At 72.3% G+C, this 55427-nt stretch carries 54 protein-coding genes and 3 pseudogenes (1 of these 57 running past the window's edge); 25 read left to right on the forward strand and 32 right to left on the reverse strand.

All coding sequences use genetic code 11. From position 1 onward, the window contains the following. Positions 1-218: 218 nt before the first annotated feature. Positions 219-1565, forward strand: a complete 1347-nt coding sequence (locus tag AB0O67_RS00560; protein WP_365444075.1) for a nucleobase:cation symporter-2 family protein — start codon at positions 219-221, stop codon at positions 1563-1565. Positions 1566-1622: 57 nt separating this feature from the next. Here AB0O67_RS00560 and AB0O67_RS00565 read toward each other — a convergent pair whose 3' ends face one another. The 4 genes from AB0O67_RS00565 to AB0O67_RS00580 are packed head-to-tail and all read right to left on the reverse strand — an operon-like array spanning position 1623 to position 4595. Beyond that, complete coding sequence (locus AB0O67_RS00565) at positions 1623-2045, reverse strand: acyl-CoA thioesterase (RefSeq protein ID WP_365443747.1); 423 nt, start codon at positions 2043-2045, stop codon at positions 1623-1625. Positions 2046-2097: 52 nt separating this feature from the next. Next, on the reverse strand, positions 2098-2715 hold the full coding sequence (locus AB0O67_RS00570; RefSeq protein ID WP_365443750.1) for a hypothetical protein: 618 nt from the start codon (positions 2713-2715) through the stop codon (positions 2098-2100). A gap of 47 nt (positions 2716-2762) precedes the next feature. After that, complete coding sequence (locus AB0O67_RS00575) at positions 2763-3365, reverse strand: histidine phosphatase family protein (protein WP_365443753.1); 603 nt, start codon at positions 3363-3365, stop codon at positions 2763-2765. A 21-nt stretch (positions 3366-3386) separates the two neighbouring features. Next, the gene (locus AB0O67_RS00580) at positions 3387-4595 is read right to left on the reverse strand and encodes a pyridoxal phosphate-dependent aminotransferase (RefSeq protein ID WP_365443756.1); all 1209 of its coding nucleotides are present in this window, start codon (positions 4593-4595) and stop codon (positions 3387-3389) included. Between the two features lie 85 nt (positions 4596-4680). Between AB0O67_RS00580 and AB0O67_RS00585 the strand changes: the two genes are divergently transcribed. Then, positions 4681-5307, forward strand: a complete 627-nt coding sequence (locus AB0O67_RS00585) for a winged helix-turn-helix transcriptional regulator (protein ID WP_365443759.1) — start codon at positions 4681-4683, stop codon at positions 5305-5307. A 67-nt stretch (positions 5308-5374) separates the two neighbouring features. On the opposite strand, the gene AB0O67_RS00590 is transcribed toward AB0O67_RS00585, so the two are convergent. The 3 genes from AB0O67_RS00590 to AB0O67_RS00600 form a co-directional block, all read right to left on the reverse strand. Next, positions 5375-6154 (reverse strand): hypothetical protein, encoded by a 780-nt coding sequence (locus AB0O67_RS00590; protein WP_365443762.1) that lies wholly within the window; start codon positions 6152-6154, stop codon positions 5375-5377. Next, positions 6154-7416, reverse strand: coding sequence for a VWA domain-containing protein (locus AB0O67_RS00595; RefSeq protein ID WP_365443765.1), 1263 nt, complete (start codon positions 7414-7416; stop codon positions 6154-6156). The genes AB0O67_RS00590 and AB0O67_RS00595 overlap by 1 nt, the downstream gene beginning before the upstream one ends. Positions 7417-7505: 89 nt before the next feature. Further along, complete coding sequence (locus AB0O67_RS00600) at positions 7506-8999, reverse strand: IucA/IucC family protein (RefSeq protein WP_365443768.1); 1494 nt, start codon at positions 8997-8999, stop codon at positions 7506-7508. Between the two features lie 113 nt (positions 9000-9112). On the opposite strand from AB0O67_RS00600, the gene AB0O67_RS00605 reads away from it, so the two are divergent. Further along, complete coding sequence (locus AB0O67_RS00605) at positions 9113-10627, forward strand: IucA/IucC family protein (protein WP_365443771.1); 1515 nt, start codon at positions 9113-9115, stop codon at positions 10625-10627. An 82-nt stretch (positions 10628-10709) separates the two neighbouring features. Beyond that, the gene (locus AB0O67_RS00610) at positions 10710-11711 is read left to right on the forward strand and encodes a helix-turn-helix domain-containing protein (protein ID WP_365443774.1); all 1002 of its coding nucleotides are present in this window, start codon (positions 10710-10712) and stop codon (positions 11709-11711) included. A gap of 55 nt (positions 11712-11766) precedes the next feature. Here AB0O67_RS00610 and AB0O67_RS00615 read toward each other — a convergent pair whose 3' ends face one another. Genes AB0O67_RS00615 through AB0O67_RS00650 form a run of 8 tightly spaced genes read right to left on the reverse strand, consistent with a single transcriptional unit; the run spans position 11767 to position 19471 of the window. Then, complete coding sequence (locus AB0O67_RS00615) at positions 11767-12525, reverse strand: SDR family NAD(P)-dependent oxidoreductase (protein ID WP_365443777.1); 759 nt, start codon at positions 12523-12525, stop codon at positions 11767-11769. Positions 12526-12562: 37 nt separating this feature from the next. Then, positions 12563-13189, reverse strand: coding sequence for an SDR family oxidoreductase (locus AB0O67_RS00620; RefSeq protein ID WP_365443780.1), 627 nt, complete (start codon positions 13187-13189; stop codon positions 12563-12565). Between the two features lie 23 nt (positions 13190-13212). Further along, on the reverse strand, positions 13213-14355 hold the full coding sequence (locus AB0O67_RS00625; protein ID WP_365443783.1) for a thiolase family protein: 1143 nt from the start codon (positions 14353-14355) through the stop codon (positions 13213-13215). After that, positions 14352-14792, reverse strand: a complete 441-nt coding sequence (locus AB0O67_RS00630) for an OB-fold domain-containing protein (protein ID WP_365443786.1) — start codon at positions 14790-14792, stop codon at positions 14352-14354. Before AB0O67_RS00630 ends, AB0O67_RS00625 begins: the two co-directional genes overlap by 4 nt. A 30-nt stretch (positions 14793-14822) precedes the next feature. Beyond that, positions 14823-15626 (reverse strand): enoyl-CoA hydratase-related protein, encoded by an 804-nt coding sequence (locus tag AB0O67_RS00635; protein ID WP_365443789.1) that lies wholly within the window; start codon positions 15624-15626, stop codon positions 14823-14825. A 2-nt stretch (positions 15627-15628) separates the two neighbouring features. Beyond that, the gene (locus AB0O67_RS00640; protein ID WP_365443792.1) at positions 15629-16846 is read right to left on the reverse strand and encodes a CoA transferase; all 1218 of its coding nucleotides are present in this window, start codon (positions 16844-16846) and stop codon (positions 15629-15631) included. Between the two features lie 7 nt (positions 16847-16853). Beyond that, a complete protein-coding gene (locus tag AB0O67_RS00645; protein ID WP_365443795.1) occupies positions 16854-18113 on the reverse strand; it encodes a CoA transferase in 1260 nt (419 codons plus the stop codon). A gap of 2 nt (positions 18114-18115) precedes the next feature. Beyond that, entirely contained in the window at positions 18116-19471 is a 1356-nt protein-coding gene (locus AB0O67_RS00650; protein WP_365443798.1) for an SLC13 family permease, read from the reverse strand. A 258-nt stretch (positions 19472-19729) separates the two neighbouring features. Between AB0O67_RS00650 and AB0O67_RS00655 the strand changes: the two genes are divergently transcribed. Beyond that, a complete protein-coding gene (locus AB0O67_RS00655) occupies positions 19730-20548 on the forward strand; it encodes an IclR family transcriptional regulator (RefSeq protein ID WP_365443801.1) in 819 nt (272 codons plus the stop codon). A 155-nt stretch (positions 20549-20703) separates the two neighbouring features. Here AB0O67_RS00655 and AB0O67_RS00660 read toward each other — a convergent pair whose 3' ends face one another. Continuing rightward, entirely contained in the window at positions 20704-20877 is a 174-nt protein-coding gene (locus tag AB0O67_RS00660) for a hypothetical protein (RefSeq protein WP_365443804.1), read from the reverse strand. A gap of 400 nt (positions 20878-21277) precedes the next feature. Between AB0O67_RS00660 and AB0O67_RS00665 the strand changes: the two genes are divergently transcribed. After that, positions 21278-21919, forward strand: a complete 642-nt coding sequence (locus tag AB0O67_RS00665) for a TetR/AcrR family transcriptional regulator (protein ID WP_365443807.1) — start codon at positions 21278-21280, stop codon at positions 21917-21919. 244 nt (positions 21920-22163) lie between these two features. Here AB0O67_RS00665 and AB0O67_RS00670 read toward each other — a convergent pair whose 3' ends face one another. Next, a complete protein-coding gene (locus tag AB0O67_RS00670) occupies positions 22164-22517 on the reverse strand; it encodes a DoxX family protein (protein WP_365443810.1) in 354 nt (117 codons plus the stop codon). 126 nt (positions 22518-22643) lie between these two features. On the opposite strand from AB0O67_RS00670, the gene AB0O67_RS00675 reads away from it, so the two are divergent. Continuing rightward, positions 22644-23120, forward strand: a complete 477-nt coding sequence (locus tag AB0O67_RS00675; RefSeq protein ID WP_365443813.1) for a MarR family winged helix-turn-helix transcriptional regulator — start codon at positions 22644-22646, stop codon at positions 23118-23120. 80 nt (positions 23121-23200) lie between these two features. On the opposite strand, the gene AB0O67_RS00680 is transcribed toward AB0O67_RS00675, so the two are convergent. Further along, positions 23201-23674: a MarR family winged helix-turn-helix transcriptional regulator gene (locus AB0O67_RS00680; protein WP_365443816.1), complete on the reverse strand. Its 474-nt coding sequence runs from the start codon at positions 23672-23674 to the stop codon at positions 23201-23203. A gap of 184 nt (positions 23675-23858) precedes the next feature. Between AB0O67_RS00680 and AB0O67_RS00685 the strand changes: the two genes are divergently transcribed. The 3 genes from AB0O67_RS00685 (at position 23859) to AB0O67_RS00695 (ending at position 28576) form a co-directional block, all read left to right on the forward strand. Beyond that, entirely contained in the window at positions 23859-24539 is a 681-nt protein-coding gene (locus tag AB0O67_RS00685; RefSeq protein WP_365443819.1) for an alpha/beta hydrolase, read from the forward strand. Next, a complete protein-coding gene (locus tag AB0O67_RS00690) occupies positions 24532-25887 on the forward strand; it encodes an acyl-CoA dehydrogenase family protein (RefSeq protein WP_365443822.1) in 1356 nt (451 codons plus the stop codon). Before AB0O67_RS00685 ends, AB0O67_RS00690 begins: the two co-directional genes overlap by 8 nt. 229 nt (positions 25888-26116) lie before the next feature. Beyond that, a complete protein-coding gene (locus AB0O67_RS00695) occupies positions 26117-28576 on the forward strand; it encodes a SpoIIE family protein phosphatase (protein WP_365443825.1) in 2460 nt (819 codons plus the stop codon). 4 nt (positions 28577-28580) lie between these two features. Here the strand turns inward: AB0O67_RS00695 and AB0O67_RS00700 are convergent, their stop codons facing one another. After that, positions 28581-28922, reverse strand: a complete 342-nt coding sequence (locus AB0O67_RS00700; RefSeq protein ID WP_365443828.1) for a helix-turn-helix domain-containing protein — start codon at positions 28920-28922, stop codon at positions 28581-28583. Between the two features lie 127 nt (positions 28923-29049). Here AB0O67_RS00700 and AB0O67_RS00705 point away from each other — a divergent pair, with 127 nt between their 5' ends. Continuing rightward, positions 29050-29700: an NAD(P)H-dependent oxidoreductase gene (locus AB0O67_RS00705; RefSeq protein WP_365443831.1), complete on the forward strand. Its 651-nt coding sequence runs from the start codon at positions 29050-29052 to the stop codon at positions 29698-29700. 249 nt (positions 29701-29949) lie between these two features. Then, positions 29950-31023, forward strand: coding sequence for an NAD(+)/NADH kinase (locus AB0O67_RS00710; protein WP_365443834.1), 1074 nt, complete (start codon positions 29950-29952; stop codon positions 31021-31023). A 118-nt stretch (positions 31024-31141) separates the two neighbouring features. Here the strand turns inward: AB0O67_RS00710 and AB0O67_RS00715 are convergent, their stop codons facing one another. From AB0O67_RS00715 to AB0O67_RS00740, 6 genes and pseudogenes are all read right to left on the reverse strand, one after another. After that, positions 31142-32605, reverse strand: coding sequence for a catalase (locus AB0O67_RS00715; protein ID WP_365443837.1), 1464 nt, complete (start codon positions 32603-32605; stop codon positions 31142-31144). 385 nt (positions 32606-32990) lie between these two features. Next, positions 32991-33407 (reverse strand): annotated as a pseudogene (locus tag AB0O67_RS00720) (catalase); the annotation flags it as partial. A 217-nt stretch (positions 33408-33624) separates the two neighbouring features. Beyond that, on the reverse strand, positions 33625-34506 hold the full coding sequence (locus AB0O67_RS00725; protein ID WP_365443840.1) for an SDR family oxidoreductase: 882 nt from the start codon (positions 34504-34506) through the stop codon (positions 33625-33627). Positions 34507-34597: 91 nt separating this feature from the next. Then, entirely contained in the window at positions 34598-35050 is a 453-nt protein-coding gene (locus AB0O67_RS00730) for a hypothetical protein (protein WP_365443844.1), read from the reverse strand. A 66-nt stretch (positions 35051-35116) separates the two neighbouring features. Then, entirely contained in the window at positions 35117-36736 is a 1620-nt protein-coding gene (locus AB0O67_RS00735; RefSeq protein WP_365443847.1) for an NAD(P)/FAD-dependent oxidoreductase, read from the reverse strand. Beyond that, entirely contained in the window at positions 36729-37241 is a 513-nt protein-coding gene (locus AB0O67_RS00740) for an SRPBCC family protein (protein WP_365443850.1), read from the reverse strand. The genes AB0O67_RS00735 and AB0O67_RS00740 overlap by 8 nt, the downstream gene beginning before the upstream one ends. A 209-nt stretch (positions 37242-37450) precedes the next feature. On the opposite strand from AB0O67_RS00740, the gene AB0O67_RS00745 reads away from it, so the two are divergent. Continuing rightward, positions 37451-38080, forward strand: coding sequence for an RNA polymerase sigma factor (locus AB0O67_RS00745; protein ID WP_365443853.1), 630 nt, complete (start codon positions 37451-37453; stop codon positions 38078-38080). A 595-nt stretch (positions 38081-38675) separates the two neighbouring features. Here AB0O67_RS00745 and AB0O67_RS00750 read toward each other — a convergent pair. Further along, on the reverse strand, positions 38676-38813 hold the full coding sequence (locus AB0O67_RS00750; protein WP_365443856.1) for a hypothetical protein: 138 nt from the start codon (positions 38811-38813) through the stop codon (positions 38676-38678). A gap of 115 nt (positions 38814-38928) precedes the next feature. Further along, positions 38929-39570 (reverse strand): hypothetical protein, encoded by a 642-nt coding sequence (locus tag AB0O67_RS00755; protein ID WP_365443859.1) that lies wholly within the window; start codon positions 39568-39570, stop codon positions 38929-38931. Positions 39571-39845: 275 nt separating this feature from the next. On the opposite strand from AB0O67_RS00755, the gene AB0O67_RS00760 reads away from it, so the two are divergent. From AB0O67_RS00760 to AB0O67_RS00770, 3 genes are all read left to right on the forward strand, one after another. Beyond that, positions 39846-42113: an N-acetylmuramoyl-L-alanine amidase gene (locus AB0O67_RS00760; RefSeq protein WP_365443861.1), complete on the forward strand. Its 2268-nt coding sequence runs from the start codon at positions 39846-39848 to the stop codon at positions 42111-42113. A 267-nt stretch (positions 42114-42380) separates the two neighbouring features. After that, on the forward strand, positions 42381-43295 hold the full coding sequence (locus AB0O67_RS00765; RefSeq protein WP_365443864.1) for a HipA family kinase: 915 nt from the start codon (positions 42381-42383) through the stop codon (positions 43293-43295). Further along, positions 43292-43570: a SelT/SelW/SelH family protein gene (locus AB0O67_RS00770; RefSeq protein WP_365443867.1), complete on the forward strand. Its 279-nt coding sequence runs from the start codon at positions 43292-43294 to the stop codon at positions 43568-43570. Before AB0O67_RS00765 ends, AB0O67_RS00770 begins: the two co-directional genes overlap by 4 nt. 16 nt (positions 43571-43586) lie before the next feature. Here AB0O67_RS00770 and aceB read toward each other — a convergent pair whose 3' ends face one another. Beyond that, on the reverse strand, positions 43587-45212 hold the full coding sequence (gene aceB, locus AB0O67_RS00775) for a malate synthase A (RefSeq protein ID WP_365443870.1): 1626 nt from the start codon (positions 45210-45212) through the stop codon (positions 43587-43589). Between the two features lie 184 nt (positions 45213-45396). After that, on the reverse strand, positions 45397-45999 hold the full coding sequence (locus AB0O67_RS00780) for a nucleotidyltransferase family protein (RefSeq protein ID WP_365443873.1): 603 nt from the start codon (positions 45997-45999) through the stop codon (positions 45397-45399). Between the two features lie 187 nt (positions 46000-46186). Between AB0O67_RS00780 and AB0O67_RS00785 the strand changes: the two genes are divergently transcribed. Next, positions 46187-46504, forward strand: a complete 318-nt coding sequence (locus AB0O67_RS00785) for a DUF5955 family protein (RefSeq protein ID WP_365443876.1) — start codon at positions 46187-46189, stop codon at positions 46502-46504. 73 nt (positions 46505-46577) lie between these two features. Here the strand turns inward: AB0O67_RS00785 and AB0O67_RS00790 are convergent, their stop codons facing one another. After that, positions 46578-47387, reverse strand: coding sequence for an IclR family transcriptional regulator (locus tag AB0O67_RS00790; RefSeq protein WP_365443879.1), 810 nt, complete (start codon positions 47385-47387; stop codon positions 46578-46580). A gap of 284 nt (positions 47388-47671) precedes the next feature. Here AB0O67_RS00790 and allB point away from each other — a divergent pair, with 284 nt between their 5' ends. Both allB and alc read left to right on the forward strand, forming a co-directional pair. Continuing rightward, positions 47672-49006 (forward strand): allantoinase AllB, encoded by a 1335-nt coding sequence (allB, locus tag AB0O67_RS00795; protein ID WP_365443882.1) that lies wholly within the window; start codon positions 47672-47674, stop codon positions 49004-49006. Between the two features lie 32 nt (positions 49007-49038). Beyond that, a complete protein-coding gene (alc, locus tag AB0O67_RS00800; protein WP_365443885.1) occupies positions 49039-50169 on the forward strand; it encodes an allantoicase in 1131 nt (376 codons plus the stop codon). Positions 50170-50256: 87 nt separating this feature from the next. Here the strand turns inward: alc and AB0O67_RS00805 are convergent. Further along, positions 50257-50865, reverse strand: a pseudogene (locus tag AB0O67_RS00805) (SDR family NAD(P)-dependent oxidoreductase); the annotation flags it as partial. A 112-nt stretch (positions 50866-50977) separates the two neighbouring features. Between AB0O67_RS00805 and AB0O67_RS00810 the strand changes: the two are divergent. Together AB0O67_RS00810 and AB0O67_RS00815 are read left to right on the forward strand one after the other, a co-directional pair. Then, positions 50978-51328: pseudogene (locus AB0O67_RS00810) on the forward strand (AIM24 family protein); the annotation flags it as partial. Positions 51329-51472: 144 nt separating this feature from the next. Continuing rightward, complete coding sequence (locus AB0O67_RS00815) at positions 51473-51871, forward strand: ribonuclease domain-containing protein (protein WP_365443888.1); 399 nt, start codon at positions 51473-51475, stop codon at positions 51869-51871. 61 nt (positions 51872-51932) lie between these two features. Here the strand turns inward: AB0O67_RS00815 and AB0O67_RS00820 are convergent, their stop codons facing one another. Next, a complete protein-coding gene (locus AB0O67_RS00820) occupies positions 51933-52133 on the reverse strand; it encodes a hypothetical protein (protein ID WP_365443891.1) in 201 nt (66 codons plus the stop codon). A 179-nt stretch (positions 52134-52312) separates the two neighbouring features. On the opposite strand from AB0O67_RS00820, the gene AB0O67_RS00825 reads away from it, so the two are divergent. From AB0O67_RS00825 to AB0O67_RS00840, 4 genes are all read left to right on the forward strand, one after another. Beyond that, positions 52313-53572, forward strand: coding sequence for a histidine kinase (locus tag AB0O67_RS00825; protein WP_365443894.1), 1260 nt, complete (start codon positions 52313-52315; stop codon positions 53570-53572). A gap of 117 nt (positions 53573-53689) precedes the next feature. Beyond that, complete coding sequence (locus AB0O67_RS00830; protein ID WP_365443897.1) at positions 53690-54358, forward strand: response regulator transcription factor; 669 nt, start codon at positions 53690-53692, stop codon at positions 54356-54358. A 64-nt stretch (positions 54359-54422) separates the two neighbouring features. Continuing rightward, the gene (locus AB0O67_RS00835) at positions 54423-55040 is read left to right on the forward strand and encodes a hypothetical protein (protein ID WP_365443900.1); all 618 of its coding nucleotides are present in this window, start codon (positions 54423-54425) and stop codon (positions 55038-55040) included. Positions 55041-55118: 78 nt separating this feature from the next. Further along, positions 55119-55427: the 5' portion of a cytochrome P450 gene (locus AB0O67_RS00840; RefSeq protein WP_365443903.1), read on the forward strand. Its footprint extends 876 nt past the window's final position; 309 of the gene's 1185 nt are visible here — the first part of the coding sequence; it begins with the start codon at positions 55119-55121; the stop codon falls past the right edge of the window.

A 55427-nucleotide genomic window follows, 5' to 3' on the forward strand; every position in this document is an offset into this window, starting at 1 on the left:
CGCACGCGTCCGCGTGCGCCCCGGACCGGTCCCCCCTGCCCCTCTCGCACCCCGTCACGGTCCCGCACGACCAGCACCACCTCCCTGAAACCCACGTCGGAGCCGACGTGTACCCGACCGGAGGAGCCGCCGTGGCCGCTCAGCCCGATGCCGTACCGCCCACCGTCCCCGAGCAGCGAGCCGTCCACCCCGTCGACGAGAAACTCCCCGTCCTCCGAATGGCGACCACGGGCCTGCAGCACGTGGCCGCGATGTACGCGGGAGTCGTCGCCCCACCCCTGATCGTCGGCGCGGCCATCGGCCTGTCCGGCACCGAACTCACCTTCCTCACCGGCGCCTGCCTGTTCACCGCCGGCCTCGCGACCTTCCTCCAGACGCTCGGCATCTGGAAGATCGGCGCCCGCCTGCCGTTCGTCAACGGCGTCACCTTCGCCGGTGTCGCCCCCATGACCGCCGTCGTCGCCTCCACCGAGGACAAGTCCGACGCGCTGCCGATCATCTTCGGCGCGGTCATGGTCGCCGGTCTGCTCGGCTTCCTCGCGTCGTCCGTCTTCTGCAAGGCCGTCCGCTTCTTCCCGCCGGTCGTCACCGGCACCGTGATCACCCTCATCGGTGTCTCGCTGCTGCCGGTCGCCTTCGGCTGGGCGCAGGGCGCCAGCCCCACGGCGGACGACTTCGGTTCCCGGACCAACCTGGGCCTGGCGGCGGCGACCCTGGTCGTCGTGCTGCTGCTGCGCCGCTTCACCCGCGGCTTCGTCAAGCAGATCGCCGTCCTGCTGGGCCTGGTCGTCGGCACGCTGCTGGCGATCCCGTTCGGCGTGACGGACTTCTCGCCGGTCGCGGACGCGGACATCGTCGGCTTCCCCACGCCGTTCCACTTCGGCGCCCCGCAGTTCCAGCTGGCCGCGATCGTCTCGATGTGCGTGGTCATGGTGGTGTCGATGACCGAGTCGACCGCGGACATGCTGGCGCTCGGTGAGATCGTCGACCGCAAGGCGGACGAGAAGACCATCGCGGCGGGTCTGCGCGCCGACACCCTCGGCTCGGCGGTCAGCCCCGTCTTCAACGGCTTCATGTGCAGCGCCTTCGCGCAGAACATCGGCCTGGTGGCGATGACCCGGATCCGCAGCCGCTTCGTGGTCGCCACCGGCGGCGCGTTCCTGGTCCTGATGGGCCTGTGCCCGGTCGCGGCCTCGCTCATCGCCGTCGTACCGCGTCCGGTGCTGGGCGGCGCGGGCGTGGTCCTGTTCGGCTCGGTCGCCGCGAGCGGCATCCAGACCCTGGTCAGGGCCGGCCTCGACAAGGACAACAACGTCCTGATCGTCGCCGTCTCCCTCGCCGTCGGCATCATCCCGATCACCGCGCCGGAGTTCTACCACGCCTTCCCGGAGACCGCGAAGATCGTCCTCGACTCGGGCATATCGACGGGGTGTGTGGCGGCGGTCCTGCTGAACATGGTCTTCAACCACCTCGGCAGGGGCCGGGACGCGCAGGACGTCACGCATCCGATGGAGGCGGGGGAGGAGATCACCGGAGCGGCGACCCGGGCCCCCGCCACGCCATGAGACCGGAGCGTCGCGGGGCGGCGCCGGACCACGGGCGCGGTTCGGCGCCGACGGGTCCTACAGCCCGAACAGGCTCGGGTCGGTCGCCAGCTTCTTGAAGTACGCCTGCGGCTCGGCCAGCAGCCTGCGCTCCTTCAGATCCAGCAGCCCACCGACGCCGACCAGTTCGGCGGCGACCGTGCCCTCGGCCTTGCGGATCGTCTGCCGCATCCGGAACGTCTTGCCCTCGCCCCACTCGAAGACGCAGGTGACGTCGACCTCGTCGCCCGCCAGCAGCTCCCGCAGGTAGCGGATGTTGGTCTCCAGGGCGACCGGGCCCACGCCCGTCGCCACCAGGCCGGCCTGGGTGATCCCCGCCGCCCGGAGCAGCGACCAGCGGGCGTGCTCGGCGTAGTTCAGATAGACGGCCTGGTTGAGGTGGCCCTGCACATCGGTCTCGTATCCGCGGACCGTCACCCGGACGGAGAACGGTTCGGTCATGGCTTCCCCCTGTCGTGGCCGGCGCCGTGCGCCCTCGATCTCGGAATGCCCATCATGCCCTCCGCGGAGACGCCAGCAGATACCGCGCCCGCGTCCGTGGCTCGGTGTACTCGCCGACCTGCCAGCCCGCCCGCTCCAGCGTGGCCGCACAGGCCCGCAGTGCCCCGGCGTCCGGTTCGTACACGGCGACGGCCTCCGGCTGCGGGGTGGCCCGCACCCGGTAGCCGGCGGAGTCCTGACCGGCCGGGCGATGGTCCGCGGCCTCCAGCGCCAGCGCGGCGGCCTGCACCAGATGCGTCCGCTCCCAGCCGCACGGCCGGTCCGTGGCACCGTCGGGGTTCGTCATCCGGCGCAGCTCCAGCAGGCCCTGCCACGCGCTGTGCACCTCGCGGACACGGGACGGTCCGGCGTCCGGCGGAGCCTCCTCGCCCCCGATGCGTGCCGCGAACACACCGGTGGACGCGGGGGTCTCGGGCCTCGCCGGCTCGGCCTCCCGTATCCGGTGCCCCGCCGGCGTCAGGAAGTGATCGTGCGGCGGCCGGGGATGGCGGAACGCCAGCCCTCGCTTCACCAGCGCCGCGAGCTGCGCCTCCGTGCCCCTGAGCCGCCCGGTCACCGGATCGGCGGCGTCGATGACACGCCGCTGGGCGGCGGTCGGCGGTCGTGTCACGGCGTGCTCCCTCCGGGCGCTGGGCAGTCGTCCCACCGCTTCGAAGGCTACGACCCGGCTCTGACATTCCACCCGGCGACGACGGGCCGCCCGTGCTCGCTGCCCAGCCGGCCCAGCGCGCCCGTCGCCAGCTGGAAGAGCGCGCCGTCCTGCGGCGGCAGCCCCAGCCGCCGGGCGGTCAGCACCCGCAGGAAGTGCCCGTGCGACACCAGCACCACCACGCCCTCGGTGTTCGCGAGGGCGGCGTCGACCTTGCCCAGCATCCGGTCGGCCCGCGCGCCGACCTGCCGCACGCTCTCCCCCGGATGCTCCGGCGGCCCGGGCGTCACCCCGTCGGTGAACAGGAACCAGCCGGGGCGCTCCCGCTGGATCTCGACGGTGGTGATTCCCTCGTAGCCCCCGTAGTCCCACTCCAGCAGATCGGCGTCCACCCGCACCGCGCCGTGCAGCCCGATCAGCTCGGCCGTCTCCCGCGCGCGTTGCAGCGGGCTGACGAAGCAGGCGCCGATCCGGTGCGACCGGATCAGCGGCACCAGCGCGCGTGCCTCCTCCCGGCCGTGCTCGGTCAGCGGGACGTCCGTCAGGCCCGTGTGCCGCCCGGAGCGCGACCACTCGGTCTCCCCGTGCCGCACCAGCAGTAGATCACCCATGCGGCACACGCTAAGTGGCCGCTACTGCCGGTACCCGCCGAGGAATCGCCCGATCCGCCCGATCGCCGCCTCCAGATCATCCGCGTGCGGCAACGTCAGGATCCGGAAGTGATCCGGTGTCGGCCAGTTGAAGCCCGTCCCCTGGACCACCTGGATCTTCTCGCGCAGCAGCAGGTCCAGGACGAACCTCTCGTCGTCGTGGATCCTGTGCACCTTGGGGTCGATGCGCGGGAACGCGTACAGCGCGCCCTTCGGCTTCACGCACGACACACCGGGGATCTCGTTGAGCTTCTCCCAGGCCACGTTGCGCTGTTCGTGCAGCCGGCCGCCCGGCGCGGTCAGCTCGTGGATGGACTGCCGGCCGCCGAGCGCGGCCTGAATGGCGTACTGCGCGGGCGCGTTGGAGCACAGCCGCATGGAGGCCAGCATGGTCAGGCCCTCCAGATAGTCCCTGGCGTGCTGCCTGGGCCCGGTCACCACCAGCCAGCCGGAGCGGAAGCCCGCCACCCGGTACGTCTTCGACAGGCCGCAGAAGGTCAGGACCACCAGGTCGGGGGCGAGCGCGGCGGCCGAGTGGTGCACGGCGTCGTCGTACAGGATCTGGTCGTAGATCTCGTCGGCGAAGACCATCAGGCCGTGTCGGCGGGCCAGGTCGAGGATGCCCTCGACGATCTCCTTCGGGTAGACCGCGCCGGTGGGGTTGTTCGGGTTGATGAGGACCACGGCCTTGGTCCGGTCCGTGATCTTCGACGCCATGTCGTCCAGGTCGGGGTACCAGTCGGCCTGCTCGTCGCACAGGTAGTGGACCGCCTTGCCGCCGGCGAGGGTGGTCACCGCGGTCCAGAGCGGGAAGTCGGGGGCGGGGATCAGGATCTCGTCGCCGTCCTCGACCAGCGCCTGGACGGCCATCGACACCAGCTCGGAGACGCCGTTGCCGAGGAAGACGTCGTCGACGCCGACGTCCAGGCCCAGGGTCTGGTAGCGCTGGGCCACCGCGCGGCGGGCGGAGAGGATGCCGCGCGAGTCGGTGTAGCCGTGCGCCTGGGGCAGCATCCGGATCATGTCCTGGAGGATCTCCTCCGGCGCCTCGAAGCCGAAGAGCGCGGGGTTGCCGGTGTTGAGGCGCAGCACGCTGTGGCCCGCCTCCTCCAGCGCGTTGGCGTGCTCGATCACCGGGCCGCGGATCTCGTAACAGACCTCGCTCAACTTGTTCGACTGCCGGAACTCCATGCGGTGCGCCCCTCCGGTTGTGGTGTTGCTTGGTTTTACCAAGTGTGAGCTTGGAAAGTCCAACGACATGTCTAGACTGCGTCGCATGCCACCTCGTCGAAGTTACGACCAGTACTGCTCCGCCGCCCGTGCGCTCGATGTCGTGGGCGACCGCTGGACGCTGCTGATCGTCCGTGAACTTCTCGCCGGTCCCCGCCGTTACACGGACCTGCACGCGGACCTGCCGGGCGTCAGTACCGACGTACTCGCCTCGCGGCTGAAGGACATGGAGCGCGACGGGCTGACGACCAGGCGCCGGCTGCCGCCGCCCGGTGCGGCGTACGTGTACGAACTCACCGCACGTGGGCGCGAGTTGCTGCCCGTGCTCCAGGCGCTCGGCGGCTGGGGACAGGCCGAGCTCGGCGAGCGGCGGCCCACGGACGCGGTCCGGGCCCACTGGTTCGCACTGCCCCTCCTGCGGGCCCTGGAAGGCGAGGGGCTCGTCGAGGTGCGGCTGGAGGAGGGCGACTTCCATCTGTACGTCGGCGCCGAGGAGGGTGCCGTGTACGGCGACGGGCCGGCGCCCGGCGAGCCCGACGCCCTGCTGGTCCTCGGCACGGACACGTGCACGGCGGTCGCCCGCGGCGAGGTGGGCGTGGCCGAGGCCGTGCGGGACGGCCGGATCACCGTGTCCGGCGACAGCGCACTGGCCAAGACGCTGCGGGAGGCGTGAGGAAAAGCAGGAGGCCCGCACGGGGCGGGCCTCCTGGTGGGCGTCGGCAGCCCTGGGGCGCAGGGCATCAGACTCCGGTCGGCCGTCCCGCCCCCCGCGTCAGCGCGTACCCTCCGATGCCGGCCAGCGCGGCCAGCGCGCCGCCCACCGCCGTCCACACCCACCGGTCGGACCACCAGCCGGAGGCCCAGCCGTCCTCGGGCTCGATGCTCGACAGCACCGCCGAGTCCTCGTCGTCCTCCTCGGACTTGACGGCGGCCCCCGGCACCAGCGGCTCGGCCAGCGAGCCGTCCACCGCGGCGGCGCCGCCGATCTCCTTGGCCTCCACCCGCACCTCGGCGCCCACCGGCAGACCCAGGTCCGTCGTCGGCAGGCCCACCGCCGTGAGACGGATGTAGTACGTGCCCGGCAGCGGGTCGTTGGCCCAAGGCTCCGACCACGCACGGACCGTGCGCAGTGTGCAGGCCAGCTCCAGCGTGGCCGCGTCGGCGGCGGCGGTGCGCGTCTGCGACCCGTACTGGCAGGCCTGGCGGCGCCGCAGACCGTCGTACACGTCGAGCTGCCAGGTCTCGGCGGCGTGCGTCTGCGGCAGCTTCACCGTCGCCCTGACGGTGGGACGCTGACCGGCGTCGGCGGGGAACGACCAGTACAGGTAGTCGCCCGCGGAGGCGTCCGCGGTGGCCGTCCGCCCCTGGTCGAACTCGGCCGCCGTACGGAACGACGTGCCCGCCTGGACCGGCGTCGCGCCGTCCTGCGACGGGGCCGGTGACGGGGAGTCGGCCGCGGCCGGGGCGGCGGCCCATCCCAGCGCCAGCAGTGCCACGCCCAAAGCCCTCACGATACGCATCAGTTGGTCCTCCAGACCGCGACCCGCCAGCGTGACAGCCAGCCCCACAGCAGACCGGCGACGAAACCGGTCAGGACGAGAGCGCCGAGCAGCCACCAGCCGCGCCCGAGGCCGAAGGCGGCCACGTCGTCCGACGCGGAGGGCCCGTCGACGACGTCGATCGTCAGTTCCAGTGGCAGGCCCGGCGTGGTCTTCACACCGGAGGCCGCCGAGAACGAGTGGGTGACCTGAAGGCACACGCTCTCGGCCAGGGGCTCGTCCTCGTCGCTGTCGCGCTTCGGGTAGCGCAACCCCGTCGAGATCACGTCCGTACGGCCGTTGCCCGCCGCCTCGCCCCGGACGATCTCGCGGCCCTTCGCCGTGACCGCCCGCAGCAGCACACCGTGCGCCGGGGTGACGTCCCGGTCCGCGGACACGCTCACGGAGGCGCGCAGTTCCTGGCCGGGCAGCACGTCCACCCGGTACCAGCGCTGCTGCCCGAACTCCTCGCGGTCGGTGAACAGGCCCGACTTCAACGTCGGCGCCTGCGCGCACTGCTCCGCGCCCTCGGCGGCCACCGGCGTCACCACCGGATCGGCCGCCCGGTCCACCAACTGGTTCACCCGGTCGGTGAGTTCGTCCGTGTGCTGCACCGACGTGTACGTGCCGCCGGTCGCCTCGGCGATGCAGCTCAGTTGCCGGCGCATCTTGGTGTTGGGCACCAGGCCGAGCGTGTCGATGGTGAGACCGATGCCCTTGGCGGCGATCTCGCGGGCCACCTCGCACGGGTCGAGCGGGGCGCAGGTGTCCTCGCCGTCGCTGATCAGCACGATCCGCTTGGAGCCGGTGCCGCCGTCGAGGTCGCCGGCCGCCTTCAGCAGCGCCGGGCCTATAGGGGTCCAGCCGGTCGGCGTCAGCGTGGCCACCGCCGCCTTGGCCTCGGTGCGGTCCAGCGGGCCGACCGGATAGAGCTGGGCGGTGTCCTTGCAGCCCGTCTTCTGGTCGTCGCCGGGGTAGTTGGCGCCGAGGGTGCGGATACCGAGCTGTACGTCCTCGGGCGTGGCGTCCAGCACCTCGTTGAACGCCTGCTTCGCCGCCGCCATCCGCGACTGGCCGTCGATGTCCCGCGCCCGCATCGAACCGCTGACGTCCAGTACGAGGTCGACCTTGGGCGCGGCGGCCGTGGTCTCGTCGGCGAGCGCCGTCGACGGGAGCGCGATCCCGGCCGCCAGCGCGGCGAGCAGGGCGCAGGCCCCTGCCGCCAGCCGTTGTCTTGTGATCATCGGCGGATCCTATTGATCGGAGGTGTCGCACTCCAAAACAGGAGATCGTCGGGCCCGCACGGGAGGCCGTCCGGATCCGGAGCGGCCGGTCAATGAAGTGGATTGGGCAGCTCCGCCCAGAGATCGCCGACCCGTCCCGGCGACAGCCGCATCAGCGTCAGCGCCTTCGTCGGCAGCGGCTCCTCGCACAGCGCGGCGAGGTCGGGGGAGCGCGGCAGCTCTCGTACGGCAGTCGCCAGTGCCGCCGCCAGCGTCGGCCCCGACCCCGCGGTCCCGGCCAGCGCGCCCGCCACCAGCGAGCCGAACAGCTTGCGCCGCAGCGCCGTCACGTCGTCCGTGACGATCCGGGCGGGCAGCTCCGGATCCGGGATGCCGTGCCGGGCCAGACGGGCCGGGCTGACGCGGATGTCGGCCAGGTCGCGGTAGACCAGCCGCACCGGCGCGCCGCTCACGGACAGCACGACGAGGAGGTTCTGGCCGTGCGCCTCCAGTGCCACGCCCAGCTCCAGCAGCCGCAGCCCGACGGCGAGGGCGAGCCGCGCGAACTCGCCGAGCCACGCCGCGGACCGCGCGAGTCCCGTGGTCGCGAGCGCCGCCACCGGCAGCACCCGCTCACCGGGGCCCGCGTACTCCCGCGGCGACTCCCGCAGCACGGCCGCCAGATCCGGCGACCCGTCCGTGGCCGCGCCCAGCGTGCGCGTGACGTGCAACAGGCCGTCCGTGCGGGCCGCCAGCTCCTCCGCGAACGCCGAAAGGGTCATGGACGCGGCGACCGACGGCACCGAGATGTCCCGCACGGACGACGTCAGACGCGCGCTGAGCGCCGTCTTGACGTGCGCCCCGTCGTCCAGGGCGAGGGTGCGCAGGGACATCAGTGGGTGCCCGGTGAGCCGCTCCTCGCACGGTCGCTTCAGCACATGCGCCGCCTGCCACGGATGCACCGGGAGCAGCACCCGCTCCCCGTCCCGCATCCGGTCCGGCCACGCCCCCGTCACCAGACACGTCTCCGCCGGGACCGGCACCAGACCGAGCCCCACCAGCGGGCGGTGCTCGGGGGCGTGGGCGAGTTGCTCGGCCACCGAGAATCCCGGCCGGGAGCGGCAGTTCGGGTGGTACGGATGCCCGTCCACCACCCGCTGCTCCCACTGCCAGTCGCTTTCGGGCCACTCTTCCGGGTGAGTCGGCTGTGCCGCCCTGGACAGGGCCAGGGAGGCGGCGCTGTGGTCGAGTTCCGCGGCGAGTTCGGCACCGTGCGGTACGGCGAGATCCGTCATCAGCCGTGCCGGACGGTCGTACCGCACACCGTCCAGCCGTACGGCGGTGACATAGGCGGCGGTCGCGTACGGGTCCGGCGCGGGGCCGTGCAGCCGGCGCCCGTCGCGCAGCCGCAGGGTGACGCCGTCCGGCCCCGGCACGCGGCCCTCGATCCAGGGGAGCGGCTCATGGGTGAGCGCACGCCACAGGCGCGTCAGTACGGCCGCCCGGGCGTCGGGCAGTTCGGCCGCGTACCGCGCGGCGAGGTCCGGACGGACGACGGACAGCTCGTCGGCGACCTCGGCCTCGGCGGTGGGGGGACGGTGCACGGGCGGGCTCCTCGGGAACGGGTCGGGGGCAGGCTGGCCTGACCTCCGCGGTCACTGCGGGCGTGACGACCGCGATACTGATCGTCTCCGCCTGAATGAACCGTAGGGAACGAGTGGAACGCGTGGACCTCATCCCCCCACCCGGCGGCGCCGACGCCGCGGCACCCGACGACGTCGCCGATCTGGCCGACGCCCACGCGTCCGCGCCGCTGCTCAACTGTCTGTTGCGCGAGGTGGCGCGGCCCCTGCCGGGCCGGGAAGGGGTCTACCGGCTGCCCGGCGGTGACCGGTTGCTGCGGGTGCGCGGCGGCCGGCGGCCCACCGCGCCCGAGGTGTACACGCCCCACGGCTGGCACCGCCTCGACCACACCGAACTCGTCGGACTCGTCACCGAGGAACTGCGCCGCCACACCGGCCTGTCCAACCACGAACTGCCCGCCGAGATGACCGACAGCCGGGAAGCCGTAGCCGCCATCCTCGCCGCACGCGCGCATGCCACCCCCTCGGACGACCCCTACCTGCGCTCCGAGCAGTCCCTGGTCACCGGTCACCCCCACCACCCCGCCCCCAAGGCGCGCGGCGGCGGACCGGCCGCGGGCTGGCTCCCGTACGCCCCCGAGGCGTACGCCCGTTTCCCCCTCGTCCTGCTCGGGGTGCGCGAGGACACCGTCGTGGAGGAGGGCGACACGTCTGCGCTCGACACGCTCGGCGAACCCCCGCCCGGCTACCGGCTGCTGCCCGCCCACCCCTGGCAGCTCGACCTGACCGCCCGTGAACTCGCCCCCGCCTTCGCCGACGGCCGGCTGATCCGGCTGGGCCGCACCGCCGCCCCGGTCTGGCCCACGGCCGCGATCCGCACGGTGTACGCCCCGGAGCGTGATCTCTTCCTGAAGTTCAGCCTCGACGTGCGCATCACCAACGACGTACGGCGGCTGTGGCGGCACGACCTGCTGAAGCTGCGCCGCACCGACGCCGCCGCGAGCCGGGCGCTGGCGGGAGGGACGGCGGCCTGGCTGTCCGACCGGGGCTACCGCACCGCCGGCTTCGCCTTCGAGGAACTGGCCGTACTGGTCCGCGACGGGCTGCGCGGCCACGTCCTGCCCGGCGCGACCCCGTTCCTGGCCGCCGGGCTGGTCGAGGGCTTCACGGGCAGCCCGCTGGACGGCCCGACGGACCCCGAGCGCTGGTGGGAGGCGTATCTGCGCCAGGTGGTGCCCCCCGTCCTCGCGGCCTTCTCGGGCCACGGTGTCGTACTGGAGGCGCACTTGCAGAACTCGCTGGTGGCCTGTGACGCCGACGGGGCGCCGGTGCAGGCGCTGTTCCGGGACGCGGAGGGCGTCAAGCTGCTGCCGGACGTGGAGCGGGCCGCAGGGTGGGAGCGGCTGGTCTACTGCCTGGTCGTCAACCACCTGGCGGAGCTCGCCGGGGCACTCGCCGAACGGCACCCGGGGCTGGCCCCCTGGCCCGCCGTCCGCCGCGAGCTGTCCCGGCACGACGTGCCCGAGATCGCCGGCCTGCTCACCGCGCCGGCACTCCCCGCGAAGACCAACCTGCTGTTGCGCTGGACGGGAGCGGACGGCGCCGACGCCCGCTACCGGCCGTTGCCCAACCCGCTGGCCGAAGGATAGGCCCCGGTCACCTGTTCGCACACCTGGCTTACTCTGACCGGTGTGCCGCGCGGTGGGCGGCCAGGGGCGGGAAGGGCGGAGCATGCTGGAGCCGGTAGGTCTCACGGACATCGAGACCGACGCGTATCGCGCCCTCGTCCTCGCCGTCTCGGCGTCGGTGACGGACGTGTCCGCGGCGACGGGCACGGACGCCGAGGCCGCTCAGCGCCTCCTCGCGGCGCTGGAGGAGAAGGGCCTGGCCCGCGCGGTGGAGGGCGCACCGGGGCGGTTCGTCGCCAACCCGCCCGATGTGACCCTGCTGCCCCGGCTCGAACGCCGGGCCGGTGACCTGGACAAGGCCCGCGCCGTCATCTCCGAGCTCATGGAGGCCTATCGCCACCACGCCTGGGCCCGGGACGCGGGGGAGGTCGTCGAGATCATCACGGGCGCCGGGGCGCTGCGTCAGCGGCTCCAGCAGATCCAGTCCAGCGCCCGCCGTGAACTGCTCTGGTTCTGCAAGGCGCAGTACGTCGCGATGCCGTCGGGCACCAATCAGGCCGAGTTCGACGCCATGGCCGAGGGGGTCGCCTACCGGGTCCTGTACGAGCAGGCGTTCTTCGACGACGCCGGGGCCGTCGACAACGTCGTCAGGGCCGTGCGGGCGGGTGAGGTGGCGCGTGCCGTGCCCGCGCTGCCGCTGCGGATGGCCATCGCCGACCGGTGCCTGGCCATCTGTCCACTGGCGCCGGCCGGCCCGGCGGGCGACCCCCGTGACGTGACGGCGGCAGTCATCCGCGGCAGCAGTCTGCTGGGCGCCCTCGTGGCGCTGTTCGAGCGCTACTGGGAGATCGGCGTTCCCCTGCATGTGACGCCGGAGGGCCGGCTCGGCGGATCCGGCGCGCAGGCCGACCCCACCGCGCTCACCGCGGACGACCGGCACCTGCTCTCGCTGATGGTGGCCGGACTCACGGACCAGGCCATCGCCGGCCAGCTCGGCATCAGCCGCCGCACCGTCCAGCGGCGTATCCAGGGCCTGATGAGCCTCGCGGGTGTCGCCACCAGGATGCAGCTCGGCTGGCACGCCGCCCGCCGCAACTGGATCTGAGCCCCCGGGCGTGGACCCGCGCGTCGACGGCGGGTCCACGGACCAGGGGGCGTGCTCAGGCGCGGGCGGGCTGGGCGTACAGGCTCTTGCCGCCGCACACGTACAGCACCTGCCCGGTGACCGACCGGCTCGCGGGCGAGGCGAAGTACCGCGCGGCCCAGGCCACGTCGGACGCTTCGCCGAGGGTGCCCATGGGCTGGGCGAGCAGCAGCCGGTCCATCACCTCCTGGGGCTCGCGGCGCAGCAACGGCGTGTCGATCAGGCCCGGCGCGAGGCAGTTGACGGTGATGCCGTACTTCGCCAGCTCGATGGCGAGGGACCGGGTGGCGGAGACGACAGCGCCCTTGGAGGAGGCGTAGGCGAGCTGCCCGTACCAGCCGAGCCAGGCCCGGGACGCCACGTTGACGATGCGTCCGGTCCGCCGCGGGATCATGGAGGTGGCGGCGGCCTGGCTGCACAGGAAGACGCCGGTCTGGTTGACGGCGACGGTCTTGGCCCACTCCTCGTCGGTGATGTTGCGGACCCCGTGGTCGATGCTGATGCCCGCGTTGTTCACGAGGACGTCCACCGGGCCGAGCCGCTCCTCGACCTCGGCGAAGAGCCGGGTCACCGCCTCGCGGGAGGCGACGTCCACGGGCAGTCCGACGGCCTTGGCGCCCAGCTCACTCAGTTGCCGGGCGGCGAGCTCCGCCCGGTCGGCGTCGATGTCCGCGAGTGCCACGCTCGCTCCGGCGGTGGCGAACTCGCGGGCGATCTCCAGCCCGATGCCGCTGCCGGCACCGGTCACCACGGCGACCTGTCCGCCGAGATCCATGGGGTTTCCTTCGTTCTGGGTCATCGTGCTTCCGGTTTCAGACGGACAGGCTGGACAGCAGGCTCGCGCCGCCGCAGACGTACAGGACCTGGCCGGTGACGTAGCCGCTGCGGGCGTCCGCGAGGAAGGCGGCGGTCTCGGCGATGTCCTGCGCGGTCACCGGATGCGGGGTGAGTGCCTCGGGTTCGTACAGGTGGGTGTTCTCGGGGCGGCCGGAGTCACGCAGCGGGCTGCCCTCGGGCGGGAGCGCGGCGACCACGTTCACCGTGACCCCGCGGCGGCCCAGGCGCAGGGCCAGGCTGCGGGCCGTGGCGACCAGCGCCCCGCTCTCGGCGGCCAGGTCGGGGCGGCTCGGCCAGCCCAGCCCGTCCCGGCTCGCGACGACGACGACACGGCAGCCGCCGTCCTGCCGCGGACGAAGACGCGGGCCCAACCGGTCGAGGGCGGTGTAGAGCTGGTCCGCCGGGCGGCCGGAGAGCTCGTCGTCGAGCAGGCCCGGCTCGTGGACGACGACGTCGAGAGGACCGGCCGGTCCGGCCGGGGCTTCCACGGCCGTCTCGACGTCGTGGCCGGCGGACCTGAGCCGGGCGGCGATCGCGCGCGCCGTGGCGGTGCCGGCCGGGTCCAGGACCAGGGCGCGGCGGGGGGAGGTGGTGTCGGACATGGACAGAGGGCCTTTCGGTCGGCTCAGTCGGAGGTGAGGATGTGGACGGAGCACGCCCCGTTGTCGACGCCGAAGATGCCGCCGCCGGTGACATGCGTGAGAGCCACGGAGGCGTTCGGCACCTGGAGATCGCCGGCCTGGCCGGTGAGCTGCCAGTACGCCTCGCAGATCTGGGTGGCTCCGGTGGCCCCGACCGGGTGGCCGCGGGACATCAGCCCACCGCTGGGGCTGACGGCGACGCGCCCGTCGCGGTCGAACTCGCCGTTCCTGACGGCATGGTGGGCCTTGCCGCGCTCCGCGATGCCGAGGGCCTCGGAGTGCAGGAGCTCGGCGATGCTGAACGCGTCGTGCAGCTCGACCAGGTCGAGGTCGCCCGGCATGAGCCCGGCCATGTCGTAGGCGGCCCGGGCCGCGCGCTCGGTGATGTCGGGCCAGGTCATGTCCCGGTACGCGGTGTGGAAGGTGCCGGACCGCACGACACTGGCGCGCATGCGCACGCTCGGCGTCCCCAGCTCGCGGGCCACCTCCTCGGTGCACAGCAGCACCGCGGCGGCGCCGTCGCTGTTGGGGCAGCAGTGCAGCAGCCGCAGCGGATCAGCGACCGGGCGGGAGGCGGCGACGTCCGCCTCGGAGACCTCGCGCCGGAAGTGGGCGCGGGGATTGAGCGCGCCGTTGCGGCGGTTCTTGACGGACACCGCCGTCAGGTCGTCCACCGAGGCGCCGAAGTCGTGCAGGTACCGCTGGGCGCGCATGGCGTACGCGGCGGGCATCACCATGCCCTGCTCGATCTCGATGTCGTTGGTCGTCAGCGGGAGCGTGCCGCCGCCGAACCCGGAGAGGTTCTCCGCACCGAAGGCGATCACGACGTCGGCCGACCCGGAGGCCACGGCCTGCCAGCCCAGGTGCACAGCGGAGGCACCGCTCGCGCAGGCGTTCTCGACGGTGAAGACGGGCTGCCCGGAGACGCCGACGCGCTGCAGGACGCGCTGGGTGAGCAGCGAGCCGCCGTACGTCGAACCGCCGAAGCCGGCGTGGACCGCGTCGGGGGTGATCCCGGTCCGGTCGAGCAGTTCCCGGACCGCGCGGTGGCCGAGCTCGGCGGCGTTCAGCGTGGGGTGCTTGCCGAAGGGCTGGACGGCCGCCCCGGCGACGTGGACGGGCCTCATCGGGTACCTCCTGTGGTGGCTTCCCCGCCGTCGACCGGGGTCACGGCGTACGAGGTGAGCACGGATTCGCCGGTGCCGGCGATGGGCGCGACGGTCAGCCGGACCGGGGTGCCGGGCGCCGGCGCCTCCTCGGCTCCCGGGCTGTGGGCGAGCAGACGCACGCCGCTGATGTCGACGTACGTCAGGACGTACGGGGCCTGGAAGCCGCGCGGCGCGATCCGGACGACGGAGGAGGCGTAGACGCGTCCCTCCGTCTCGCTGCGGATGTCGTGCACGGCGTCCGACGCGCAGGTGGAGCACGCCTCGCGGGGCGGGAACCAGCGGGCGGCGCAGTTGTCGCAGACCGTGATGGTCAGCGTGGTGCGGTCCCCGTCCTGATGGGTCCACTCGGCTCCGACCTGACGGTCGGCCGAGGGTGGCGACTGCGTTGAGGGCATGGGTTCGAAGTCCTTCCGGGAGGATTGGGATCAGCGGCCGTGGAACTCGGGCGGGCGCCGCTCGGCGAAGGCGGTACGGCCCTCCACGCGGTCGTCGGTGTCCCGCAGCACGCCCCACAGCAGCTGCTCGACGGCGATCGACTGCGTCAACGGCAGGTCCTGCGTGCGGTCGGCGAGGGCCTTGAGGCTCTTGATGGCCAGGGGGCCGTTGGCGGCGATGCGGTCGGCGATGTCCAGGGCGGTGGGCAGCAGGTCCCCGGTGGGGACGACGTCGCTGACGAGGCCGATGCGGTGGGCCTCCTGGGCGTCGATGCGGTCGCCGGTGAGGATCATCTTCATGGCGACGGCCCGGGGGATCGCGCGCAGCAGCCGGGTCACGCCGCCCACGGCGGGGACGCTGGCCACGCGCGCCTCCGGCAGGCCGAAGGTGGCGTTCTCACCGGCGATCCGGACGTCGCATTCGAGGGCGATCTCGGCGCCGCCGCCCAGGGCGTGCCCGTTGACGGCGGCGATCAGCGGTTTGCCGATGTTCAGCTCGCTGAGCGTGAGGGCGCGGACGTACAGGCCCTCCTCGACGCTCTGCTCGTACGGTGCGAAGTAGGCGCCGGCGAACGAGGTCCGCGGCGGGAGCGTCTTCTTCAGATCGGCGCCGGCGCAGAAGGCGCGGTCCCCCGCGCCGGTGATGACGCCGACGGCGAGCTTGGGGTCGTCGCGGAAGTCGCGCAGCACCTCGTTGAGGGCGCGCATCGCGTCCACGTCCAGCGCGTTGAGCGCCTCGGGGCGGTTGATGCGCACGATCAGTGTCCGGTCCGTGCGCTCGGTCTCGATGGCCATGGTCAGCCCACCACTCCTTCTTCCGCGAGGTGTTCGTACGTGTCCGGGTCCAGGCCCAGCAGGCCCACGCAGACCGCGCGGGTGTCGGCGCCGAGCAGGGGCGCCGGGCCGCGCAGCGCGCCGGGGGTGGCGGACAGCCGGTAGGGGATGTTGTCGTAGACGCTGGGGCCCATTTCGGGGTGGTCGAGGACGACCCAGTGGCCCCGGGCGTTCAACTGGGGGTCGGCGAGAACCTGTCCGGCGTCGCTCACCACGGCCGCCGGCACGCCTGCCGCGGTGAGCGCCTCGGCCAGCTCGTCGGCCGGCCGGGCGGCGGTGGCCGACGCCACGGCCGCGTCCAGCTCCTGCCGGGCGGCGCGGCGCCCCTCGGCGGTCGCGAAGCCGGGCCGGGAGGCCCACTCGGGGTGCCCGAGGGTCTCGGTGAGCGCCGTCCACTGGTCGTCGGTGGTGACGCTCACGGCGCACCAGCGGTCCTCGCCGGCGCACGGATAGACGCCGTGCGGTGCCGCGACCGTGTCCTCGTTGCCGGACCTGCCGGTGGGCAGCCCGGCGGCCGCCGCGAGCAGCGCGGGACCGACGACGTTGACGGTGGACTCCAGCTGGGCGAGCTCGATGTACTGGCCCTCGCCGGTCCTGCGCCGCCGGCGCAGTGCGGCGAGCACCGCGACCGCGGCGTGCAGCGGGTTGGGCACGTGGTCGGGGTAGTTGGTGCCCGTGCCCACCGGGGGCCGTCCGATGTGGCCGGTCAGCCCCAGCAGCCCGCCGGCGGCGGCGATGGTCAGGCCGTAGCCCCGGAAGTCGCGGTGCGGTCCGGCGTTGCCCTGCATCGGCATGTCCAGGTAGACGACGTCCGGCCGTACCTCGAGGACGTCCTGGTAGCCGAGGCCGAGCCGGTCCATCGTGCCGGGCGTGAAGTTGTTCGCCACGACGTCGCTGCGCGCGATGAGTTCGAGGGCCAGGTCCCTGCCGCGCGGGTCCTTGAGGTCCAGGCAGACGGACCGCTTGCTGGTGTTGCGGTTGGCGAAGTAGCCGCTGCGGTCGGTGCCGGGGGAGCCGTCACGGAAGGGGGCCATGCTGCGGATCGGGTCGGTGCGCGTCCGGGACTCGATCTTGATGACGTCGGCGCCGTGGTCGGCGAGCGGTTTGGTCAGGAACGGGCCCGCGCCGACCCAGGTGAAGTCGGCGACGCGTATCCCGTCGAGCGGGAGCCGGGAGGGCATGGTGCTGTTACTCCTTGGGGCCTGCGGGCGTGGGGGTGGGGGCGACGGCCGGTCCGTTTCCGGGGAGGGCGTCCAGCACCGCGCGGGTGTGGGCGCCGGGCGCCGCGGGAACGTCGCCCGGGGCGACGACCAGGCCGTCGAAGCGGTACGGCGATCCGGGGAACGGGAGCGTGGCGCCGCCGACGGTGATCTGCCGGAAGAAGCCCCGCTCGGTCAGCTGAGGGCTGGTCAGCAGGTCCTCCGGTGTGGAGACGGGCGCGATGCTGATGCCGCGCCGCTGCCCGTCCTCGTAGAGCTGCCGCTTGGTGCGCGGGGCGGCGAACCGCTCGAAGAGCGTCCGGAACCTGTGCACACCGCTCGCGCTGCGGCGCCAGGCCCGCTCCTGCCAGCGGGGCGCACGCAGTTGCGCCGCCTCCTGCAGGCCGTCGGCCTGCAGCCACTCGGTGATCGCGTCCCACGCGAGCGGCAGCCCGCCGAGACCTCCCACCAGGTAGATCCAGCCGTCGGCGCAGGCGAAGAGGCCCGTGCCGGCCTCGGCGGGCCCGGCGCCGACCCGCGCCCTGACGAGGCCTTCGAGGTCGACGTACTGGACGGCGTTCTCCAGCGAGTGGGCCACCGCCTCCTGGGCGGACACGTCCACGATCTGGCCGTGGCCGCCGTCCTCGAGGGCGAGGAGGGCGATCAGCGCGGCGGTCGCCGCGTGCACACCGGCGATGACCGAGGTCTGCTCCCCCCAGGCCCGTACGGGCGGCAGGTCCGGGTCCCCGGCCAGCGCGAGCAGCCCGCCCGCCGCGAGCAGGGTCAGGTCGGAGGCCGGGCGGTCGGCCCAGGGCCCGGTGAGCCCGAACGGGCTGACGGACACATGGATCAGCCCGGGGTGCCGGCGGGTGACGTCGTCGGGGTGCAGCCGCCGCCCGCGCAGCCGTGCCGGACCCTCACTCGTGACCAGGACCTGGGCGGTGGCCAGCAGCCTCTCCAGCTGCTCGGCCTGGCCGGGGTCTTCCAGGTCCAGGACGACGCTGCGCTTGCCCGCCTCGGTGAAGGCGAAGGGAAGACTGGTGCCGTCCCCGGTCAGCGGGGGCACGGTGCGCTCCGGCACGCCGCCCGGGGGCTCGACGCGCACGACGTCGGCGCCGAGGTCGGCGAACAGGCGGCCGGTGTACGTGCCGAGGCGGGTGCTCAGGTCGACGACGCGCAGACCGTCGAGCGGGCGTACGGGGTGGGCCGTGGCCGGGGTGACCGGGCCGGGGCCGTGGTGTGCGGTCATGTTCACCAATCCGCCAGAACGGTCAGGCCGGCCCAGCTCACCAGGGGCGCGACCAGGACGAGGCCGAAGCCCCACTTCATGAGCTGCCGGTAGACGACGGCCTGTTTCTCCTGCGGCGCGTTGGCGACGACGATCGCGCCGTTGGTGGAGAAGGGGCTGGAGTCGACCACGGACGACGAGATGGACAGGGCGGCGATCAGCCCGACCGCGCCCACCTGGCCGGTGGCCAGGAGCGGGACGGCGAGGGGGATCAGGGCGCCCAGGATGCCGGTGGTGGAGGCGAACGCCGATACGACGGCCGCGATGTAGCAGATCAGCAGCGCGGCCAGGAGCGGTGCGTCCAGCTGCGAGATGGCGTCACCGAGGTAGTCGACCGTGCCGACCGTCTGCATCAGGCCGCTGTAGGTGACGATGCCGCAGACCAGCAGCACGATGCCCCAGCTGATCTGGCCGACGGCGTCCTTTGCGGGCGCGGGCGAGAGCAGCGTGAGCACAACGGCCGCTGTCAGGGCCATCAGCCCGACATCGAGGTCGAACACGAGGGCGCCGGCCACCATCGCGGCCATGCTCACGAGCGTGATGACGCGGTCCCGGTCCAGGCGGAGGGCCTCGGTCCGCGGCAGGGCCCCCGCCGGGGCCTTGACCCCGCGAGGCTCCGTCACGACGCCGGTTCCGCCGGGTCGTCCGCCGGGCTCCGGTGACTCGGGGGCGCCGCCGGGTGCGGTGTCGAGGACAGGGGTGGCGCGTCCGGCGCGCAGGAGCTTGCGGCCGCCGAAGGCGCAGAAGACGCCTAGGCCCAGGAGCACGTTGAAGACGAGGTTGCTCAGGAAGAGGCCCGTGGCGTCGCCCGGGATGCCGCTGCGCTCGACGACTCCGTTGGTGACCACGCCCAGGACGCCGATGGGCGAGAAGTTCCCCGCCGCGGAGCCGTGGACCACCATGAGGCCCATGAGGAGCGGGTTGATCCCGTAGCGGGCCGCGAAGACCATGCCGACCGGGGCGATGATCGCGACGGCGGCGGGGCTGACCGCGCCGAGCGCCACGAGCACACCGCTGATCAAGAACATGACCCAGGGAATGGCCGCCACCCTGCCGCCCACCGCGCGGACGGCTGCCTGGACCAGCCATTCGACGGTGCCGTTGTTCTTGGCGATGGCGAACAGGTACGTGACGCCGACGAGGATGACGAACAACTCCGCCGGGAAACCGGCGAGCACCTCGGACGTGTCCATCCCGAGCACCCCGACGCCTACCGCGAATGCCGCGACGAAGGCCAGGGCGCCGAGATTCACCGCACGGATCGTGCCGATCACGAAGATCGCCAGCAGCGCTGCGATGGAAACAAGCTGTGCGGACAAAGGGGGATCTCCTTGATTTCACGGATCCGGCCGCCGGACCGACCCGGCCGTGCGGCTTCCCGCATGCTTCGAGATTCCGAAATTAACTTCGTATTTACGTAGTGAGGGATGCTAGGTCGGTAGGGGAGTGCCGTCAAGGGATGCCCGAAGCGCGGATCACGGAGGTGGCGGGGGCCTTCCGACTTCGTGAATCCGAATAGTGTTTCGGAGGAGGATGGACGACGCTGACTGCCTCGGCATCGACAGAGGGGACACGCCATGAACCCGGCCCGTATCGACCGGGCGCTGGTGATCCTGGGGTACCTGGCCCAGCACCAGGAGGGCTGCACGCTCAAGCGCCTGTGCGACGACCTCGCGCTGCCCATGAGCAGCGCGCACGACCTGCTTCAGGTGCTGGTCGGACTCGACGCGGTCAAACTGCTGGGCCAGCGCACGTACGCCCTCGGTCCCCGCTCCGTGGTCCTCGCCCTGTCGATCGTGGACAGCGTCGACATCCGGCACGTCAGCCGGCCCTATCTGGTCGAGCTGTGCGAGGAGATCAACGAGAACACCTACCTCGCCGTGCGCAGCGGCGGCAGTGTCGTCTACGCGGACCGCCAGGAGGCGGGGCAGACCCTGTCCGTCGTCATGAAGCTCGGCGGGCCGCGTCCGCTGCACGGTTCGGCCGTCGGCAAGCTCATGGCCGCCTGCAACGCGGATCTCGAACAGCGGGTGCTGCACGCACCCGATCTGGAGAAGTACACGCCGTACACGCTCGTGAACCGTGACCGTCTGCGGCACGAGTTCGAGGGCATCCGCACGTCCGGCTACAGCGTCAGCGACGGTGAGAGCGTCGAGGGGATCCTGGGGGTCGCGACCCCGGTCGTCGACGCCTCCGGCGCCGTGAACGCCGCGGTGCACGTGTCCGCGCCCCGAGGGCGGCTGTCCCCGGACCGCCTGCCGTTCGTCGTCGCCGCGATGTCGCGGACCGGGGCGCAGATCTCCCGGCAGCTCGGGGCCGCGCAGGACGCCGTCAGGCCCAGGTCCCTCGACGAGATCCGCGCCTTCGAGGCCGGGCGGCGCGGCGCGCGGCAGTGAAAGGGGCGGTGTCCACCGCGGACTCCCCATGGTCGCGTGTGGACACCGCCCAACGGCCGCCCGCGCCGCTCAGCGGGTACGGCCCCTGCACGCCCATCGCCCACTCGATGCGGTGCAGGTGTCCGGTGTGGCGGGCCTGTTGTCAGGCCCGCGTCTCAGTCCCTCGCCGACAGCGCGGCTTCCCGTACGCGGCGGTGCCTGCCGCTGCCAGGCTGCCCCAGGAGGGTGGGGTGCTCGTGTGCGCGTCGGCCGCGGTGGCGGCCGGCGCCGGTGGCGCCGCCCGTCGGGAGCAGCTGCTGCATGGCCGTGAAAAGGGTGGTCCTGGGCATGGGAACTCCGGAAAAGCTGTGGTCGAAGCGGTGAGCGCCGGAGCGTCGTGTGGTCGGCTCCGCGTCATCGCGCTTGCATTGAACTTAACAGATGATTGATGGAGTTCAATGATTTTCGGAGTGTGACGGTTGTAACGTCCCGGATCGCTTTCGTCATCCACCGCGAACAGTGCCCGTGCTCCGACCGCGTTCGCCGACGCCTCACGCGGTGCGGGCCACGGGGCGCCGCAGCGTTCCCTGCCGATCACCATCGACCAGCTCCCGCACTGACGGACCCCGCACCGTCACGCCGCCCGCGATCCGCCGACCGGCCGGATCGCGGGCGGTGGCGTGAGTGGCCGCGGTCGCCAGGTGCCGCCGGGCACTCGGCCCCACCAGCCCGCTTCCCTAGGATGAACCCATGGCTTCCACCACGCGACGACGCTCCAGCGCGGCCGACCGGAGGTCCGCCCTGGAGAAGCGGATCCTGTCCGCGATCGACGCACTGCTGCGCGACGGTGTCACCTACACCGAACTCAGCGTCGAGCAGATCGCGCACGCCGCCGGGATCTCCCGCTCCACGTTCTACCTGTACTTCCGCGACAAGGTGGACCTGCTGCTCCGGCTCGGCGGCTCGCTCAAGACGGAGAGCCACGCCATCGCCACGTCCTGGTGGCCCTGCGCTCCGGGCGGCGGACTGGACGGCCTGGCCCGCACCTACGAGCTGATCCTGCGCCACTATCGCGAGCACGCCGGACTGCTGTCGGCGATCAACGAAGTGGCCGCCTACGACCCGGTCGTGCGGGAGGCCTGGACGGCCGACCAGGGCCGCTTCGCCGCCCACGTCGTGACCGTGCTCAAGGAGGAGCAGCAGGCCGGCCGGACACCTGCGGACATCGACCCCGAACTCACCGCCCGGGTCATCGTCCAGGGCGGCGGCCAGGTCATCGCCCAGCAGGTGGCCGACAGCGATGGCGGCGACGACTCGGCCGTGGCCCGCGAACTGGCGAACGGTTACTGGTACGGCGTCTACCGCCGCGCCCCGCGGGCGGCCGTCGACTGAGGCGCCGGGCGTCACTCGAAGCCCACTGGACGATGGTGTTCAGTGGTCGCCGGTGCCGAGGGCGGCGTGCATCCGGTGCGCCCCGGTGACGGCGGCGCAGCCCGATCCGGGGCTGCGCTTGTCGCGGGCGGTCACGTCGGGCCCCCTATGCAGCGGCACCTGGCGCGTCGCAGCAGATTGCCGCCGAGGGTGGCCATGTCGCGCGGCGCGTCGAGGCTCCGAGGAGTGATCCCGGGGTGTCCGGTCAACTGCCCGTGACATGCAGGACGGTGACGCACGCCGCCACGACCGCGGAGACGAAGGCCGGCGCGGCTGCGGCGAAGCCGTCCTTGACACGCAGATGGGACGCCACCCCGCCGAGCAGCAGCACGGCGAGGCCCCCGGCGGTCGCCACGCCCGCCCAGGTGGCGAAGAGGCCCACCACCAGTCCGATGGCCGCGGCGACCTCGGCCAGTCCGACGAGGCGGAGCAGTCCGGTCGGCACCCGTAGGTGCGTGGCCATGCCCTGCGTCCGCGGGCCGCCCGAGAGCTTGGGCGCGCCGGCGAAGGTCATGAAGGCCGCGAGTGCACAGGACAGCAGTGCTGTTGCGAGGGGCATCGGATTCTCCAGTCGTGCGTGCTCGCGCGGTGCTGATGCTCACGCGATATGTTGATGCCCTCAAATGATAGATGAGTGTCAATGATTTAATCGCCGTGATGATTATCTCCTTGGTAATGTGAGGGCATGAGCGTGAACGAGTCCGTGGCTGACGTGGCCGGGAGCGATCCTCTGAACCGGCTCGGATTCCTGCTGGCCCGCAACGGCGCCATCGCGAACAGTCGCGTTCACCGCGCCTTCGAGTCCTGCGGCCTGGCGGCCCGGCCGGGCGCGGCGCTGATGCTGGTGGGCAGGACCGGATTCATGAGCCAGCAGGCTCTGTCGACGGCCCTCGAGGTGGACCCCAGCATCATGGTCGGCATTCTGAACGAGCTGGAGTCGGCCCACCTCGTGGAGCGCCGTCGCGACCCCTCCGACCGCCGGCGCCACATCGTGGCCATCACGGAGGAGGGGCGGGGTCTGCTGGTCAAGGCTCAGGGCGCCGTCGCCGAGGTCGAGCGCGGGCTCTTCGCCGACCTCTCCGCCGAGGAGCTCGCGACGCTTCGGGAGCTGCTGGCCCGTGTCCGCAGCACTCCTGGCGATCCGGCCTGCACCGAAGGGTGATCTGCGCTCCGCGCGCCCGCGTGACCCGGGCCTGCCGAAAGCCGCCCGTCAGGCTCTGACCCCTGCTGCCTGCGGGGGGTTTACTCGGCGCAGGCGGGGTCGTCCGGGGGTGTCTCGATCCGGCGGAGCAGGCCGCGCAGCGTGGCGATCTCCTCGGGTGAGAGATGGCGGAACAGTTCCCGCTCCACATCCGTCACGGCTTGGTGGGTCTTGGCCAGCAGGCAGTCGCCCTCGCCGGTGATGGCCACGTTGTGACGCCGCCGGTCGGACCGGTCGCGCCGGCGCTCCACCAGGCCCGCGGCCTCCAGGTCGTTGAGGATTCCGACCATGACGCTCGCGTCGACGTCGAGCGCCGCGGCGAGCGCCTGCTGCCCCATGGAACGGGACTTGCCCAGCAGGATCAGCGTCGTGCCCTGCCGGGGGGTCAGCCGGAAGTCCTGCAGTGCGTGGCGGATCCGGTTGTCCGCCACGGCGCCGTGCCGGGCCAGGAGGAATCCGAGCCGTTCCAGGAGATCGCTCTCCGCGTCATCGATCGGGCGCTCGTCCACAGTCACCTCCTGATGCTATCAAGCTCGAAACCATCGAGCGATCTATATCGTTGAGCAGCCGCCATCAATGTCGCGTTCGCCACCGCGATGGACATCACGTTGGACACCTTGTCCGACGCGACTTACGCTCCCTCTCGCCGGGTCGTCGAAGCGCCTGGTGCGATCGACCGACCACAGAAACGGACATCCAGTGACTACAGATGGGGTCCCCCGCCCGACGCTGCTCCTCGTGCACGGGGCATGGCACGGCTCCTGGTGCTGGAGCCCGCTGACGGCGGTGCTGAACGCCCGAGGCCGGCGAACCCGCACGGTCGACCTGCCCAGCGCGGGGCGGGAGGCCGGCGTCCAGGACGACGCGCGGGTGGTTCTGGACGCGCTGCGGCGCATCGACGGCCCGGCCGTGGTCGTCGCCCATTCCTACGGCGGCATCCCCGCCACCCAGGCCGCGGCGCAGGCCGCAAATGTCGAACGGATCGTCTATCTGGCGGCCTACCAGCTCGACGCCGGTGAGAGTCTCCTCGGCTTCCACGGTGCCCCCGTACCGCCCGCGCCGCGCGGCTTCCAGCCCGTACCGGACAACCCCGCCGCCATGTTCTACGGGGACGTACCCGAGGCCGAGGCGGCGGAGGCCGTCGCGCGGCTCGTGCCGCAGAGCACCAGGTCCTTCAGCGACAGTCTCACCCAGGCGGCATGGCACACCGTGCCCTCGACCTACGTCGTCTGCGAGTACGACCAGGCACTGCCGCCCGGGCACCAGGAAGCGTTGGCCGCCAGGTCCGAAGCGGTCCACCGGATCGGGAGCGGTCACTCGCCGTTCCTGTCGATGCCCGCCCAACTGGGCGCCCTGCTCACGGAGATCGCGGATGCCTGACAACGCGAGGGCCGACGACACGGTGAACGACGACGCAGTGAACGACGACGCAGTGAACGACGACGCGATGCGTGACAACGAACTGAGTGACAACGCAATGAGTGACGACACGATGAGTGTCCGCGAGGAGTACGCGATGAGCGACGCAGGACGTGAGGGTGCGGCGAGCGTGCCGTCCATCGAGACCGCGCGAGAGGAACTCGTGGCAAGGGCCGCCGCGTTGCGGCCGTTGCTGCGGGGGTGCGCGGCCCGCGGGGACGCGGACCGGATGGTGCCGCAGGAGGTCGTCGACGCGCTGGCGGAGGCGGGCGTCTTCCGGCTGCTGACGCCTCGGCGGTTCGGCGGCTACGAGACGGACCTGCGGACGCTCACGGAGGTGTCGGAGGCGCTGGGGGAGGGGGACGGCTCGGCGGCCTGGGTCGGGATGATCATCTCGGTGACGAACTGGCTGACCTGCCTGTTCCCGGACCAGGCGCAGGAGGACGTGTTCGGCGCCGACCCCGACGCGCGGGTGACCGGAGTGGCGGCGCCGACGGGTGTCGGGGAGCGGGTGCCCGGCGGCTGGCGGGTGACGGGCCGCTGGTCGTACAACTCGGGTGCCCCGTACGCGACCTGGGCGGCCGTCGGCGCGCTGCTGAGGGACGCGGACGGCTCGGTCCGGGACCAGGCGCTGGTGCTGGTCCCGGCCTCGGAGCTCGTGGTCGAGGACACCTGGCGCATGGCGGGCATGCGGGGCACCGCCAGCAACACCCTGGTCGGGCAGAACGTGTTCGTTCCCGAGCACCGGGTGCTGTCGGTGCCGGCGGCGGCGGAAGGGGTCTATCCCCGCTCCGGCCGGGACGAGGCGCTGTACGGCGCGGCGTTCGGGCCGATGCTGCTGCTGAGCCTGGTCGGGCCGCTGCTCGGGCTGGGCAAGGCGGCGCTGGACACCGTCGTGGAGGCCGCGGGCTCGAAGCCGCTCGCGTTCACCGTGCACGGCCGGCAGGCCGACTCGGTCGGCGTCCAGACCCAGATCGCGCAGGCAGCGCTGCGGTGGGAGACCGCCCGGCTGCTCGCCTACCAGGCCGTCGACGAGGTCGACCGCGGCGTGCTCGGACCGCTGGACTACGCCACGCGCGCGCACATCCGGGCCCGCGCCGGCTACGCGGCCCAGCAGGTGGTCGAGGCGATCAGCACGCTGCTCGACGCGCACGGCTCGTCGGCGTTCGCCGATGACGGTCTGCTCCAGCGCATCTGGAGGGACGCCAACACCGCGGCCCGCCATGCCGGGCTCGTCCCCGCAGTCGGCCTGGAGGTCTACGGCAAGAGCCTCCTCGGCGTCCAGGACCGCGTCAGCCTCATGGTCTGAGACCGGGGCGGGGACCGGACGTGCCTGGGCCTGGGCCTGGGGCGTGGGTGCGGGTCCGCGCGCCCGCACCCCGTGACCGGGGGCACGGAGCTTGTGCGCGCACGCGGGCCCTGGAGGAGACTGGACGGATGCAGGGCTCTGTGGCGAGTGAGGGCTGATCGTTATGTCTGCGTCGCACACCACCGGTCGCCCGGTTCACGGCCCCGTGGCCCGGGAGCGGATTCACGTCATGGTCGACCAGCAGGGTCTGCTGGCGAGATGGAGCCCCGCCGCCCAGAAGCTGCTCGGCTACCCGGAGGAGGACGTGCGGGGCCGTCCCGCCCTGGACCTGCTGGCGGGCATGGCCGCCCACGGACTCCCGGCCGCCGCCTGCGAGGACTTCACCGTCGCGCTGCGGCACCGCGACGGCGGGGTGGTGAGGTGCCGGCTGGCCGTCCGGCCCCAGCGCACGGACACGGGCACGGGGTGGGACGTGCTGCTGGTTCCCGCGGAGCCGGACGGCACCGCCGAGCTGGACGGGACGACGCAGTGGAACGAAACCGCACAGCTGGACGGTGTGGGGGAGCCGGGCGGGACCGCACAGCCGGGCGGGACCCCGGAACTGGAGCGGGCGCTTCTGGAGATGCTCTTCACGCGCTCCCCCACGGGACTGTTCCTCCTCGACCCCCAGCTGCGCATGCTGCGGTTCAACGCGGCGGCCGAGGGTATGCAGGGCACCTCCGTCGAGGAGGCACTGGGCAGGCGCCCGACGGAGGTCTGGTCCGGCTTCGGCGTGCAGTCGGTGGAGCGGGTCATGGAGCAGGTGCTCGCCACCGGAGAGCCGGCGGTCGGCGTCGAGAAGCGGGTGTACCCCCCGGGCGATCCCGAGCACGAGCACGTCTACTCCGCCTCCGTCTTCCGGATGGAGGACGCTGACGGCAGGGTCCTCGGCATCGCGGACGCCACCGTCGACGTCACCGACCGCCACCTGGCCGTTCAGCGGCTGACCGTGCTCGCCCAGGCCAGCACCCGGATCGGCGCCACGCTCGACGCGCTGGACACGGCCCGGGGCCTGGCGGAGGTGTCGGTGCCGATCGCGGCCGACAGCGTCGCCGTGGAAGTGCTGGAAGGGGTCCTCGCGGGGGAGGGCCTGGAAGCCGGGCCCGTACGCCCCGGCACCGTCCTGCGCCGGGCGGCTGCCCGCTCCCGCGACGACGAGCCCACCGGGACGGCCGGCGCCCCCGAGGACCCGCTTTCACCGGTGGCCCCCGGCGAGGCTCTCGCAGACCTCGAGCCACGCCTGGTCGATCCGTTCTCCGCGCTGGGACGGAAGGTACTGCGGGGCATGAGGACGCCCTCGGGGACCGGGGAGGAGGTCCACTCGCTGATCGTCGCGCCGCTGGTAGCGCAGGACCGGGTGCTCGGGCTCGCGACCTTCTGCCGCTGGGGAGAACGCAGGCATTTCGGGCCGGACGATCTGGCCCTCGTCGCCCAACTCGCCCGGCGCACGGCCGAGAGTCTCGACAACGCCCGCCGGCATCTGAGTGAGCACAACTCCCTGGTCGCCCTGCAGCACGCCCTGCGCCCGTGCGGACTTCCGCATCAGCAGGCACTGGACGTGGCGCACGCCTACGTGTCCGCGGGCTCCGGCGGCGACTGGGTCGACGTCGTGCCGCTCTCCGGGGCCAGGGTGGCCCTCGTGGCCGGCCGGGTGCCGGGTCGCGGCATCCAGTCCGCCGCCGCGGCGGGACGGCTGCGGGCCGCCCTGCACACGCTGTCGGACCTGGACCTGGAACCGGACGAACTGCTCGCCCGGCTCGACGACATGGTGCGCGGGACCGGCGGGGCGAACGGCTCCGTGAGTGACGACCGGCCGGTGCCGGCACCGGCCGGAGGGACGCCCGGCCACGGGCGGGAGTGCGGGGCCACCTGCCTCTATCTCATCTACGACCCCTTGTCCCGGCATTGCTCGGTCTCCAACGCGGGTCACCCCTGGCCCGTCGTGATGCTTCCGGACGGCACGGTGAGAAGGGTGGAGCGTCCGGTCGGCGACACGTTGTGCTGCCCGGGCGCGCCGTTCGGCAAGGAGGACTTCGAGGTCCCCGAGAACTCCACGCTCGTCCTCTACACCCCTGGGCTTCTCCAGGCGTTCCCGCGGGAAGAGCCGGAAGAGCCGGAGCAGGCCCTGGCCCCTCCGGGCGAGGACCGCCTGACCGCCCTGCTCGCCCACCCGCCGGCCCCCGTGCAGTCGACGTGCGCCATGCTGACCGACACGCTGATTCCGCCCCGGCCCCGCGAGGACGCCGCGGTCCTGGTCGCCCGCACCCACGAACTGGACCCGGGCCATGTCGCCTCGTGGGACCTCCCGAGCGACCCGGCCACGGTCGCCAGGGCCCGCTCCCTCGTCACCCGGCAGCTCACCGCGTGGGACATGAGCGAGGCGTCCTTCGTCACCGAACTGATCGTCAGCGAACTGGTCACCAACGCGATCCGGTACGGCAAGCCGCCCGTGACGCTCCGGCTCATCCGCAGCCACGTCCTGACCTGCGAGGTGTCCGACGGCAGCAGCACCTCCCCGCGGCTGCGGCACGCCCGCACCACCGACGAGGGCGGTCGCGGGCTGCTGCTCGTCGCACGCTCCTCCGACCGCTGGGGGACCCGCTACACCGAGGAAGGAAAGATCGTCTGGGTCGAGCAGAGCACCGACTGAGCGGTTACTCCGGCAGGTGTTCCTTGGCCCACTCGCCGAGTTCCTGAAGTGCGGGTTCGAGCGCGGCTCCCGCCGGGGTCAGCCGGTAGGAGACGCGCAGCGGCGGCCCTTCGTCGACCTGGCGCACGACAAGCCCCGCCGCGCCCAGCTCGCTCAGCCGGTCGGAGAGCATGCGCTCACTGATGCCGGGAATCGCCCGGCACAGATCCGCGAAGTGCGCGGGCTGCCCCACCAGCACCGCCACGATCGGGCCCGTCCAGCGCTTTCCCAGCAGCTGGAAAACGCGGGTGATGCCCTCGTCCACCCGCTTGCACGCCCCTGCGTCGTGGCTCTGCACGTCCGTCATGCCCCACAGGGTACTACCCTCCTGTGCGGGGGTGAAAAAAAGTAAGCTCCCGTGTTATCAATAGCTACGTACTAGAAATCAGCCCCCTGGTGCATAGCCTCGGGCATCGCTTTCTCTGGAGACACGCATGGCCACCCTGCTGCACATCGACTCGTCGGTCTTCCCGGGCGAGGCGTCCTCGTCCCGCACGGTCGCGGACACCTTCCGCAAGACCTGGCTCGAGCAGCACCCCGACGGCACGGTCATCTACCGCGACCTCGCCGCGAACCCCGTCCCGCACATCACCGCCGACTCCCACACCGCCGGCTTCGCGGATCCCGACACCCACACCTCCGAGCAGGCCGCCGCCTTCGCGGAGCGGGTGAAGCTGATCGAGGAGGTGGAGCAGGCGGACGCCGTGCTGATCGGCGCGCCGATGTACAACTACGCGATCCCGTCCACGCTCAAGGCCTGGCTGGACAACGTGATCCTCTTCGGCCGCACCGTGGGCGAGACCCCTTCGGCCAAGGGCACCCCGGTCACCGTGGTCGCCAGCCGTGGCGGCTCCTACGCGCCGGGCACGCCGAAGGAGCCCTTCGAGTACGTGCAGAACTACCTGCGGGCGGTCCTGGGCGACACCCTTGCCCTGGAGGTGGACTTCATCGTCCCGGAGCTCACCATGGCCCCGCACAACCCGGCGATGACCCAGCTGATCCCGCTCTTCGAAGCCTCCCGCGACCGTGCCTTCCAGGAGGCGGCCTTCAAGGCCAAGCAGCTCGCCGAGCGCCTGGCCGCCTGACCGGCCCGCGACACAACCGCCGGACCGGCGTCCTGGCCTTTGGAGAGGGGTGCCGGTTCGGCGGATCTCGCTCCCGGTGCCGCTCCGAAGGCGCGCGGGTGGGCCGATGAGGCGATCCTGGAGGTGAGGCGCTCCCGGACACGAGGCGACCGGCGGCCCCGTCCGGACCCGGATCCGGCCCCGTCGCCGGAGCGCGTGCGTCCACGGCGACGACCCCTCGCGTCCGAACGAGCCGTCCTGGAGGCAGAGATGGAAGTGAGCCGACTCGGCATGGTCGTGCACGGCGGGCGCACGGAGGCCAAGGATGCCGCCTGCGTGGTCCGTGCGTGGTGCGAGGAGCACGGCGTCCGCTGCACGGACATCGACGTCTGGCACGACGGCGGGCGGCGCAGCGCCGGTGAGGAGGTCGCGGCCGCGGGCGATCCCGACCTGATCGTCACCCTGGGCGGCGACGGCACCTTCCTGCGCGGTGCCCGGCTGGCCGCGGAGAACGACGCCCTGGTCCTCGGGGTCGACGTGGGGCGGGTGGGTTTCCTCACCGAGGTGCCGGTCGCCGGTGTGCGTGCGGCGCTGGACTCGGTGCGTGAGGACCGGCTCCGGATCGACAGCCGTATGCTGCTCGCCCTGCGGGCCTCGCGCCGCCTGGAGGTGCCGACGGGCATGGAGGCATGGGTGCGGTTCGGCCGCGGGCCGCTGCTGCCGCCTCCCCAGGTGCGCCCGGACTGCACGGTCGATTCGGAGTGGGGCATCCCGCTGGACGTGACCGCGCTCAACGACGTCGTCCTGGAGAAGCTGGCCAGGGACCGGCAGGTGTCGGTCGGCGTCTACGTGTCCGGCCGGCTCCTCGCCTCCTACTCCGCCGACGCGCTTCTCGTGGCCACGCCGACCGGCTCGACCGCCTACAGCTTCGCCGCCGGCGGCCCCGTCGTCTCGCCGCGTGCCGAGGCCCTCGTCTTCACGCCGGTCGCCCCGCACATGGCGTTCAACCGCTCGGTCGTCACGGCCCCCGACGAGCCCGTGGGGCTACGGGTCCTCGAACGGTCGGGCCCGGCCGCGGTCAGCATCGACGGCCAGCTGCGGGGCGTGCTGGACCCCGGGGACTGGATCGGCGTGTACGCCGCCCCGCGCCGGCTGCGGGCCGTACGGCTGGAGCCGATGGACTTCTACGGACGGCTGCGGGAGCGCATGAACCTGACCGACGCCCCGGCCGCGGTCGCCGACGGCTCGCCCGCACCGCTGTGGTCGATGACGAGTCCGCCGCCCGGCGACCTCGACCACCTGGCGCTGCTGACACGCACGGGCGGCACCGCACCCCTGCTGTGACCGGTCGGGTGCCGCCGCCCGTCCCGGTGCGGGACAGGCGGACTCCCGCACGGAGACGTGCTGGTCTTCCCGGCGGCCGCTGCGGCCGCCTTCGTCACCGGCGTCAGGAGCGGCAGCGTCACCCGCCGTTGACCTTCGCGGCGATGCGGTCGCCGACCGTCTTGTCGATGTTCCTCCAGTACTGGAGCGCGCGGTCCGTCACCGGACGGGACACGCCCTGGAGCAGATGGCCGCTGACGTTCGAGACCAGCCGGTCCCGGGCGGCGTCGTCCAGGACCTGGCGGACCATGGTCCCGGCCTGACCCCAGTCGTCGTCCTCGGCGTGCAGCTTGGTCGCCTCACGGACCAGTTCGCCGGCGGTGTGCCAGCTCGCGGCGTCGCCGAAGCGGCCGAAGTCCGCGGCCGGGCCGCCGTACGAGTTCGGCGCGTACGGCATCGAGGCCCTGGACGGCTCGTACCGCATCGGGCCGTCCTTGGCGTAGGAGTTCACCGGGGCGTGCGGCCGGTTCGGCGGGAGCTGGGCGTAGTTCGGGCCGATCCGGTACCGGTGGGTGTCCGGGTACGAGAACAGGCGGCCCAGCAGCATCTTGTCCGGCGACGGGCCGACGCCGGGCACCAGGTTGGACGGCTCGAACGCGGCCTGCTCGATGTGGACGAAGTAGTCCTCGGGGTTGGTGTCGAGGACCATCCGGCCGACGTCGATGAGCGGGTAGTCGCCGTGCGGCCACACCTTGGTGAGGTCGAACGGGTTGAAGCGGTAGTCCGCGGCGTCCTCGAACGGCATGATCTGGACCTTCAGACTCCAGCTCGGCGCGTTCCCGGACTCGATCGCCTCGAACAGGTCGCGGCGGTGCTTGTCCGCGTCCGCCCCGGCCAGCTCGTCCGCCTCCTCCTGGCTGAGGAAGTCGATGCCCTGGTCGGTCTTGAAGTGATACTTCACCCAGAACCGTTCCCCGCCGCCGTTGATCCACATGTAGGTGTGCGACGAGTAGCCGTTCATGTGGCGGTAGGTCTTCGGGATGCCCCGGTCGCCCATCAGCCAGGTCACCTGGTGCGCGGATTCGGGGGACAGGGTCCAGAAGTCCCACTGCATGTCGTTGCTGCGCAGCCCGGTCACCGGATGGCGCTTCTGGGACCGGATGAAGTCCTGGAACTTGATCGTGTCGCGCACGAAGAAGACCGGCGTGTTGTTGCCGACCATGTCGTAGTTGCCCTGCTCGGTGTAGAACTTCAGGGCGAAGCCGCGCGGGTCGCGCCAGGTGTCCGGCGAACCCTGCTCGCCGGCGACGGTCGAGAACCGGGCCAGCATCGGCGTCCGTTTGCCGGGCTGGAACAGATCCGCCTTGGTGAACTGGCTGATGTCGTTGGTCACTTCGAAGAACCCGTACGCCCCGCTGCCCTTGGCGTGCACCACCCGCTCGGGCACCCGTTCCCGGTTGAACTGGGCCATCTTCTCGATCAGGTAGTGATCCTGGAGCAGGATGGGACCGTCGGCTCCCACGGTGAGCGAGTGTTCGTCACTCTCCACCGGGATGCCGGAGTTGTTGGTGGTGTACGGGGCCGTTCGGGGCTCCTGAGTCATGAGCGGTCCTCCGTCCTGAGGCGATACCAGGTCGATTCGCTCACCCCAGCCAGTGAACTCCGCTGCCATGACATCAGCAACTTCTGGACTGAATCCAGAACGAGCTCGGTTCCGGGATGGTCCCGGTCGCGTACCCCTGGCAGACCGGCCGACTCCTCCGCGCGCGGTCTCGCGCGGTCGCGGGAGTGCCCGGAGCCGGTCTCCGAAGCCGGTGACGGCGCCGGTGGGCCCCGCCATGTGACCTGACGGGGTCCTACGGAGGCGTGCGGGCGTTCAGAGCGCGGCAGGGAAGCGATCCCAGACGCGGTGGTGGGCGAGCAGCGGGGTCACCGCGGTCAGGACCGCCGCGCCGCTGTCGGCGATGACGACTCCTGGCGCGTCGGGCGAAGACACCGTGGGCCGCGCTGCCGCGGGCGTGGACCACGCGCTCGGGGATGCGCTCGTGGTCGAAGTGCATGATCTTCTCACGCAGGTGGTGGTCCTTAAGCAGGACCGGTCCGCGTGCGCCCGCCTTGAGCGAGTGGTCGGTGTCGTACAGGCGGGCACCCTGTGCCGTGGTCAGGTAGGGGCCGCTCTGCGCTGTGCGGGCGGGCTCCGCGCCGGTCGGCTGGCCGGTGGGACTGACGGTCTCCGGCGTTCCCTGGTCAGGCTTGGGCGGCAGCGGTCCCCGCGGCTCGACAGGCTCCTCGACCGGTACGGGTTCCGGAGAAGGGGCGCCGGGAATGCCCTCGGCGGGCCCGTCGCCGCCCAGAGCGTCGGCCAGCTTTTCGGCGGCGGCCTTCAGCGGGTTGGAGTGGGACATGGTTCCTCCATGCAAGCGAAGAGGACTACAGCCATGACCGCTGCCGTCAGCGGCCTGACAGGCGAATCGCCTGGATTTGCTCAAAGTGCGTAAAGCTCTCCGTATTCGGCCGCATTTGGCCATGGCCGCTCAGGTACCCCTTGGCGGTGATCGGAACCCCGGTCGGCACATGATCCCGGGAACACGCCGAGTGCTTGAGAGACACAGGACACGCCTCTCAGAGGGTGCGTCCCCTCGTGGCGCGGTCGGCCTCGCCGCCCGCGCCGAGCAGTCCGGTCGGCTCGAAGGGTTCCTCCGCCTCCAGACGGGGCAGACGCCTTCGGGACAGGCGCATGACCAGCGGAGGCAGCGCGGCACGTACCGGCTGCATCAGCCGGAGCCAGGGCGGCGCGTAGACGGCCGTGCGCCGACGCTCCACGCCGCTCACGATCCGCTCGGCGACCGCTTCCGCGCTGTACACACGCCGCGCGGGCGGCGGCATGTGGAGGCGCAGTTGCCGCAGTACGGCGTACCGGTCGGCGTCGCGCACCATGTCGGTGTCCATCCAGTTCAGGTAGGCGATGCCCACGCTGACGCCGTGGTGTGCCACCTCGGCCCTGAGGCTGTGGGAGAAGGCCTCGACGCCGGCCTTGGAGGCGCAGTAGGCGCTCATCAAGGGGGCCGCCCCGAGCGAGGCCAAGGATGCGACCTGGCAGAAGTGACCCGCCGTGGCCATCAGGTCGGGCAGGAACGCCCGAGCGGTGTAGGCGCTGCCGGTGAGGTTCACATCCACGACGCGCCGCCAGGTGACCGGATCCGACGAGAGGAAGGGGCCGCCCTCGGCGATGCCGGCGTTCGCGATCACGACGGAGGCCGGTCCCAGGCGGGCCCGTACGGTGTGCGCGGCGGAGTCGAGTGCCGCCAGGTCGGTGACGTCGACCTCCAGGGCGAGCGCCAGCGTGGGCAAGGCCGCCGCGACCTCCTCCAGCGCGGGCCTCTCATGCCCGAGCAGGGCCACCCGGGCGCCCCGCGCCGCCGCTTCGCGGGCCAGCGCCGCGCCCAGGCCGCGGGCAGCTCCGGTCACCACGACCGTCCGGTCCCCCAGCGGACTGCTGTTCATCGGCGAGACCTCCTCATCGGCTCCGGCTCGGCGTCCACGCTTGCGGAAACCACTTCCCGCCGCACGGCGTGCCGGGATGCGCGGGGCGCGGTCATCCGTCCGGCGTGGTCGGACCGGCGGTGTGGTCGGGGTGTCCGGTCGTTCGGCGGGTCTCCTTCATCTCCGCCTCGTACAGGTGGTCGCGGCCCTTGGCCAGCTCCCGCACCGCCCCGGTCTTCAGCTCCTGGAAGGGCCGGTAGTAGCCGGCGTCGTAGGATTCGACGATCTGGAACGTCCAGTGGCCGGGGATGACATTGCGCCCGAGGATTTCCGTGCGGACCCTCTGCGCCCATTGGGGGTGCCCCGCCTCGTCCAGCAACTCCACCGCGCGGTCCAGTTGCAGGTCCGCGGTGCCGGTGAGCTGGTGGAAGTCGTACAGGCGGCCTCTGGCCCGTTCCGTCGTCTCCAGGGCTTTGGACAGCGCGCCGAGCGCTTCGACGGTCTTGTCGCTGACGCCGTCGGGGCGTCGATGCCCACGGTCGGTACCGTCCCGTTGGTCCTTCATGAGGTCTCCTTCGGACCGTCCCGCGGATACGGGCCGTGCGCCCGCCGGGGACAACGTTGCGGGGGCTCAGCGCCTGGCGCCGGTACGGTCGCGCCGAGCGAGTAGTTTCTGGGCGCCCGCCAGGCCGGGCAGGCGGCGTGGGTGCAGCGCGGCCCGCGCGGCGTTCGCTCCGGGCGCGCCGTGTACGCCACCGCCGGGATGTGCCCCGGAGGAGGCCAGGAAGAGGCCCGGCACGGCGGTCTCGGGGCGCCCGGTACCGGGTACCGGGCGGAAGAAGAGCTGCTGGTGGAGCGCGGTCGTGCCGCCGTTGATGGCGCCGCCGACCAGGTTGCCGTCGAGTGTCTGGAGGGTCGGGGGCGCCAGGATGCGGCGGGCGCGGATCAGTGCGCGGAAGCCGGGGGCGAGGCGTTCCACCTGGCGTTCGACCCGGTCGGCCATGCGTTCCTGGTCCTCGCGGTCCCACCGCCCGCCGATGCCCTCCTCGCCCGCATCGGCGCGGATGTCGTGAGGCACGTGGGTGTAGGCCCACGCGGACTCGGTGCCGTGCGGCGAGCGTGCAGGATCCGCGGTCGTCATCTGGCCGAACAGCAGGAAGGGCCGGTCCGGCACCTGACGCATGGCGATCTGGGCGGCGAAGCGGGTGAGCTCGTCCATTCCGTCCGCCACGTGCACGGTCCCGGCCCGGTGGGCCTGCTCCGCCCGCCAGGGCACCGGCCCGTTCAGTGCCCAGTCCACCTTGAAGGTGGCGAAGTCCCACTGGAAGCGGCGCAGGTCGGCCAGCAACTGCGCGGGCAGATGCTCCGCGGCCACCAGCTCGCCGTAGAGGGCGGGCACCGACACGTCCGCCAGGACCGCTCGCCGGGCGGCCACCGTCCGCCCGCCCGCGGTGCGCACGCCCACGGCCCGTCCGCCGCGGACGACGATCCGCTCGACGCGCTCCTCGCAGTCGAGCCTGGCACCGCGTGCGCGCAGCCGCCGGACCAGGGCCTCGGTGAGGGCGCCGGAACCGCCGGCGGGCACGGGAAAGCCGTAGGTCTGGCCCAGCATGGCCATCAGCCAGCCGAACCCTCCGCTGCCGGCCGACTCGGGGGCCAGATCGGCGTGGAGCGCACTGCCCGCAAGCAGCAGGCGGCCGCCCTCCCCGCGGAACTCCTCCTCGCCCAGCCGGCGCACGGGCAGAACGAGCGAGCGCGCCGTGCGCAGCCCGCCGGCGGCCCGGAGCCGGAAGGCCAGCCGGGCCGTGGTGCGGACCGGCGGGAACGGCGTGAACAGGGCGTTCAGCAGCTCGGGCTGCAGTCGATCCCACAGCTCGTGCAGCCGCTGCCAGGCGGCTCCGTCGCCCGCCGCGAAGTCGTCGAGGGACGCGGACGTGGTGTCGAGGCGCCGGTCGAGCAGGGCACAGGTGCCGTCGGTGAGGGGGTGGGCCAGCACGCTCGGGGCGTGGCTCCATCGCAGCCCGTGCTCCTCCAACCGCAGCCCGGCGAGCACGGGGGAGGCCGCGGCCAGCGGGTAGAAGGAGCTGAAGAGGTCGTTGACGAAACCTGGATCGACTCCCCGGTCGTGACGGACCGCGCCGCCCGGTTGGGGTTGCTCCTCCAGGACTTGCACACTCCAGCCGGCGTCCGCCAGGAGATTGGCGGCCACCAGCCCGTTGGGCCCGGCACCGATCACGACGGCGTCAGGCATGGCCGGTCCCACGCCCGCCCGGGGCGGCTCCGCTGGAGGCGGTCGTGGTGGCCGTACGGCCTGCACCATGGCGCGCCTCTCCCTCGCAGAGGCGAGCGAGACGTCTGAGCATGGCGCGGTGCCTCAGCTGGATCAGCACCTCGAAGCCCGCGTTGTGCAGAAGTCCGCCCGTTCCCTGGAGCGGATGCTCGTCCACGAGCACGAGACAGTGTTCGCCCCACTGCCGCAGTTCGATGTCGATCCGCGCGGTGCCCAGCGGGCCGGCGTGCGCCTCCAGCTCCAGCTCGGATCCTTCCTCGCAGCGGCGCACGACCGTCTCGTTGGACAACCGCAGCGGCCCGAGGGAGACCTCGTAGCGGATCGCCGCGCCCGTGTGGGGCCACTGCCCACGCACCGGCTCGGCGTCCGAGGGCCCGACGACCCACTGTGGGTAAGTGTTGCCGTCGGCCAGGACGGCCCACACGGTGTCCGGAGGGGCTTTGATCAGACGATGACGAACGGCCACGTGTACCTCCACACTCTCCTGGCGCCGGGCTGCCGGCTGCCTGACAGCCTTCGCCGAGTGCCCTGGCGCCGCACTGTCCAACCAGCCATCGGCGAAATGGCGGCCGTGGCTTGGGCAGCAGGGTGACGTTCTGTTCGCCGCTGACGCTGGCATGGATGGGGTATGCACGTGGCACGCCCGTGTCGTGAGAGTGGAACGAAGAGGGACGCGTGGCAGAGGGTGGGGACGGCGGGCGCAAGCCGGAGGCGTACGACGATGAACTCGGAGAGGCAGTGGCGCGAGCGCAGAGCGGGGACGAAGCTGCCTTCTCGACGGCGTACCAACTTGTCCAGCCGCCCCTGCTGAGGTATCTGCGGGGAATGGTCGGCGAGGACGCCGAGGACGTGGCTTCCGACGCATGGCTCGAGATCGCGCGCGACCTGAGCCGCTTTCGCGGCGACGGAGCCGGCTTTCGGGCTTGGACGGCGAGCATCGCGCGCCATCGGGCCATCGATCACCTCCGCCGGCTCAGGAGCCGTCCCCGCGCCGCCTATCTGGAAAATGACCTCGTCGACCTTCCGGCCCGCCAGGACACAGCCTCCGAGGCATTCGAGACGCTCTCCACCGAGCGGGCCCTCGCGCTGATCGCCACACTTCCTCGCCAGCAGGCAGAGGCCATACTTCTCCAGACAGTGATCGGCCTCGACGGACCTTCCGTGGCGCGCGTCATGGGCAAACGCCCCGGCGCGGTCCGCTCAGCCGTGCACCGCGGCCTGAGACGGCTCGCCAGACAGCTCGCGGCGCCCAGCAGCGAGCATGTGACGGATTCCGACTCCCGACCGCTGGGAGATGCGAGATGACCGCCAACCGATATGGAGACGCTGTGAGCCGCGGGGAGGATCGGCAGCCGAAGACACTGGACGACGTCCTGGCCGCCGCCGCGCGCACGGCGTCCTCTGCCCCGAAGACACCTGAGCACATCCTGGCCGCGTTCCGTGAGGCTCGTGACGAACAGGCCGTCAGCCTCCCCACCCGTCCGGTTGACGACTGGCGTCCTGCCGCGCCGTGGCCGCGCAGGCGCTGGTTCAAGGCCGGCGCCGGCGCCCTCGTCGGCGGAGTCCTGTTGGGCGGAGTGGCCGTGGCGACGGGAGGGTTCCCCGTGCCCTCCACGGGGCCCTCCTCGGCACCTTCGCGTCAGGCATCGCCGTCCGCACCGATCTCGTCGCCGCCTTCGGCCGATCCCAAGAGCGGGGCCGGCCCATCCGCGCCACCGGCACGGGGCGGCGAGACCGGTGCCGAACGACCGCCCACGGCCAAGGACCAGTTGGCTCACTGCCACGCATACGGGGAGCAGGTACGCAGGACTGCCCCCGTGGACAGCGCCGTGCGGCAGCGTCTGGAAGAAGCAGCAGGGGGCCCCGCGGAAGTGGCCTCGTACTGCGCCGGGGTGCTGGCTCAGTCGACGCGCACGCCGTCGGCCGAGTCGCCCGAGGGGAGAAAGAGCGGGCCGAAGGTGCAGGAGGACTCGAAGGAGCAGCGGAAGAACCCAGCCGGCCAGGGGAAGCCGTCGTCGTGAACGCGGTCGCGAGGCATTGGCGGAGCGTTTCGCAACGGGGAACTCGGCCTCAGCGCTTGCCTCCCGCGTCATGGACACGGGTTATGCGGCCGGGGCCACGGTAATTGCTGTTGACGGGGCTGCGGCGAGTAATCAGGGTTTGGGGTCTTTGGTCGCCCCGCGCCCCCGGGAGGGTTTGCCGTCGCTGTTGCCCGGCCCGGCCGTCGTAGCGGTGGCGGAGGGGTCCCGGTCGGTTGACGACGCGGAGGAGGGCGTCGGGGTCCCGCTGTGCGCGGGCGCATCACTCCGGGGGACGTCCGCAGAGGCGGACTCCTTGATTCCGGCGGCCGGATCGCCGGTGCCGGACGGCTCGGCGGTTGCGGAGGAGGACGGCGCGCCCCCCTCCGTCGGCGTCACGGACCGAGCCGTCTTCGGTCGCGCCGGCTCCTCGACACCTCCCTGAGCCCCGGAGGAACCGGAAGTGAGGCCCACGGCGAACGCGACGGCGAGCCCCACGGACCCGAGAACGCCGACGGCGACGACCGCCTGGCGGGGCACCCGGGGGCCCCGCCCAGACCGCGCTCGCCGCCGCGAACCGTGCCCCTGGGCAGGCGCCGTGGGACCGTGGCCGCTCGGGATCACCGGCAGTTCACGCGTCGCGTCGTACGCGTTCTCCCAGCCGTGGGCGGCCGCCGGATCGGCAAACCGGTCGTACTCGGGCGCCGTCTCGGCGGACGGGCGGTACACCTTTGGCAGACCCTGCGCCCCGTCGTCGGCCTGCTGTTGCCATGACATGGCTGGTGATTCTAGAGGCAGGGAAGCGACCTGATCCGGTCGCACCGTCGCGCAGGTCAACCTCTTGTGAGACGTTCACGCCTCACCGGCGCAGTGATCTGCGTCACTGGAGCCTGTTTCCGCGTGATGTTTGTCGGTCGGGTTGCGCTAAGGAGTCCGGGCCGTCCTGTGATGGGTGTGCCCCATGTGACTTTCGTTCGTGGCCTCTGCGGGCCTTTTGTGGGGTGGGATACATCGTGAGTCGTCGTACATCGCATGCGTACAGACCACTGAGCTTGAAACGGCGGACGTGGCTGACGCTCGCAGCGGTGGTCGTGGGGGGCGGAGGCGTGGTGACGTACGCCGTCGCCAGTCCGACGGGCCCCGGTGCGGAGGGCCGGGCCAAGCGGCCGGCAAAGGTCTACGACCTCACGCTGAAGGGGACCGCGGGCGGCCGGCGGGAGCTGCCGCGTACGGACACCGGGCAGTTCTCCCTGGTCGGTGTCTCCTGGACGGGGGCGGTCAAGCGCCTCGACGGGACGGCGCAGGTTCGCACGCGCGGCCTGGAAGGCGGTGAGTGGAGTGCCTGGCGGGACCTGGAAGTGAACGTCGACCCGCCGGAGCAGCCTGAGGCCGGGATGCGTGGCGCGTCGGAGCCGCTGTGGGTCGGTCCCTCGAACGGCATCCAGGTCCAGGTCGTCCACGAGGACGGCGCCACGGGCGTGCTGCCCAAGGGACTTGAGGTCAATCTGGTGGACCCCGGTGTGGTGACCGACGCCGAGACGCGGGCGACCGAGCCGGCGGCGTTCGTCGCCGACGGGAGCAGCCCGGCGCCCACTCCCGCCGATCCCACCACTCCCGCCGGCGATCCGACGGCGACGCCGACGGACGCACAGACCGACACACCCCCGGCACCGAGCGACCCCACGTCCCCCGAGCCGACCGACACCACGGCCACGGCGACGCCCACCGGCCCGGCATCCCCGTCGGCTTCGGAGAGCCCGTCCCCGAGCCCGTCGGCCACCACGCCGTCCGCGCCGCCGTCGACCGTGCCCAGGCCGCCGATCACCTCGCGCGCCGGCTGGGGCGCGGACGAGTCGCTCAGCCCCGACCCGTCCGAGTACAACGCCGACGTGAAGGCCGTCTTCGTCCACCACACCACCGGGGCCAACGACTACTCCTGCGCCGAGTCGGCGTCCCTCGTGCGGGGTATCCACGCCTACCACACGCAGGTCAGCGGCTGGAACGACGTCGGCTACAACTTCATCGTCGACAAGTGCGGCACCGTCTTCGAGGGTCGCAAGGGCGGCGTCGACCTGCCGGTGCTGGGCGCCCACACCTACGGCTGGAACCGGGAGGCCACCGGCATCGCGGTGCTCGGCGAGCACACCTCCACCAGCGCCTCCAACGCCGCGCTGGCCTCCGTCGCCCGCGTGGCGGCCTGGAAGCTCGGCCAGTACGGAGCCGACCCGGCCGGCACCGTCCAGCTGAGCGCCGGAGCGACCCAGAAAAACTATTCCGGCACCGGCTTCACCGCGGGCACCAAGTACACCTTCAAGCGGATCTCCGGCCACCGCGACGCCTTCAACACCCAGTGCCCCGGCAACTCCCTCTACCCCCAGCTGCCGACCATCCGGGCCTGGGCGGCCGGCCCCGTACAGGGCCTGAAGGTCACCTCGATCACCGGCGCGGGCCTGTCGGGTTCGACGTACTACACCAAGGGCGCCATCACCGTGAAGTGGACGGCCACCACACCGGCCGCACTCGTCTCCACGTACGAGCTGCTGGTCGACGGCAAGGTGGCGGCGACCGCCTCCGGCACGGCCACCTCCGCGAACACGACGCTGACGGCCGGCAGCCACACCGTCGCCGTGCGGGCCGTGCACCAGTCCCGCAGGACCGCGACCACCGCGGCCTTGACCGTCGTGACCGACACCACCGCGCCCGCCTTCACGACCACGCCGAAGATCTCTTTGCGCACCGGCACCGTCAACACGACCGCCGTCCCGGTCACGCTCGCCTGGAAGGCCGCCGACGACAAGGCGCTGCGCGAGGTCAGGCTGCTGTCCCCGACCACGGCCACCTTCGGCCCGACCACCGCCACCTCCAGCCGCACCGCCAAGCCCGGTATCGCCGGCACCTGGTCGATGCGGGCCTACGACCTCGCGGGCAACTACCGCACGTCGTCTCCCGCGTACACTCCCGTGATCCTGCAGGAGACCTCGGCCACCAAGTCCGGCAGCTGGACCACCCGTTCCTCGACCAGCTATCTCGGCGGCAAGTCCTACTCCAGCGGCTCCAAGAGCGCCAGCCTCAGCTGGACCTTCACCGGCCGCTCCGCCTCCTGGGTGGTATCGCGGGCCTCCACCTCGGGCCAGGCCTACGTCTACGTCGACGGCGTCAAGGTCAGCACGGTCGACCTGAAGTCCTCCACCACGCTCTACCGGCAGGCGATCTGGACCAAGACCTGGACCAGCAGCGCCAAGCACACCGTCAAGATCGTCGTCGTCGGCACCAGCGGCCGGCCCACCATCACCACCGACGGCCTCGTCTACATCAAGTAACCCCAGCACCCCGGATCGGGGATCTGGGTCCCATTGCGTGAAGGGCTCGTCGACAGGCTGACGAGCCCTTCTGGGGCAGGCGCCCCGCGCTCGCCGTTCGTGGTACGAAGGGCGGCTTCCATGTGCTGCGGCGCAGCCACGCCTCGAACATGCTGGAGGCGGGCGAGTGGTTACTATGCTCACTTCATGCCGGAGGCTCCCCAAATTGTCCCCAGGGGCAAAGGTGGCCATGGAATTCAAGGTGGATACGCGACGGGGTCTTCGAACATGTTGAGAGAGGTCACTGCAACCCGCTACGTCGAGCCCCTGCGGTCCGGCGGCTCGGTCCCCGGCGTCGTCGAGGCCGACGACCTCGGCACCTACGTCGTGAAGTTCACCGGCTCGGCGCAGGGCCGCAAGGCGCTGGTCGCCGAGGTGATCGTGGGTGAACTGGCGCGCGCGCTCGGGCTGCGCTTCCCCGAGCTGGTCCTGGTGCACTTCGACCCGGTGATCGCCGGGCACGAGGAGCACCAGGAGGTTCGCGATCTGCACGCGGCCAGCGGCGGGATCAATCTGGGCATGGACCATCTGCCGGGGGCGAGGGACTTCACGCCGGAGGTCGCGAAGACGTTCCCGGTCGATCCGCTGGAGGCGGGACGGATCGTCTGGCTCGACGCCCTGACCGTGAACGTCGACCGCACGGTGCACAGCTCCAACCTCATGGTCTGGCCCACCCTCGGTGTCGCACCCCCGCGTCTGTGGCTGATCGACCACGGCGCGGCCCTCGTCTTCCATCACCGCTGGGACACCTCCGCCCCGGAGAAGGCGTACGACTTCCGCCATCACGCCCTCGGCCACTACGCGCCCGACGTACGGGCCGCCGACGCCGAGCTGGCCCCGCGCGTCACGGAGGAACTGCTCCGCGAGGTGCTCGCCGAGGTGCCCGGCGCCTGGCTGGCCGACGGCCAGGACTTCGCCACGCCCGACGCGGCCCGGGACGCCTACGTGGACTACCTGCACGCGCGCGTGCGGGCCTCCGGGGCCTGGCTGCCCACGGACTTCCCCACCCGCGAGGAGATCGCCGCGGAGGAGGCCGAGCGCGCGGCGAGGACCCAGCAGGGCAGGCCGAAATGGCTCAAACAGGTCCCCGACCTGCACGGCAAACCGCCCGCGGAACAGGATTGGTCGGTGCACCTGGGATGACGTCCGGGATCCAGCGCGTCCAGATCGAGTACTGCACCCAGTGCAAGTGGCTGCCCCGCGCCGCCTGGCTGGCGCAGGAGCTGCTGACGACCTTCGAGGCCGAGCTGACCGAGCTGGCCCTGAAGCCGGGCACGGGCGGGGTGTTCGTCGTCCGCGTGAACGACGAGGTGGTCTGGGACCGCCGCGAGCAGGGCTTCCCCGAGCCCACGGCGGTCAAGCGGCTCGTACGCGACCGAGTGGCCCCGGGGAAGTCCCTGGGCCACTCGGACAGGTGAGCCGCGGCCCGAGGGCTCAGCCCTTGAGCTGCTCGTACGCCGGCAGCGTCAGGAAGTCGGCGTAGTCGTCGTCGAGGGAGACGGTCAGCAGCAGGTCGTGCGCCTGCTGCCAGTTGCCGGCGGCGAAGGCCTCCTCGCCGAGGTCGGCGCGCAACGCCGCCAGCTCCTCGGCGGCGACCTTGCGGGCCAGCTCGGCCGTGACCTGCTCGCCGTTGTCGAGGACCACGCCCGCGTTGATCCACTGCCAGATCTGCGAACGGGAGATCTCGGCGGTGGCGGCGTCCTCCATCAGGTTGAAGATCGCCACCGCGCCCAGGCCGCGCAGCCAGGCCTCGATGTAGCGGATGCCGACCTGCACCGCGTTCACGAGACCGGCGTACGTGGGCTCGGCGTCCAGGGAGTCGACGGCGATGAGGTCCTCCGCCTTGACCGCCACGTCCTCACGCAGCCGGTCCTTCTGGTGGGGCCTGTCGCCCAGGACCTTGTCGAAGGACTCCATGGCGATCGGGACCAGGTCGGGGTGGGCCACCCAGGAGCCGTCGAAGCCGTCGCCAACCTCACGGTCCTTGTCGGCACGGACCTTCTCGAAGGCGACCTTGTTGACCTCGGCGTCCCTGCGGGACGGGATGAACGCCGCCATGCCGCCGATCGCGTGCGCCCCGCGCTTGTGGCAGGTGCGGACGAGGAGCTCGGTGTACGCGCGCATGAATGGGGCCGTCATCGTCACCGCGTTGCGGTCGGGCAGCACGAACCTCTGGCCGCCGTCGCGGAAGTTCTTCACGATGGAGAAGAGGTAGTCCCAGCGGCCGGCGTTCAGCCCGGAGGCGTGGTCGCGCAGCTCGTAGAGGATCTCCTCCATCTCGTACGCGGCCGTGATCGTCTCGATCAGCACGGTGGCGCGGACGGTTCCCTGCGGGATGCCGACGTGGTCCTGCGCGAAGACGAACACCTCGTTCCAGAGGCGGGCCTCCAGGTGCGACTCGGTCTTCGGCAGGTAGAAGTACGGGCCCTTGCCGAGGTCGAGCAGGCGCTGGGCGTTGTGGAAGAAGTACAGGCCGAAGTCGACCAGGGCGCCGGGGACGGGCGTGCCGTCGGCGTCGGTCAGGTGGCGCTCGTTCAGGTGCCAGCCGCGCGGGCGCATGACGACCGTCGCCAGCTCCTCCTCGGCCTTGAGCGCGTACGACTTGCCGGACCCGGCGTCCGTGAAGTCGATCTCCCGGGAGTAGGCGTCGATCAGGTTGAGCTGGCCGAGGACGACGTTCTCCCAGGTGGGGGCGGAGGCGTCTTCGAAGTCCGCGAGCCAGACCCGGGCGCCCGAGTTCAGGGCGTTGATGGTCATCTTGCGGTCGGTGGGGCCGGTGATCTCGACGCGGCGGTCGTTCAGCGCGGCGGGGGCGGGCGCGACGCGCCAGGTGGGGTCCTCGCGGATCTGTGCGGTCTCCGGGAGGAAGTCGAGCGTGGAGGTACGGGCGATCTCGGCGCGGCGCTCCGCGCGGCGGGCGAGGAGTTCGTCACGCCGGGGCGTGAACCGGCGGTGCAGCTCGGCCACGAAGGCGAGCGCCGCGTCGGTGAGGACCTCCTCCTGCCGGGGCAGAGGCTCGGCGTCGACGATGGCCAGCGGAGACGGCGCTGGTGCGGACATGGGCTGTCACTTCCTTCAGCGGTGGCACCGGGTGCCGGCGGGCACGATTGGGCGATATCGCACCCGCTGTGCGGTCGGGTGCCTCTGGTCAGTGGATATTAGTTTTCTCATCGTGGAAGTTCAATGGTTTGTTGATGTCGAGATTCTCCGGGTCGAGGAAAGGTGGCGCTCGGTGCCACCCCGTTCACTCAAGGTGGCTCAGGTCGGCCTCCGTGTCGATGTCGTAGGGCCGCGCCACGTCCCCGCACTCCACCAGCCGGAGCCGGCCCGCGTGCTCCTTCAGGTACCCGCGTGCCCCCCGGTCGCCGGTCGCGGTCGCCGCGACGCCCGTCCAGTGCGCGGCCCCGAACAGCACCGGATGGCCGCGTACACCGTCGTAGGAGGCCGAAACCAGTGAGGACACGTCCGTGTAGGCGTCCAGCACGCGGGCCACCGCCTCCGGCCCGATCCCCGGCTGGTCGACGAGAGACACCAGCGCGGCCCGCGCCCCCGTCCCGGCGAGGGAATCCAGCCCGGCGCGCAGCGAGGAACCCATGCCCTGCTCCCACTCCGGGTTGTCCACCAGCACGCAGCCGGACAGCTCCGCCCGCCGCCGTACGGCGTCGGCGCGTGCCCCCAGGACCACGTGCACCCGTGTGCAGCCCGCCGCGCGCAGTACGGCGACCGCGTGCTCGACCAGCGGGCGGCCGCGGTGTTCCAGCAGCGCCTTGGGCCGGCCGCCGAGCCGGCGTCCGCCACCCGCGGCGAGCAGCAGCGCGGCGACCGGGGGTTCGTTCTGATCCGTCATGGTTCCTGCATACCTGACGGTGCGCGGGCGGGGCGGGGCCTCCAGGGACTGAATTTCGGTCCGTGTGGTGGCGGATCGGCACCTGGTGGCGTTTACTGGCCCGCGTCCCCGGCGCACGAGCGGCGCCATGGGGCGCACGGGGGAGCGGGGTGTGGCTGTGCACGACGGTGTGTCAGGGGGGAGAGCTGTGTTGCGGAGCTTGGGGCAGAGGCCAGTGACCGGCAGCGACGAGGACCCTAGGGTGGCGGGACTGCGGACCGCAGTGGCCCGGCTGCGCCGTGAACTCGCCACGCTCCCCGTGGAGTTCCCCGACCGCGCCGTCGCCGAGGACGAACTCGCGGCACTCGCCGCGATGACCGCCGACGGCAGGCCCGAGATCCCGCGCCTGCGCCGCTCACTGCTCCTGATCGCCGGTGCGATCGGATCGGTGAGCGCGCTCTCGCGCGGCCTGTCGGACGTACGCGACGCGGTGGACCTCTTCGGCGAACCACCGCGACGGGGCTAGGGGCCGCCCACGCCCAGGGAGCCGCCGCAGTGGCCGGGAGCTCCCTGCCGGCGGGGCCTGTGCTGTGCCGCGGTCACGCCGGGTTATGGCTGACCAGGGCCTCGGAGAGTTCCACGGCGATCTGCTGGAGCACCGGCACGATCCGTTCCGTGGCCGCCTCCGTCACCCGGCCCGCCGGTCCCGAGATGGAGATCGCGGCGGCGGTGGGGGAGTCGGGCACCGGGACCGCCAGGCAGCGGACGCCGATCTCCTGCTCGTTGTCGTCGACGGCGTAGCCGCTCCGGCGGACGTCGTCGAGCGCCGCGAGGAAGCCGTCCGGAGTGGTGATCGTCTTCTCCGTCGCGGCCGGCATGCCGGTGCGCAGCAGCAGGGAGCGCACCTCCTCGTCCGGGAAGCTCGCGAGCAGCGCCTTGCCCACGCCCGTGGAGTGCGGCAGGACGCGCCGGCCCACCTCGGTGAACATGCGCATCGAGTGCTTGGACGGCACCTGGGCGACGTAAACGATCTCGTCCCCGTCCAGCAGCGCCATGTTGGCCGTCTCGCCGGTCTCCTCGACCAGCCGGGCCAGGTAGGGGCGGGCCCACGTGCCGAGCAGGCGGGAGGCGGACTCGCCGAGCCGGATCAGCCGCGGGCCGAGCGCGTAGCGCCGGTTGGGCTGCTGGCGGACGTAACCGCACGCGACCAGGGTGCGCATCAGCCGGTGGATCGTCGGCAGCGGCAGCCCGCTGCTCGCCGACAGCTCGCTCAGGCCCACCTCGCCGCCCGCGTCGGCCATCCGCTCCAGCAGGTCGAAGGCGCGCTCGAGGGACTGGACGCCGCCGCCGTTGGCCGGCTTGGTGGCGGCCTCTGCTGCGGGGGCGTCGCTGGCGCTGGACGTCGGCACGGCGCGTTCCTTTCGAGGCGGACGGGAGGGCAGAAGCCTACCCGGCGGCCTGCCGAGTGCCCGCTTGTGCGTAGCTACGTTCTGCCTGCTGGAATTGTAATTCCGCTTTGTGGAAACGTCCAGAGTGGGCGCCCGAGGTGCACTGTGGAGAAGTGTGCCTCTTGACGGTGTGCGAGTGGGAGTGAAGACTCCTTCAACAGAACGTTGAATTCCGTTGCGCGGAAGTCCATCCCGTTCCCCGGCCGGTGCGGGAGCGCGGGACGGCGGCAGAGAGAGGGGTCCGGGTGTCCGAGGCTGAACTGGTGCTGCGCTCGACGCGCGTCATCACCCCCGAGGGGACGCGCCCCGCGTCCGTCGCGGTCGCCGGCGGGAGGATCACCGCCGTACTGCCGTACGACGCCCCGGTGGTGGGCGCCCGCGTGGAGGACTTCGGCGACGACGTCCTGCTGCCCGGCCTGGTCGACACCCACGTCCACGTCAACGACCCCGGCCGCGCCGAGTGGGAGGGCTTCTGGACCGCCACGCGCGCCGCGGCGGCCGGCGGCATCACCACCCTCGTCGACATGCCGCTCAACTCCCTGCCACCGACCACGACCGCCGACCACCTCCGCACCAAGCAGGAGGTGGCCCGCCGCAAGGCCCACGTCGACGTCGGCTTCTGGGGCGGCGCGCTGCCGGGCAACGTCAAGGATCTGCGCCCGCTGCACGACGCCGGGGTCTTCGGCTTCAAGGCGTTCCTGTCGCCGTCCGGCGTGGACGAGTTCCCGCACCTCGACCAGGAGCAGCTGGCACAGACCATGGCCGAGATCGCCGGGTTCGGCGGCCTGCTCATCGTGCACGCCGAGGACCCGCACCACCTCGCCGCCGCCCCGCAGCGGGGCGGCCCCCGGTACGCCCACTTCCTCGCGAGCCGCCCGCGCGACGCCGAGGACACGGCCATCGCCAACCTGATCGCGCAGGCCGAACGCCTCCACGCGCGCGTGCACGTGCTGCACCTGTCCTCCAGCGACGCGCTGCCGCTGATCGCCGCCGCCCGTGCCGAGGGCGTGCGCGTCACCGTCGAGACGTGCCCGCACTACCTCACCCTGACCGCCGAGGAAGTCCCGGACGGCGCCAGTGAGTTCAAGTGCTGCCCGCCCATCCGCGAGGCCGCCAACCAGGATCTGCTGTGGCAGGCGCTGGCCGACGGCACGATCGACTGTGTGGTCACCGACCACTCCCCGTCGACCGCCGACCTCAAGACGAACGACTTCGCCACCGCCTGGGGCGGCATCTCCGGCCTCCAGCTCAGCCTGCCCGCCGTCTGGACCGAGGCCCGCAAGCGGGGCCACACCCTGGAGGACGTCGTCCGCTGGATGTCCACGCGGACGGCGGACCTCGTGGGGCTGTGCCACAAGGGCGCCATCGAGGCCGGCCGGGACGCCGACTTCGCCGTCCTCGCGCCCGACGACACCTTCACCGTGGACCCGATGGCCCTCCAGCACCGCAACCGCGTCACGGCGTACGCCGGGCGCACCCTCAGCGGCGTCGTGAAGTCCACCTGGCTGCGCGGCGAACGCGTCGTGGTGGACGGCGAGTTCACCGAACCGAAGGGGCGACTGCTCACCCGTACCCCCTGAATCCCGACGTCTGAAAGGCAGACCTGATCACCGTGACGGCGCAGCACCCATCTTCCCCGGCCGGCTTCACCGGCGACGCGAGCCCCTACGGAGGCGGCGACCCGTACGCGGACTACCGCACCGCCGACTTCGACTTCGCCCAGTACGCCAACCTGGCCGACCGCCGGCTCGGTGCCGGTGTCGTCGCCGCCAACGACGAGTTCTTCGCCCAGCGCGAGAACCTGCTGGTGCCCGAGCGGGCCGAGTTCGACCCCGAGCACTTCGGGCACAAGGGCAAGATCATGGACGGCTGGGAGACGCGCCGCCGCCGGGGCGCGTCCGCCGGGCACCCCTGGCCCACCGACGAGGACCACGACTGGGCGTTGGTCCGCCTCGGCGCGCCCGGCGTGATCCGCGGGATCGTCGTCGACACCGCGCACTTCCGGGGCAACTACCCGCAGTCCGTCTCTGTCGAGGGCGCGTCGGTCGGGGGCTCCCCGTCCCCCGAGGAACTGCTCGCCGAGGACGTGAAGTGGACGACCCTGGTCCCGCGCACGCCGGTCGGCGGGCACGCGGCGAACGGCTTCGCCGTCTCGGCCGAGCAGCGCTTCACGCATCTGCGTGTCAACCAGCACCCCGACGGCGGCATCGCGCGCCTGCGTGTGTACGGCGAGGTGGCACCGGACCCCGAGTGGCTGTCGGCGCTGGGCACCTTCGACGTGGTCGCCCTGGAGAACGGCGGCCAGGTCGAGGACGCCTCCGACCGCTTCTACTCGCCGGCCACCAACACCATCCAGCCGGGCCGCTCCCGCAAGATGGACGACGGCTGGGAGACCCGCCGGCGCCGCGACCAGGGCCACGACTGGATCCGCTACCGGCTGGTGGCCCGGTCCCAGATCCGCGCGATCGAGATCGACACCGCGTACCTCAAGGGCAACAGCGCCGGCTGGGCGTCGGTGTCCGTGCGGGACGGCGAGAACGGCGAGTGGACCGAGGTCCTGCCCCGCACCCGCCTCCAGCCCGACACCAACCACCGTTTCGTGCTCCCGGCCGCCGCGGTCGGCACGCACGCGCGCGTGGACATATTCCCGGACGGCGGCATCTCCCGGCTGCGCCTGTTCGGCTTCCTCACGGAGGAGGGCGCGACCCGTCTGGCGGCCCGTCACCAGGAACTGGGCGGCTGACGCCCGTAACGACTCGCGGGGCGCACCGGCCGGACAGCACCGGTGCGCCCCGCGTGCCTCGCAGGTTCCGCCGGCTCAGGCCGCGTGGCCGGGGTGCACGAGGTTCGCGGTGATCCCGCGCCCGCCCAGTTCCCTGGCCAGCCCCTTGGTCAGCCCGGTCAGCGCCGCCTTGCTGGTCGCGTAGAGCGTGCCACCGGGCCCCGGCACCCGCTGGGCCATGCAACTCCCGATGATGATGATCCGGCCGCCGTCCGGCATCCGCGCGGCGGCCGCCTGGGAGGCCAGGAACACCGCCCGGACGTTCACGGCGAGCACCCTGTCCACGTCGGTGAGCGAGAGGGCGTCCAGCGGCCCTAGCACCCCGACGCCCGCGTTGCTCACCAGGACGTCGAGCCCGCCGAGGGCCTCCGCCGCACGCTCCACGGCGCCCGCCGCCTCGTCCGCGTCCGCGGAGTCCGCCCGCAGGGCCACACCTCGCCGCCCCAAGGCCTCGACGGCCCGTACGACGTCCCCCGCCGCCTCCTTGCCGTTCACGTACGTCACCGCCACGTCGGCGCCCTCCCGCGCCAGCCGCACCGCCGTGGCGGCGCCGATCCCCCGGCTGCCGCCGGTCACCAGGGCCTTCCTGCCGGCCAGGGGAGCCCGCCAGCCGGTGGGCCGGGTCGCTTCGGAGGTCTGTGTCCCTTGAGAAGTCATACGCCCATTCCAGCGACAGCCCCACGCGGTTGCTGGCGGCGAACGGACACCGAGGTGGCGCGCCCGGAACTCCGTGCTTCCCCTTCCGCGTCCTCCTCACGTGACACTTCAGGGCGGCGAGGGTTTCGTCCTGGAGAAGTTCACCGGCCGCGGCACGGTGATCATCGCGGGCGCCGGCAACTTCATCGATCTCGACCCCGCCGACTTCGGCGGCCGCATCGAGGTCGACACCGGCTGCGTGGTGGCCTTCGAGGAGGGCATCGAGTACGGCGTCCAGCGCGTCGGCGGCCTGAACCGCCAAGGCCTGATGAACGCCGTGTTCGGCGGCGAGGGCCTGTCCCTGGCCACACTGGAGGGCAACGGCAGCGCCATCCTCCAGTCCATGACCATCGAGGGCCTGGCGAACGCCCTGAAGAAGGCCCAGGGCGGCGACAAGCAGGGCCCGGCGGGGGGTCTGTTCTCACGAACGCCGCGTGACGTCCTCGTCGGAGTCGTCGGCCCTGAGGGAGTGCACCGTGCCAACTCCGCAAAAGGTCACAGGACTTGACGGCAAACTCCACAATCTTGACATTGACATGCCAGTGTCTACGCGCGTCATCATGGATCCATGAGATTCCCCCCACGAAACCTCACCCGTCTCGGCGCCGCGGCCGCGCTCGTGTCGGCCCTCCTCGTCGGCGGCACCGTCTCCGCCGCCCCCGCGGGCGCCGCCGCCACGGCGGTCGGCAGCATCTGCTACGGCGACCTGCCGTCGCAGGCGCACACGACGCTCGATCTCATCGAACAGGGCGGCCCCTTCCCCTACCCGCAGGACGGGACGACCTTCCAGAACCGGGAGGGCATCCTGCCCAGCCGGTCGACCGGGTACTACCACGAGTACACGGTCGAGACCCCCGGCAGTGACACGCGCGGCGCCCGCCGCATCGTCACCGGCGAGGAGCACCAAGAGGACTACTACACGGCCGACCACTACGCGTCGTTCGACCTGGTCGACCACGGCTGCTGAACGGTTGCCGGTCGGCTGACCGGACGCACCGCCGCCGGTCCGACGGGCCGTGCCGCCGGGCTCAACCGGTCTTGCGGCTCTCCGCGACGGCGAACAGGGCGAACGCCAGCACGACCAGGGCGACGCTCGCGTAGATCTCGGATCCGTCGAGGAAACCGACCCGCTGCACGAGGCCGATGTGCCAGTCGGTGAACTCGTGCACAAGGCCCATGGCGCCCTGCACGAAGGCGATGAATCCGAGGAACTCCAGCAACTGCTTCATGGCCACGACTCTCGCCCCGCGGACCCCCCACACACAACGGCCGCGGGGCGAGACCCGGCCGACCGAAGTCGGTGGTCCCCACCGCACGACCGCGCCGAAAGTAGCCGATGCCGCGACTTCGGTCGGCGATCCGCGCGCGGGCAGGTGGCACGGCCGGGCCCTGCGTAGATTTGTCGACCGTGAAGGATGACAGGACGGCGCGGGCGGCGCCGGCGTTCGAAGGGCGCCGGTGGCTGTTCCCGTCCGCTCTGCTCCACGCGCTCGACCCGGACGGCGGAGGGGACGGGCGGCGGCCCCGGCGCACCGCGCGCGACTGGCTCGTCGACTTCTCCTGCTTCTTCGTGGCCATCGCGGTCGGCCTGCTGGCCGCGGACTCCATGACCCCGGAGAACACGCCGCACGCGCTCATGGTCGTCGACCAGTGGCTCGGCGGCCTGTCCTGCGCCGCGGTGTGGCTGCGCCGCCGCCGGCCGGTCGGGCTCGCGATCGCGATGATCCCGGTCGGCTTCCTCTCCAACACCGCGGGCGGCGCCGGCATGGTCGCCTTCTTCACCCTCGCCGTGCACCGGCCCTTCCGTTACGTGGCCTGGATCGCCGGCATCTCCACCGCGCTGATCCCGCTGTTCTTCTGGCTGCGCCCGGAACCCGAGCTGCCCTACCTGCTGGCCGTCGCGTTCACCGTGCTGCTCAGCGCCTGCGTCGTCGGCTGGGGCCTGCTCGTGCGGTCCAAGCGGCAGCTGATGTTCAGCCTGCGCGACCGCGCCAGGCGGGCCGAGACGGAGGCCGTCCTGCGTGCCGAACAGGCCCAGCGGCTCGCGCGCGAGGCGATCGCCCGGGAGATGCACGACGTGCTCGCCCACCGGCTGACCCTCCTGAGCGTGCACGCCGGAGCCCTGGAGTTCCGGCCGGACGCGCCCCGCGAGGAGGTCGCGCGGGCGGCCGGTGTCATCCGGGAGAGCGCGCACGAGGCCCTGCAGGACCTGCGGGAGATCATCGGCGTCCTGCGGGCCGGCGACTCCGACGAGTCGGGCCGCCCGCAGCCGACGCTCGCCGCCCTCGACGCGCTGGTCACCGAGTGCCGCGAGGCGGGCACCAAGGTCACGCTCGACCTGGGGGTCACCGACCCGGATGCCGTCCCGGCCTCGGTCGGCCGCACCGCCTACCGCATCGTCCAGGAGGGCCTGACCAACGCCCGCAAGCACGCCCCCGGCACCGAGGTCACGGTGGCCGTGACCGGCGCGCCCGGCGAGGGCCTCACCGTCCACGTCAGCAACCCGGCCCCCGAGGGCGTCGTACCGCACGTCCCGGGCTCCGGGCAGGGCCTGATCGGCCTGTCCGAGCGCGCCACTTTGGCCGGGGGACGGCTGGAGCACGGGGAACGGGACGACGGGCGCTTCGCGGTACGGGCCTGGCTGCCGTGGGGGGCGCCCGGCCGGTGAGCGATCACGTGTCCTCCCATGTCGCTGCCGGTCACCGGCAGTTGAACAGGGTGGGGGTACGGCGGCGGTGCGACCAGGCGGGCGACTCGTCGGCACAACCGTGATTACGTGAGGGCCATGACTGCGATCAAAGTGCTTCTCGTCGACGACGACCCCCTGGTGCGGGCCGGTCTGTCCTTCATGATGGGCGGCGCCGACGACATCCGCATCGTCGGCGAGGCCGCCGACGGCGGCGAGGTCGAGGCGCTCGTCGACCGCACGCGTCCGGACGTCGTCCTGATGGACATCCGGATGCCCGCGGTCGACGGCCTCACCGCCACCGAGCGGCTGCGCGCCCGCCCGGACGCCCCGCAGGTCGTGGTCCTGACCACCTTCCACGCCGACGAACAGGTGCTGCGGGCGCTGCGCGCGGGTGCCGCCGGATTCGTCCTCAAGGACACCCCGCCCGCCGAGATCCTCCAGGCCGTGCGGCGGGTGGCCGCCGGTGACCCGGTGCTCTCGCCGACCGTCACCCGCCAGCTGATGGAGCACGCGGCCGGCACCGCCGCCGACACCCGGCGGGCCCGCGCGCGGGAGCGCATGGCAGCCCTCAACGACCGCGAACGCGAGGTCGCCGTCGCGGTCGGCCGGGGACTCGCCAACGCGGAGATCGCGACGGAGCTGTTCATGAGCGTGGCGACCGTCAAGACGCACGTCTCCCGCATCCTCGCCAAGCTCGACCTCAACAACCGCGTGCAGATCGCCCTGCTGGCGTACGACGCTGGGCTTCTCGACGAGGACGGATAGCGAGCGGCGGGCCGGACCACCCGTTCGGCGGGGATCCCGCCGGCGCGCAGCAGGGAATCCACTCGTGGCCGCCGCCCTGTTGCTGAGCCAGAGACGAGCCCAGTTCCCGATGTCCCGTCCCGCCCCCGCCCCGGTTCTCGCCCCCGCCCCCGCCGCGCCTGCGGCGGAACTGTCCCTCGACGCCCGCCTGGCGCTCGTCGACGCGGCGATGACCGTACGGCTGGACGAAGCGGCCGTAGCGCACGAGGTCCGCACCGCGTACCTCCGCACCAAGCCCGCCGAGCCGGCCGACGTCGTCACCGTCCCGTTCGTCACCGTCCCGTTCGTCACCGTCCCGCCGGAAGCCGCCGGCGTCGGCCCCGCCCCCGCGGACCTGTACCCGACGCCGGTCGCCGCGCTGCTGCAGCGCGCCCACCACCGGCTGCTCTCCGACGGCTGGTGCAGCGGCGCGCCGGCCGACGGCGAAGGCGCCCACTGCATGCAGGGAGCCGTCCGCGTCGAAGCCGGTGGCGACCGGGGCCTGGAGAGCAGCGCCCTCGCCGTGCTGCTGGAGACCGTCCGGCGCAGTTTCGGCGACCACGTCGACTCCGTGCCGGGCTTCAACGACGCCTTCGGCTCCGGCCGCGTCCCGGTCCGCATGGTCGGTCGGGCGGCCGCTCTCGCCGACGCCCGCGGCCTGTGACCGACCGCTATCGGAAGAGTGCCTCGGGCACTCGCCGGAGGCGCCGCGCGTTGTCGTGGTGACGGGAGGGGGAGTGACATGGCGGAGGTGGTCGACCTCGGGGACTTCGGCGCGGAGTTCCTGACGGACCCGCACCCTGTGTACGCGCGGCTGCGTGCCCGGGGGCCGGTGCACAGGGTGCGGTTGCCGCAGCCGGAGTCCCATCGCGAGGCCTGGCTCGTGGTGGGCTACGAGGAGGCGCGCGCCGCGCTCGCCGACCCACGGCTGTCCAAGGACACCGCCGAGATCGGGGTGAGGTTCCTCGACGAGGAACTGATCGGAAAGCATCTGCTGGCCGCCGACCCACCCCAGCACTCACGGCTGCGCGGCCTGGTCACGCGTGCGTTC

The sequence above is a fragment of the Streptomyces sp. NPDC086077 genome (assembly GCF_040686175.1).
Lineage (GTDB): Bacteria > Actinomycetota > Actinomycetes > Streptomycetales > Streptomycetaceae > Streptomyces.

Coding starts and splice junctions, on each gene's coding strand:
- AB0O67_RS00560 (WP_365444075.1), top strand. CDS start 219: ATGGCGACCACGGGCCTGCAGCACGTGGCCGCGATGTACGCGGGAGTC.
- AB0O67_RS00565 (WP_365443747.1), bottom strand. CDS start 2,045: ATGACCGAACCGTTCTCCGTCCGGGTGACGGTCCGCGGATACGAGACC.
- AB0O67_RS00575 (WP_365443753.1), bottom strand. CDS start 3,365: ATGGGTGATCTACTGCTGGTGCGGCACGGGGAGACCGAGTGGTCGCGC.
- AB0O67_RS00580 (WP_365443756.1), bottom strand. CDS start 4,595: ATGGAGTTCCGGCAGTCGAACAAGTTGAGCGAGGTCTGTTACGAGATC.
- AB0O67_RS00585 (WP_365443759.1), top strand. CDS start 4,681: ATGCCACCTCGTCGAAGTTACGACCAGTACTGCTCCGCCGCCCGTGCG.
- AB0O67_RS00590 (WP_365443762.1), bottom strand. CDS start 6,154: ATGCGTATCGTGAGGGCTTTGGGCGTGGCACTGCTGGCGCTGGGATGG.
- AB0O67_RS00595 (WP_365443765.1), bottom strand. CDS start 7,416: ATGATCACAAGACAACGGCTGGCGGCAGGGGCCTGCGCCCTGCTCGCC.
- AB0O67_RS00610 (WP_365443774.1), top strand. CDS start 10,710: ATGCTGGAGCCGGTAGGTCTCACGGACATCGAGACCGACGCGTATCGC.
- AB0O67_RS00615 (WP_365443777.1), bottom strand. CDS start 12,525: ATGGATCTCGGCGGACAGGTCGCCGTGGTGACCGGTGCCGGCAGCGGC.
- AB0O67_RS00620 (WP_365443780.1), bottom strand. CDS start 13,189: ATGTCCGACACCACCTCCCCCCGCCGCGCCCTGGTCCTGGACCCGGCC.
- AB0O67_RS00625 (WP_365443783.1), bottom strand. CDS start 14,355: ATGAGGCCCGTCCACGTCGCCGGGGCGGCCGTCCAGCCCTTCGGCAAG.
- AB0O67_RS00630 (WP_365443786.1), bottom strand. CDS start 14,792: ATGCCCTCAACGCAGTCGCCACCCTCGGCCGACCGTCAGGTCGGAGCC.
- AB0O67_RS00635 (WP_365443789.1), bottom strand. CDS start 15,626: ATGGCCATCGAGACCGAGCGCACGGACCGGACACTGATCGTGCGCATC.
- AB0O67_RS00640 (WP_365443792.1), bottom strand. CDS start 16,846: ATGCCCTCCCGGCTCCCGCTCGACGGGATACGCGTCGCCGACTTCACC.
- AB0O67_RS00645 (WP_365443795.1), bottom strand. CDS start 18,113: ATGACCGCACACCACGGCCCCGGCCCGGTCACCCCGGCCACGGCCCAC.
- AB0O67_RS00655 (WP_365443801.1), top strand. CDS start 19,730: ATGAACCCGGCCCGTATCGACCGGGCGCTGGTGATCCTGGGGTACCTG.
- AB0O67_RS00660 (WP_365443804.1), bottom strand. CDS start 20,877: ATGCCCAGGACCACCCTTTTCACGGCCATGCAGCAGCTGCTCCCGACG.
- AB0O67_RS00665 (WP_365443807.1), top strand. CDS start 21,278: ATGGCTTCCACCACGCGACGACGCTCCAGCGCGGCCGACCGGAGGTCC.
- AB0O67_RS00670 (WP_365443810.1), bottom strand. CDS start 22,517: ATGCCCCTCGCAACAGCACTGCTGTCCTGTGCACTCGCGGCCTTCATG.
- AB0O67_RS00675 (WP_365443813.1), top strand. CDS start 22,644: ATGAGCGTGAACGAGTCCGTGGCTGACGTGGCCGGGAGCGATCCTCTG.
- AB0O67_RS00690 (WP_365443822.1), top strand. CDS start 24,532: ATGCCTGACAACGCGAGGGCCGACGACACGGTGAACGACGACGCAGTG.
- AB0O67_RS00695 (WP_365443825.1), top strand. CDS start 26,117: ATGGTCGACCAGCAGGGTCTGCTGGCGAGATGGAGCCCCGCCGCCCAG.
- AB0O67_RS00700 (WP_365443828.1), bottom strand. CDS start 28,922: ATGACGGACGTGCAGAGCCACGACGCAGGGGCGTGCAAGCGGGTGGAC.
- AB0O67_RS00705 (WP_365443831.1), top strand. CDS start 29,050: ATGGCCACCCTGCTGCACATCGACTCGTCGGTCTTCCCGGGCGAGGCG.
- AB0O67_RS00710 (WP_365443834.1), top strand. CDS start 29,950: ATGGAAGTGAGCCGACTCGGCATGGTCGTGCACGGCGGGCGCACGGAG.
- AB0O67_RS00715 (WP_365443837.1), bottom strand. CDS start 32,605: ATGACTCAGGAGCCCCGAACGGCCCCGTACACCACCAACAACTCCGGC.
- AB0O67_RS00725 (WP_365443840.1), bottom strand. CDS start 34,506: ATGAACAGCAGTCCGCTGGGGGACCGGACGGTCGTGGTGACCGGAGCT.
- AB0O67_RS00730 (WP_365443844.1), bottom strand. CDS start 35,050: ATGAAGGACCAACGGGACGGTACCGACCGTGGGCATCGACGCCCCGAC.
- AB0O67_RS00735 (WP_365443847.1), bottom strand. CDS start 36,736: ATGCCTGACGCCGTCGTGATCGGTGCCGGGCCCAACGGGCTGGTGGCC.
- AB0O67_RS00750 (WP_365443856.1), bottom strand. CDS start 38,813: ATGCCTCGCGACCGCGTTCACGACGACGGCTTCCCCTGGCCGGCTGGG.
- AB0O67_RS00755 (WP_365443859.1), bottom strand. CDS start 39,570: ATGTCATGGCAACAGCAGGCCGACGACGGGGCGCAGGGTCTGCCAAAG.
- AB0O67_RS00765 (WP_365443864.1), top strand. CDS start 42,381: ATGTTGAGAGAGGTCACTGCAACCCGCTACGTCGAGCCCCTGCGGTCC.
- AB0O67_RS00770 (WP_365443867.1), top strand. CDS start 43,292: ATGACGTCCGGGATCCAGCGCGTCCAGATCGAGTACTGCACCCAGTGC.
- aceB (WP_365443870.1), bottom strand. CDS start 45,212: ATGTCCGCACCAGCGCCGTCTCCGCTGGCCATCGTCGACGCCGAGCCT.
- AB0O67_RS00780 (WP_365443873.1), bottom strand. CDS start 45,999: ATGACGGATCAGAACGAACCCCCGGTCGCCGCGCTGCTGCTCGCCGCG.
- AB0O67_RS00815 (WP_365443888.1), top strand. CDS start 51,473: ATGAGATTCCCCCCACGAAACCTCACCCGTCTCGGCGCCGCGGCCGCG.
- AB0O67_RS00820 (WP_365443891.1), bottom strand. CDS start 52,133: ATGAAGCAGTTGCTGGAGTTCCTCGGATTCATCGCCTTCGTGCAGGGC.
- AB0O67_RS00830 (WP_365443897.1), top strand. CDS start 53,690: ATGACTGCGATCAAAGTGCTTCTCGTCGACGACGACCCCCTGGTGCGG.